The organism is Actinoplanes sp. ATCC 53533 (assembly GCF_003947245.1).
The window spans coordinates 57,672-115,342 of sequence record NZ_QHHV01000210.1 but is presented as its reverse complement, the minus strand read 5'-3'; the positions used below and the strand labels follow the sequence as shown (position 1 = coordinate 115,342).

The window sequence follows — 57,671 nt, the reverse complement described above, 5'->3', positions numbered from 1 at the left end:
CCGCGCGTACCGCCGCCCGGTACCGGCCGTCGTCAATCACCGGCACCGTCCCACCGGCCAGCCGAGGCCCCCACCAGGCGGTGTCCACGCCGGCGCGGGCCAACCACCAGTGAAAGTCGCGGCCCAGATATCGCTGCGGCTGCCACCGCACCGGCCGCCGGGCACTCACCGTCACCCGGGCGACCTCGGCCAACTCCACCGCGATCTGCACCGCCGAGTTCCCGCCACCCACGACAACCACCCGGGCACCGGCGAACCCCATCGGTTCGCGGTAGTCCGCCGCGTGCAGCACGGTGCCGGTGAACCCGTCCAGGCCCGGCAGCGGCGGCCGATACGGTGCGCCGAACCCGCCGCTGGCCGCGACCACGACCCGGGCCTCGACCACCGTCCCAAGGGTCGTCGACACCGTGAACCCGCCCGTCGACCGGGTCACCCGCGCCACCCGTTGGCCGAACCGCACCTCGGCGTCCAGCCGTGCCGTGTAGGCGGTGAGGTAGTCCACCACCTCGTCGCGCAGCGGATATCGGTCGGGGGCGACCGGAAACGGCAGGCCCGGCAGCGACGAGAACCTCGCCGGGGAGAACAGGGTCAAGCTGTCGTAGTAGTGCGGCCACGACCCTCCCGGGCCTGCCGAGGCGTCCAGCACGACCGGGACCAGACCCCGGGAGCGGGCGACGTGGGCGGTGGCGAGGCCCGCCTGCCCGCCGCCGATCACGGCGACATCAGCGATACTCATTCGCACAAGGTATCGTCATTTCGGGAAAAGACGAAGTGATGTCGTGGAGGAGACTGGAAGCCGATGAGCGCACCCACCGTCGACGGGCCGACCCAGGACTTCCTCAAAGCCCTGGCCAGCGAGACCCGCCAACAGATCATGCTGCTGTTCGCCGGCGGCACCCAACTGACCGTGGGTGAGGTCGCCGACGCCTGCGGCCTCGGCCAATCCACCACCTCCGAACAGCTGTCCCTCCTCAAACGCGGAGGGCTGGTCCGGTCGGCCCGCGACGGCAAACTGGTGCGCTACCGCGCCGACCCGACCACCATCGCCGCCCGGCTCGCCGACCTGCGGAGCTACCTGGCCTGCTGCTGCCCGCCCGAGAGCGACACCGACCCGGCACCGTGAAGCATCCGGGGCGCGATGCCCGCGGTCCCCGGCGGCGGGTTCCCCTGGTCAGGTGGCGCCGAGCGCGTTCTGGATGCCGACCACGGCGGCGCCGCGGGCCCAGTCGTTGAAGGTCAGCGGGGTGGTGATGATGTCCAGGGCGCAGCGCTGGGTCTCGTCGCGTCCCGGTCGCAGCCGGTCGGCGATGACGTCGTTCATCGCCGGAGTGCCGGCGAGGGTGGCGACGTCCTCGCCGGCGAGGACGACGCAGGAGGTCTGGAGTGCCCCGGCGAACGTGGCGACGAGGTGCCCGAGCGCCCGGGCGGCGCCGTCCAGCCAGTGTGCGGCGGTCGGGTCCCCGGCGGCGCGGGCCCGGATCAGCTCGCCGAAGGTGACGGCCCGGCCCGCGGCGACCGAGGCGTGGTGCTCGATGTCGTCGCGGTTGAGGTAGGCCGCCGCGCAGCCGGTGTGGCCGATTCTGCACTGTGGCCCGCGGGTGTCCACGGGGGTGTGTGCCAGCAGGTGGCCGTTGTCGATGAGTTCCTCGACGGCGACGCCCTCCCGGACGACGCCGAAGCCGAGGCCCGCGCCGACGGTGATCAGGCCGAAGGTCGAGTGGGTGCGGCCGGCGCCGAACCACAGCTGTTCGCGGGCCAGCGCGGTCACGTCGTTGGTGATGGTGACGGGCAGGCCCGTCCGTTCGCCGAGCGGGGTGGCGAGGTCGATGTCGCGCCAGCCGAGGAAGGTCCCCTCGCGCACCATCGATCGGTTTCTGATGATGCCGCCGAGGGCCACCCCGATGCCGTCGACGGTGGGCACCCGGCGGCCGAGCCTGGTGGTCAGCTGGGCGATCACCTTCGCCGTGCCCTCGACCGGAACGGCGCCGTCCGCCGCCGGCGCCGGCAGGGCCGCCCGGGCCGTGGACCTGACCGTGCCGAACATGTCGCAGACCACGCCGTACGCGGTGTCGGCGGTGAGCTTGCAGCCGACGACGTGGCGGGCACCGGGCACCGCGGTCAGCACCTGGCGGGGCCGGCCGACGACCGACTCCGGCACCAGGGCCTCGGAGGCCATGCCCCCCTCGATCAGGGCGCGGGCGGCGCGCGATGTCGACGCGTACGACAGATTGAGCCTGTCCCCGAGGTCTCCCCGGGTCGACGGCCCGTGGATGAGCAGATGCCGGGCCACGGCCAGCTCTCCCGGAGACAAGGCCACCGAGCGTCCAGATCTGCCGGGGTGCACCATCCCACCAGCTTACGAGTGACCCTTGTCACTTCGGCCACCAGGGAATATTTTCAATCTGGTTGTAAATACCTCCGGAGCAGGTACGGCGAAGGAGAAGCGATGGTGACCACCACGACCACCGAGCCGGGGCGAACCGGCCGAGCCGCCAGACCACAACGCAAGCGCGACGACACCCGCCTGGCCCTGCTGTTCATCCTGCCCGCGCTGATCGGCTTTCTCGTCTTCATGGTGTGGCCGACCCTGCGCGGGATCTACCTCAGCTTCACCAGGTTCAACCTGCTGACGCCGCCCGAGTTCAACGGCCTCGACAACTACATCCGGATGGCCCAGGACCCGGTGTTCTGGAACTCGATGCGGGTGACCGTCTACTACGTCGTCGTCAACATCGCGCTGCAGACGATCGTCGCGCTGGTCATCGCGGTGATGATGCAGCGGCTCACCCGGCGGACCTGGCTGCGCGGCATCGTGCTGGCGCCGTACCTGGTGTCGAATGTGGTGGCCGCGATGGTCTTCCTCTGGATCCTCGACTACCAGCTCGGCATCGGGAACACCCTCATCGCGGCGATCGGGCTGGACCGGATCCCGTTCCTGTCCTCCGACACGTGGGTCATCCCGACCATCGCGCTCATCAACGTCTGGCGGCACGTCGGCTACACCGCGCTGCTGATCTTCGCGGGGCTGCAGACCATCCCCGAGACGATGTACGAGGCCGGCCGGATGGACGGCGCCAGCGAGCCGCGGATGTTCCGCAGCATCACCGTGCCGCTGCTACGCCCGGTCCTGGCGCTGGTCCTGATCATCACGGTGGTCGGCTCGTTCCAGGTGTTCGACACCGTGGCCATCACCACCCGCGGCGGCCCGGTCGACTCGTCCCGGGTGCTGCAGTACTACATCTACGACGTGGCGTTCGGTCGCTTCCAGTTCGGTTATGCCTCCGCGATGTCGGTGGCGCTGCTGATCGTGCTCGTGGTCATCACCTTCGTCCAGTACCGGGTCACCCGGGCCGACACGTCCGACCTGAACTGAGGAGGGGCCATGGCCATCGACACCGCTCCCCCGGCCACCACGGTCGGTCCGACACCGCCCGCGCGCACGGTCGACCCGCCGGAACCGAAGAAGTTCAGCTTCGGCCGCGCGCTCGCCTGGCTCTTCATGGTCCTCGTGATCCTGGCCAGCCTGTTCCCCTTCTACTGGATGCTCCGCACCGCGTTGTCCAGCAACAACGCGCTCTATGCCGGCAGTGACAACCTGCTGCCGGTGCAGCCGTCGTGGGGCGGCTTCCAGCGCGTCTTCGGCCTGCAGACCGGCCAGGAGGCCATCGACGCCGGCGGCGCCGGCCAGCCGATCAACTTCTGGCGGTACCTGTTCAACTCCGTGGTCGTGTCCACACTGGTCACGGCCGGGCAGGTGTTCTTCTCCGCGATGGCCGCCTACGCCTTCGCCCGCCTGGAGTGGCGGAACCGCGAGAAGTGGTTCGCCTTCTTCCTGGCCGGGCTGATGATCCCGGCGATCTTCACGCTGCTGCCGAACTTCGTCCTGATCAAGCAGCTCGGCCTGGTCGACACGCTGCTCGGGATCGCGCTGCCGAGCATGCTGATGACCCCGTTCGCGGTGTTCTTTCTCCGGCAGTTCTTCCTCGGCATCTCGAAGGAGGTGGAGGAGGCGGCGCTGATCGACGGCGCCTCGAAGGTCCGGGTGTTCTTCCGGCTCATCCTGCCGATGTCCACCGCGCCGATCGCGACCCTGGCCATCCTCACCTACATCTCCACCTGGAACGAGTACTTCTGGGCGCTGATGGTCAGCTACACCGACAGGTCGCGGGTGCTCACCGTCGCGCTCGGCGTGTTCAAGTCGCAGACCCCGCAGACCGGGCCGGACTGGTCCGGCCTGATGGCGGCCACCCTGGTCGCCGCCCTGCCGATGCTGCTGCTGTTCATGGTCTTCGCGAAACGCATCGTCAACTCCATCGGCTTCAGCGGAATCAAGTGAGGAGGGCCGTGATGTTCACCCGTCTCAAGACCGGCGCGGCGGCGCTCACGCTCGGCCTGCTGACCGCCTGCGGTTCGGCCGGCGTGGGCGGCACCGCCGGCGTCATCGAATACTGGCTCTGGGACTCGGGGCAGCAACCGGGTTACCAGAAGTGCGCCGACGCGTTCCAGCGGCAGAACCCCGGCCTGCGGATCAACATCTCCCAGTACGGCTGGGACACCTACTGGTCCAAGCTGACCGCCGGCTTCATCGCGGACGCCGCGCCGGACGTCTTCACTGACCACCTGGCGCGGTTCGCCCAGTACGTCGACCTCAAGGTGCTGCGGCCGCTGGACGACCTGGCCCCGACCAGCGACATCCGGGACGGCGACTACCAGGAGGGCCTGGCCGAGCTCTGGAAGGGCCAGGACGGCAAGCGGTACGGCGCCCCGAAGGACTGGGACACGATCGCCATCTTCTACGACAAGGCGGCCCTCAAAGCCGCCGGCGTCGACCCGGCCCAGCTGCAGAACCTCGCGTGGAACCCGCAGGACGGCGGCACGTTCGAGGACCTCGTCGCCCACCTGACCATCGATGTCAACGGTGTCCGCGGCGACGAGCCCGGCTTCGACAAGACCCGCGTCAAGACCCACGGCCTGGCCGCCGAGGGGTCCGGCGGCGCCGGCTGGGGACAGACCCAGTGGTCGGCGTTCACCGGCAGCGCCGGTTGGCAGGCCACCGACCGGAATCCCTGGGGCACCCGGTTCAACCTCGACCAGCCGGCCTTCCAGGACACCCTGAAGTGGTATTTCGGGCTGGCCGAGAAGGGATACATGTCCACCTACGCCGAGATCGGTGGCAGCAACGCGATCGGCTCGGACAAGCAGATCCAGTCCGGCATGGCGGCCATGGGCCTCAGCGGATCGTGGATGATCTCGACCTTCAGCAAGCTCACCGACGCGGCCGGCAAGAAGCTCGACATCGGCATCGCACCCACCCCGATCGGCCCGACCGGCAAGCGGGCCTCGATGTTCAACGGCCTGGCCGACTCCATCACCACGATGTCGAAACAGCCGGAGGACGCGGCGAAGTGGGTGAAGTTCATGTCCGGCGCGGAGTGCCAGGACATCATCGGCGAGTCCGGCGTGGTGTTCCCCGCCCGCCCGGAGGCGACCGAGAAGGCCATCGCCTACAACAAGGCCGAGCGTGACCTCGACGTCACGCCCTTCACCGACCAGGTCACCGACAAGACGACCTTCCTCTTCCCGGTGACCACCAACGCCGCCGACATCACGGCGCTGCTGATACCCCGCTTCGACGCCGTCTACATCGGCAGTGAGCCGGTCAGCTCACTCACCGAGGTCAACAACCAGCTCAACAACCTGTTCAAGGTCGCCCAGTAGCGACGGCATCCGGCCCGGACTCCCCGGGCCGGATGCCGTCGGCGACTAGCTCGACACCTGCACCACCGACCATTGCTGTTCGACCAGGTTCTGGTCCGGCCACTGGATGACGGCGGCGCCGTCGGCGGCCGATCCGCCCGAGACCGTCAGCAGCTTGCCGCTGTGGCGGGCGCGGATCTCGTAGTAGGCGCCGACCGGCTCGAGAGTGTAGGCCTGGTCGAGCCCGGTGTTCTCCACCCACTGCACCGCCTGGGCGGCGTCGGCGGTGCTGGTCTGCCAGATGGAAACGGCCCGGCCGCTGTTGCGGTTGAGCAGCGTACGGTAGCCACCACCGATGTCGGTGAGATGCCAATGCTGGTTGAAACCGCCGTTGTCCGCCCACTGCACGAGGTTCGCGCCGTCGGCCAGGCCGGCGCCGTAGGCGTCGAGAGCCTTGCCGCTGCGCCGGTTGATCAGCTTGTAGTACGCCCCGGCGGAACGCCCGAGGTCGATGTCGGCGTGCCGGATGGTGTTGAACCCGGTGACGATCAGCACCCGGCCGCTGCGGGGCAGGTAGGTCAGGTTGCGGCTGTAACCCGCCTCGATGGTGGTGAGCTGCCGGGTCCAGGCGCCGGTGCTGCTGCCGCTCGGGTTGACCCAGACGTCGCCACTGCCGTTCGAGTTGTAGACCAGCCGGCCGTCGGGAAGCCGGATGACCACCGGGCTGCCACCCGGCGCGACCGCGGGGGATCCCGAGGTGACGGGCAGCGCGGTGATGTTCGTTCCGGCCGCACCACCGGCGGAGAAGAAGGCCAACGGGTTCGACGAGAACTTGTAGTGCACGTTGTCGCCGCCGCCGAAGTACTCGTAAGTCAGCATCCACTGGCCGTTGCTGGTCTGCACCACGTTGGGCATGCCGGGACGCCCGCCACCGATCTGGTTGACGCCGCCCACGCTCTGGGTGAGACCGGCGACGTCGAGCACGGGCGCGCTCCACGCGGCGGCGGTGGTGCCGTTCCAGGTTCGGTGCGCGACCACCTGCCCGTGGGAGTCACCTGCCGTGCCGTTGTCGGCCCGCAGGGTCAGCGCGCCGGTGGACGTGTTGAAGCCGGTGAAGTCGTTCTCATCGGAGTAGTACGCGACGAGCTGGTTGTTGTACACCATCAGGTACGGCTCCCACACGGGGTCGACCTGCCGGGTCGTGTTGGCGGCGGCGATGCGCTGGCCGATGGCGCCGGCGCTGCCGCCCTGCCAGCCGCCCGTCGCGATGATGTTCAGGAAGCTCCAGGACGCACCCTGATCGGTGCTCGCGTACAGCGCGATCGCCATGTCGCGGCGGTCGCCGTCGTTGGTCGGCACCCAGTTCGGGTTCGCGGCCTTCTGCTCGGTGTAGTAGACGTCCTCACCGGACACCACGGTGGAGAGCAGGAGAGTGCCGGCGGTGAGGTTGCCGACGTTCTGCGGCAGGACGTAGAAGTACGGGTTCGTCCAGCTGCTGGTGTACCTGGCGTACGCGGGATTGCTCGACATGGCCGCCGGCGCCCGGACGTCGGAGAGCCACTGCCAGGTCGTGCCGTCGTCCTCGCTCCGGTACACCGGGATGACCTGGCCGGCTGCCGTGCCGGTCGGGCCGACGGTCGCCTTCTCGAAGGCGGCGACGAGGCGCCCGCTCGGCAGTGCCGCCGCTTTCGGATACACCACGCAGTTGCCGAAGCCCTTGGTGCACTGGGCGTTGCCGGGCAGTTGGTAGAGCGTGCGCGGCGTCGGGCTGGCGGCCCCGGCGGGCACGGCGGGCACGGCGGAGCCGAGCAGGGTGAGGAGCATGACGAGCACTCCCACTGCGGCCTTGCGGCCTCGTGAACGATGTTCCATGTCCGGTCCCTTCCGTCAGCCGCACTTGCGGGCGGCGTACGACGCCAGGTAGGTGCTGGAGTAGCTGACCCCGTCGACGTACGTGTATCCGGTGATCGACGCCTTGCCCGCGCCGATCCGCTTCTTGCCGGAGCCGAACACCTTGGCGGCGGACTTGCCCTTGGCGACGCCGGCGAACTTCTTCGAGCCGTACGCGGTGCTGAGCGTGATGTCGGCCCTTCTACCGGCCTTGTTCAGCGCGGACACGGCGACCCGGGCGGTGCCGCTGGTGCACTGGGACTTCACCGTGACCGAGAGCTTCACCGGGGCGGCGCTGGTGACCGTCGCCTTGGCGGAGGCGGCCGACGGCGCCGACTTGCCGACCGCGTTGATCGCGACGATCTTCGCCGTGTACCGACCCGGCTTCATCTTCTTGAAGGTCGCTTTCGTGGCACCGGCGGCGACGGTCCGCGTCAGCACGACTCGCGGGTCGCGGGTCAGCAGGACCTGGTAGCCGGTGATCCGGGAACCGCCGTCGGCCGGCGCCTTCCAGGCGAGGTTGATGTCGGTGTTGGCGACCGCGATGGTCGGCCGGCCCGGCGCGGACGGCACCTTGGCAGCCGATCGCAGCACGGCCGCGTCCCACATCAGCGGGGTGCCGTCGAAGGTGACGGCGATCCTGAAGGCCGAGCCGACCGCGACCGTCTCGGGCAGCCGCACGGTGCCCCGCTGGTTCGCGTCGAAGGAGACCGGGCCCAGCTCGGTGACCGTGTTGTCGGCCGCCACCAGGTAGCCGTGGCCGGTCGCGTTCTTGTGCGGGGAGTTGCCCGCGGGGTCCGACGCCGTCGCGTCGAGCGGCACGGTCGCGCCCTTCCCGATCGGGTCCGTCGCGATCAGCGTGCCGGCCTGCCTGCCCGCGGTCAGCTCGGCCACGGCCGGTGCCTCCGGCACGAGCTGCCATTCCTGGGAGCCGTCGTCGGCCGCGTTCTGCAACGTGACAGCCGCCCCGGCGGACGCGCCGGTCAGGTACACATCCGTGTTCTTGACTGCCTGGAACTTGTAGTACCCGCCGTCGGTCTTGACGGGGTTCCAGCTGCCGCCCGCGATGTCGTCGACCCACTGGCCGATCCGCTGGCCGACGGTGGCGTTCCCGGTCCAGATGGCCGCGGCCCGGCCGCCCGACTTGTTCAGCAGAGTGCGGGCACCGTCCGCCTTGGTCACCATGTGCCAGTACTGGGTGTCCTTGTTCGCCGCCGAGCCGGTGGCCTCCAGGACGACGTCGGGCACGTCGCGGTTGCCGAGGTTCGCGTCGTTGGTCTTGCCGCCCGTGCCGATCGACTGGCCGGTCTTCTTGTTGACCAGCCGGTAGTAGGTGCCGTCGGAACGGCCGAGGTCGACCTCCCCGTACGCGATCTGGGAGGTGCCCTGGTTGCGCAGGATCACCACGCGGCCGGTGCCCGCGACGTACTGCAGGTTGCGGCTGTAGCCGGGCCCCATGGTGGTCTGGTATTCGGTCCACGCGCCGTCGCTGCGCCCGCTCTCGTTGACCCAGACGCTGCCGCTGCCGGCGGCGTTGTAGACGAGCCGCCCGTCGGGAAGCTGGATGGTGACCGGGCTGCCGCCGGTCGTCAGCGCCCGGGAGCCCGCGTCGACCGGCAGGGCGGTGATGTCCTTGCCGGCGGCGTCGCCGTCGGCGTAGAACGTCAGCGGGTCAGCGGCGATCTTGTACCGGACGTTGGCCCCGCCGGCCCAGTACTCGTAGGCGATGAACCACTTCTTGTCCGTCGTCTGGACGACGTTGGTCATGCCCGGGCGGCCACCCCCGATCTCCGTCTTGCCGCCGCCCATGTTCTGGGTGATTCCCGCGACGTCGACGACGGGATCGCTCCAGGTCGCGCTGCTGCCGTTCCAGGTCTTGTGGACGAGGATCTGGCCGTGTGAGTCCGTGGCCGTGTCGTTGTCCGGGTCCAGCCTCGGGATCCCGGTGGCCGGGTCGAAGCTGAGATAGTCGTTCTCGTCGGAGTAGTAGCAGACGAGCTTGCCGTCGTGGACCATCAGGTACGGCTCCCAGAGGGGATCCACCTGCTTGTGCGTGTTCGCGCCGGCGATGTTCTGGCCGACCGCGCCCGCGCTGCCGCCCTGCCATCCGCCGGTCGCGACGACGTTGACGACGTTCCAGGTCACCCCGGCGTCGGTGCTCGAGAACAGGGCGATCGCCAGGTCCTTGCGGTCTCCGTCGTTGGACGGCGTCCAGTTCGGGTCGGCGGCCTTGTGCTCGGCGTAGTAGTAGTCGTCACCGGACACGATGCTCGCGAGGAGCAGCGTGCCCGCCTTCAGGCTGCCGACGGTCTGCGGCAGGACGTAGAGGTACGGGTTCGTCCAGTTGCTCGTGTACTTCGCGTACTGGGGATCACCGGAGAGATACGCCGGTGCCTTGAGCTCCGACAGCGGCTGCCACGTGGTGCCGTAGTCGTCGCTGGAGTAGACCGGCAGCGTCTCTCCGGCGGCCCCACCCGTGGCCGGCACCACGGTGGCCTTCTCGAACGACGCGACCAGGCGCCCGTTCGGCAGCTGCGCCGACTTCGGGTAGACCGCGCAGTTGCCGCGTCCCTTGAGGCACGGCTCATCGCCGAGCTGGTAGATGATCCCGCCGGTCGGGCTGTACGCCTGGGCGGCGCCCGCGGGTGCGACCAGCGTCGCGGACGCTATGAGGAGGACCCCGGCGGCCCGGCCTAGCCTTCGTCTGTTCACAACTCTCCTTGAATGTTCTTGACTGGGGGTGGGCACGGCGAAGGCCGCCTCGACCAGCAGGTCGAGGCCCGTCCTGAGCCGTGCGGGGGTTGGGAGCGGGAAAGGTCAGCGCGGGGGCGCTGTCGAGGCGCGGATGATGAGTTCCACCGGCGGGTCGACCGCGGTTGACGGGTCGGCGTCCGGTTTTTCGATGGCCTGGACGAGGAGCTTGACGCCCTCCCGGGCCGCGACGTCGAACGGCTGACGCACGGTGGTCAGCGGCGGGGTCACGAACGCGGCGAGCGGGATGTCGTCGAAGCCGACGACGCTGACGTCGTCCGGCACCCGCCGGCCGGCCTCCAGCAGCGCGCGGATCAGGCCGATGGCCATGTCGTCGTTCGCGGCGAACACCGCGGTCACGTCGCTGCCGGAGGCCAGCGCGCGGCCCGCCGCATACCCGGACGCGGCCGTCCAGTCGCCCGCGATGATCGGCGGTTCGGCCCGGCCACGGGCCCGCAGCGCGGTCCGCCAGCCGTTCAGCCGGTCCCTGGCGGCATACCACCGCTGCACGCCGGCCAGGTGATGAACGGTGGAGTGGCCCAGGTCCAGCAGGTGTTCGGTGGCCGCCCGCGCCAGTTGCTCGGCGGCGACCCCGACGCTCACCACCTGGGGAGCGACGAACGCCGACGGCGCGCCGAGCACCAGGACCGGCACGCCGACCCGGACGGTGCCCGCACCCTCGTCTATCGGCTCCGAGATGACGATGCCGTCGACGCCCTGCTCGATCAGCAGCTGGATCGCCCCGGAAACGCCCGCCGGGTCGCCTTCCACCGTGTTGACCACCCGCAGCGCGTAGCCGGCGTCGCGGACCGCACGCTCGACGCCGACCAGCAGCGAGGCGGGGCCGTACCAGGCGGTGCCGAGCGAGACCACGCCGATGGATCTGCTCCGCCCGGAGGCCAGCGCCCGCGCCGCCTGGTTCAGCCGGTAGCCGAGCTGGTCCGCGGCCGCCAGGACCCGCTCGCGCACCTCGGCGGAGACGTACGGCTCGTTGTTGAGCACCCGGGACACGGTCTTCTGCGAGACCCCGGCCAGCCGGGCCACATCCGCGCTCCGGGGCGTGGCCGAACCACCGTCCCGTCCCAGCCCCCGCGTCATGGGCTCTCCCGCCGCCGCTCGTCCGAATAAAGGGTGACGCAGCCCTATGACTGCGGCGTCATGTTTGCGCAGTCATACCGAGAACGTCAAGAGCCGGAAACATTCTCGTAGCCGGGCGGGAAACCCTTGACTTTGGTGATGGCTACGTAGACATTGGCCTGGCTACGTAGCCATACCGCAGCTTGGAGGACCGATGACGAACGCGACAGCGGGGCGGGGACGTCGTCCCGGCGGCACCGACGTGGCGCTCCTGGCCGGGGTATCGCAGCGGACCGTCTCGCGGGTGTTCACCGACGGGGCGAAGGTGACCGAGGAAACCCGGCAGCGGGTGCTCGCCGCGGCGCAGCAGCTCGGCTACCGGCCGAACGGCGCGGCCCGGGCCCTGTTGACCGGCCGCACCTACCGGATCGGGGTGGTGTCGCTCGGCACCGCGCACTTCGGCCCCTCATCGCTGCTGGTCGCGCTGGAGCGGGAGGCGCGCGCCATCAACTACTCGCTGAGCATCGCCAACTCGTTCGGCGAGGACTCGAGTGGCCTGGCGGCCGCGATGGACAGCCTGCTCGCCCAGGGCGTCGACGCGATCATCCTGTCCGAGCCCATCGAGGACGGCGACGAGGCGCTGGTGGCCGACGTGCCGGTGCTGACGCTGGGCCGGGCGCCGGTCGTGCACGCACCGACCCTGCTGTCCGTGCGGGCGGCCGAGGGCGGGGAGGCCGCGGCGGAGGTGACCCGCTATCTGCTGGGTCTCGGGCACCGCACGGTGCACCACGTCGCCGGGCCGCAGCGCTGGTGGGCGGCGCGGGAGCGCCGGCAGCACTGGCACGACACCCTGGTCGCGGCGGGCGCCGACGTCCCGGAGGCGCCCGAGGGCGACTGGACGGCCGCGCGCGGCCACGAGCTCGGCCGGGCACTCGCCCGCGACCCCGGCGTCACCGCGATCTTCGCCGCGAACGACGAAACGGCCATCGGGGTGATCCACGCGCTGCACGCGGCGGGCCGGGCGGTGCCGGGCGACGTGAGCGTGGCCGGCTTCGACGACATCCCGGTCGCCGCGCACGTGTGGCCACCGCTGACCACGGTCAGCTCCGACAACGAGGAGCTGGCCGCGACCGGCCTGCGCTATCTGGCCGAGTTTCTCGACGACCCGGCCACCCCGCCGGCCCCACCGCCGAAACACCGGCACCAGCTGGTGATCCGTGACTCGACAGCAGCACCAGGGAGGGAAGCGCGACCAGCGCACGGAGAACGCTGACAGACGAATCGATCGGCCGCACCCACCGTCCCGCCGGCTGCGAACCCGGGACCGGATGAGATGCGGCCGACGAAGAAGCCACCATCACTCCCGCGCCGCGGGAGACGCACCGGCGCGCCCGAACGACCGCCGGATAACGCACTGAGGAGTGAACTCACATGCCGACTTCTATGCAGAATCTTAACCGGCGGCAGTTGATCGCCACCGCCGTGGCCGCTGTGGCGGCGCTCACCATCGCCGGCTGTTCGGATTCGTCGAGCCCCGCACCGGCCGCCGCCGCGACGGTCAGCCAGGCCGACATCGACAAGGCCATGACCACGCCCACCACGCTCAACTTCTGGACCTGGGTGCCCAACATCGACAAGGAGGTGGCGCTCTTCCAGGCGAAGTACCCGGCCATCAAGGTGAACGTGGTCAACGCCGGCCAGGGCCTGGAGGCGTACACCAAGCTGCGCACCGCGCTGAAGGCCGGCAAGGGCGCGCCGGACCTGGCCCAGATCGAGTTCCAGTACATCCCCACCTTCTCGATCACCAAGAGCCTGGTCGACCTGCGCCCGTACGGCGCGGCGGCGATCAAGGACAAGTTCGTGGACTGGACCTGGAACCAGGTCACCGGCCCGAACGGGGAGGTCCTCGCCTACCCGCAGGACACCGGCCCGATGGGCATGCTCTACCGGGCCGACCTGTTCGAGAAATACCAGATCGACGTGCCCAAGACCTGGGAGGAGTTCGCCGCCGCGGCCCGCAAGCTGCACGCCGCGGACCCGAAGGTGTACCTCACCGACATGGCGGCCAACGAGCAGGGCGCGTGGCACGGCCTGATGTGGCAGGCGGGATCCAAGGCGTACTCGGTCGACGGCACCACCGTCGGCCTGGCCGTCAACGACGCCGCCAGCAAGAAGGTCGCCGACTACTGGGGCGGCCTGGCCAAGGAGGGCGTGATCGCCACCGACCCCGACTTCACCGACACCTGGTTCCAGGGCCTGAACAACGGCAAGTACGCCACCTGGCTGACCGCGGCCTGGGGCCCGGTGTTCCTGGGCGGCAGCGCGAAGTCCACCGCGGGCAAGTGGCGGGCGGCGCCGCTGCCGCAGTGGGACGCGAGCAAGCCGGTGTCCGGCAACTGGGGCGGATCCACCACCGCGGTCATGACCGGGACCCCGAACGCGATCGCGGCGGCCAAGTTCGCCGAGTTCCTGAACACCGATCCCGAGAGCACCAAGATGTTCAACAGTGTCCAGAACTTCTTCCCGGCGACCAAGGCGCTGCTGGCCGACCCCGCGTTCGCCGGCCAGAAGTCGGCGTTCTTCGGCGACCAGCAGGTCAACCAGACCTTCGCCGAGATCGGCGAGACGGTCGACGTCAGCTGGCAGTGGCCGCCGTTCGTGGACCAGGCGGTCAAGGACTGGACCGAGACCGCCGGCAAGGCGATGGCGGACAAGGGTGACGTCGGAGCGGCCACCGATGAGTGGCAGTCCCGGCTGACGGCGTACGCCAAGAACCAGGGCTTCACCGTCAGCGCCGGTTAGCACGCCCGGGTGGGGTCTCCCGCCCCGCGGGAGCCCCCACTGCGACCTTGGAGAACGCCACCATGACCACAACCACCGCGACCACCGCCGTCGCACCACCGCGCCGCCGCCGCTCGAAGACCGGCACCAGCGGCTATATCTTCATCACCCCGTTCCTCGTCTTCTTTCTGCTCTTCTTCGTGCTGCCGCTGGGGTACGCCGGCTATCTCAGCTTCTTCAAGGATCAGCTGGTCGGCGGGACCGTGTTCGCGGGCCTGGACAACTACACCCGCGCCCTCAAGGACGCGCAGCTGCTCGACGGCGTCCTGCGGGTGGCCCTGTTCTTCCTCGTCCAGGTGCCGATCATGCTGCTGGTCGCGCTGGTCGCGGCGCTCGCCATCGACAGCGGGTTGTTGCGCTCGGCGAAGCTGTTCCGGCTGGGCATGTTCATCCCGTACGCCGTGCCCAGCGTGGTCGCCGCCCTGATGTGGGGTTACCTGTACGGGCCTGACTTCGGCCCGCTGGCCCAGCTGGGTGACCGGCTCGGTTTCACCCCGCCCAGCCTGCTCAGCGACACCTCGATGCTGGCGTCCCTGGGAAACATCGTGACCTGGGAGTTCACCGGATACAACATGATCATCCTGTACGCGGCCCTGCGCACCGTGCCGACCGAGCTCTACGAAGCGGCCGCCGTCGACGGCGCGGGCGCCTGGCGGGTCGCCTGGTCCATCAAGATTCCCGCGCTCCGGCCCGCGCTGCTGCTCTGCCTCATCTTCTCCGTCATCGGCAGCTTCCAGTTGTTCGCCGAGCCCAACCTCCTCCAGCGGCTGGCACCCAACGTGATCAACTCGTCCTACACCCCGAACCTCTACGCCTACAGCCTCGCCTTCACCTCCCAGGAGGTGAACTACGCGGCGGCCGTCTCGTTCCTGCTCGGGCTCGTCATCGTCGTGGTGTCCTACGTGGTGCTGTTCCTCACCAGCCGGGGGTCCCGCCGATGAACCGGCGCCGGAGCACCGTCCTCACCCTCGCCATGGGCGCCCTGCTCGTCTACTTCCTCTTCCCGCTGTTCTGGCTGATCATCGCCTCGACCAAGACCACCGGCGACCTGTTCTCGACCTTCGGGCTGTGGTTCGGCAACGACTTCTCGCTGCTGACCAACATCCGCGAGACGTTCACCCACAACGACGGCCAGTACGCCCGCTGGATGGCCAACACCCTGGTGTACTCGGTGGTCAGTTCGGTCGGCGCGGCGTCGCTCGCCACATTCGCCGGCTACGGCTTCGCCCGGTACGTGTTCCGCGGCCGGAGCGTGCTCCTCGGCGCGGTCCTCGGCACGATCATGGTGCCCACCACCGCCCTGGCCATCCCCACCTACCTGCTGTTCAGCAAGGCCAGCCTGGTCAACACCCCGTGGGCGATCATCCTGCCGTCGCTGGTCAGCCCGTTCGGGCTGTTCCTCATGTGGGTCTACGCCCGCGACGCCGTCGCGGACAGCATCCTGGAGGCCGCCCGCATCGACGGCGCCGGTGAGTTGGCTATCTTCTTCCGGGTCACGCTGCGCAGCCTCATGCCCGGATTCGTGACCGTGCTGCTGTTCACCCTCGTGGCGACCTGGAACAACTACTTCCTGCCGCTGATCATGCTCAACGACCCGTCCTACTACCCGATCACCGTCGGGCTCAGCTCCTGGTCGGCGCAGGCCGTCGGCGGCAGCGGGGCGAACGCGGACCTGCTCGCCTCGGTGGTGACCGGTTCGCTGCTGTCGATCATCCCGCTCATCGCCGCCTTCGTCCTGCTGCAGCGGTACTGGCAGTCCGGCCTGTCCGCCGGCGCCGTCAAGGAATAGGAGAACCATGTCTCACGTCTTGTTCGGCGCGGCGTACTACCACGAGTACCAGCCCGTTCCCCGGCTCGAGCAGGATCTCGACCTGATGGCCGAGGCCGGCTTCTCGGTCATCCGGGTCGGCGAGTCCGTCTGGTCCACCTGGGAGCCGGAGAACGGCCGGTTCGAGCTGGACTGGCTGGAACCGGTGCTCGACGGTGCGCACGCGCGCGACATCGCCGTCATCCTCGGCACCCCCACCTACGCCGTCCCGCCCTGGCTGGCCCGGCAGTACCCGGAGATCGCGGGAGAGCGGGGCAGCGGGCGGCCGATTCCCTGGGGCGCCCGCCAGGAGGTCGACTTCACGCACCCCGCCTTCCGGTTCCACGCCGACCGGGTGATCCGGCAGGTGATCGGCCGGTACGCCGGCCACCCCTCGGTGATCGGCTTCCAGGTGGACAACGAGCCCGGCAACGAACTGCTGCACAACCACGGCGTCTTCCAGCGCTTCGTCGACCACCTGCGGCACACGTACGGCAGCGTCGAGAACCTCAACCGGGAATGGGGCCTGACCTACTGGTCGCACCGGCTGTCCACGTGGGCCGACCTGTGGCTGCCCGACGGCAACGCCCAGCCGCAGTACGAGCTGGCCTGGCGGCGCTTCCAGGCCGAGCTGACCAGCGAGTTCATCGCCTGGCAGGCCGGCATCGTGCGGGAGTACGCCACCCCGGAGCAGTTCGTCACCACCTGCATCGCCTACGACCGGCCGGCCTTCGACGACAGCGAGCTCACCGCGAGCCTCGACATCACCGGCGCCAACGCCTACTACGTCATGCAGGACGGCCTCACCCTGCCCGACACCCGCATGCCGACCCAGGCCTGGACCACCGACGGCACCTGGGCCATGTACCTGAGCGCCGACCGGATGTACTCCTCCCGGCAGGAACCGTTCCTGATCACCGAGACCAACGCGTCGCACATCGGCTTCTCCTGGGACAGCCGGCCCGCCTACGACGGGCAGTGGCGGCAGGCCGCCTGGGCCCACGTGGCCCGCGGCGCCCGCATGATCGGCTACTGGCACTGGGACACCCTGCACTTCGGCACCGAGACCTACTGGGGCGGCATCCTGCCGCACAACGGCGTCCCGGGCCGCACCTACCGCGAACTCGCCCGGCTCGGCGCCGAATTCCGGCAGGCCGGCGACCTCCTCGCCGGGCTCACCCCGGACGCCGACATCGCCGTGGTGCTCTCCGTGCCGAGCCGCTGGATCATGCAGAAGTACCCGGCCCTGTCCCACCCGGACGGCACCGGTGACGAGCGTGCCTACCAGGGCCTGGTCGAGCCGTTCTATCGCGGTGCCTTCGACGCCGGCCTGCAGGTCCGGCTGCTGCACGCCGGCCAGCTCACGTTCACCGCCGAGGAGGCGGTTCGCCAGTACCCGGTGCTGGTCGCGGCCGGCCTCTACCTCACCGACGACGCCACCCTCGACTGGCTGCGCGCCTACGCCGAAGCGGGCGGCCACCTCGTCATCGGCCCGCGCACCGGCTACGCCGACACCGAGGCCCGCGCCCGTACCGACCGGATGCCGGCCCGCCTCGCCGACGCGGCCGGAGTCTGGTACGACGAGTTCAGCAACCTGCCCGCACCGATCGAGGTCACCGCCGAGCCCGGCACCCTCGACCTGCCACCCGGCGCGGCGGCGACCCGCTGGATCGACGGGCTCCAACCCGACGGCGCGACCGTGCTGGCCACGTACCGGCATCCGCATTTCGGCCGCTGGCCGGCCGTCACCACCCGCGGCCACGGCCGTGGCCGCATCACCCACGTGGGCACCGTGCCCAACATCGCGCTCGCCGAGGCCCTGCTGCGCTGGGCCGCCGCCGGCCGGGCCACCGGCTGGCCCGCCCTGCCCGCCTCCGTGACCTGCACGGGAGCCACCGCGAGCGACGGGCGGCGGCTGCGCTTCCTGCACAACTGGTCGTGGCAACCGGCCCTGGTCACCGCGCCGGCCGACTGCCGCGACGCGCTCACCGGCAAGCACCTGCCGGCCGGCCGCGACATCGAACTGGCCGCCTGGGACGTGCGGATCCTGGCCGAGGAGGGGACGGGCCAACCAGCCTAGCTCCAGGCTTTGGTGAGGGCGTTTGTCATCAGGGTCAGGGCCTCCCGCAGGGGCGCGGTGGGTTCGGCGTGGGTGTAGGCGTGGTCGACGCCCGGCATGACGTGATGGCTGACGGGGACCCCGGCGTCCGCCAGCCGTGCGGCGTACCGGTCGGCCTCGTCGCGCAGCAGGTCGTACTCGGCCGTGATCACCAGGGCCGGCGCCAGCCCGGCGAGGTCGCGGGCCAACAGCGGCGAGGCGAGCGGATCGGTTCGGGTGATCGCGTCCGGGACGTAGGCGTTGTTGAACACCTTCGCCATCGACGGTCTGATCAGCGGGCTGGCGGTCCTGGCGAGCTTGGTCGACGGGTCCGCGGCCAGGTCCAGCGGCGGGTAGTTGAGGATCTGCAGCACGGGTGCGACGCTTCCGCGGTCGCGGACGGCCAGGCAGACACCGGCGGCCAGGTTTCCGCCGGCGCTCTGTCCGCCGACCGCGAGGCGTTCGCCGTCCCATCCCTGCCGACGCCCGTCGCGCGCCACCCACTCGGTGACCGCCAGCGCCTGCCGCGGCGCGACGGGGAAGGGCCGCTGCGGGGCGACGTCGTAGTCGACGTTCACCACGACGCAGCCGGTCTCGGCGACCAGGGCCCGGCAGATGTGGTCGTCGTAGTCCGGGTGACGCATGATGAAGCCGCCGCCGTGGAAGTTCACGTAAACCGGCGCCGGCTCACCGGTCGCATCCGGCGCCCGGTAGACGTACACCCGGACTTCTCCGTCCGCGGTCGGGACCGTGACCGGCCGAGGGCCGGGCAGGTCGGCCCCGGCGAGCAGCATCGCCCGCGAGGGCTTGGCGAGCCGCCCGAGGACGAGCCGCATCATCCTTGCGGCGAGCCGATCTTTGATCGCCACGTCCGCTCCGTTTCTGTCGGATGGTTGCGTGGATTTTCTACGCAACCGGACTGTAGGGTTTTCGCGGGGTGGCGTCAACGGCCGGCGAGGGGGACGGGTGGCTTCTGGTAGGGCGTCCGGCCCACGCCGGCGCACTGTGGCGGAAACGCGCCAGTTGCTCCTGCGAGCGGCCGTCGACCTGCTGCGGGACCGGGCCGGCCAGGCCGGCGACCACGTCGTCGCCGCGGCCCTGGCGCACGTCCGGTTCAGCCAGGTCGCCGAGCGGGCGACCGCCCTCGTGCGGTCCGGCGCGGACAATCCCGACGCTCCGGCGGTGACGACGGGGGCGATCTACAACCTGTGGCCGAATCAGGTGGACTTCCAGGTCGACCTGCTGCTCCACATCGCCGAGCTGCAGGCGACCCTGGTGCCCGGCGTGGAAGACAGCATCCTGCGGTTCGAGGCAGCCAGGAAGCGGTCCGTACCGCTGGACGAGGTCCTGCGCCGTCTGACGGACGAGATCGACCGGCACTACCGGCAGGACCCCGTCTTCCGGATCGAGCTGGGCTTCCTCATCGGCGTGCACGACCCGCGCGTCCAGCGCGCCCTGGCCCACCGGCAGGAGGCGTTCTTCGCGTCCGCCGACCGGGCCTGGCAGTCCCTTCTGGACACCTACGACCTTCGGCTGCGCCGGCCATACCGCATCAGGGACCTGACGACCGCGGTCGCCTCATGCCTGATCGGCTCCGCGGTCCTGTCGTTCGCCGGCCCCGCCGACCCCGGCGACCGGGAAGAGAGCCTCACCGCCCGGACGGTGCGGGCTGTCTTCGAGACATTCACCCAGCCCGCCGGCTGACCCGACCGCCCCGCGGTGGTGGCTGCCTCAGCCGCCGGCAAACCTCCGGCGCGCGCCCAGCGCCAGATCGACAAGCAGGAAGGCCAGCAGGCTCAGCCCCAGCAACGGCAGGAAGTATCCGACCGCGAACACCAGCGGGACGCCGGCCACGATGACCCAGCCGGGCAGCTGCTGCCAGGCGCCCCGGGCGGGCGGCGGGCCGACGGTACGGCGACCCGCGCGGGTCGGACGACGCTGCCACCACATCCGGTAGCCGAGCACGACCATCGCCGCCAGGCCCAGGGCGAGCGCCGCGAGGGCGATCTGGTTCGCCAGCCCGAACATCGTTCCCATGTGGATGTCGACACCCCAGCGCGCCAGCTTGGCCATGACCGGGTGGTCGGCGAAGCGCACCACGTCGGTCACCCGGTGCGTGGCGGGGTCGACGGCGGCCACGTCGACCGACGTCGGGTAGGCACGGTGGACCTCGGTGACGGTCCAGGCCTTGCCCTCGCCCTTCGGCAGGGCGATCTCCACCTGGTCCGAGTCGACGTCCGCCGCGCGGGCGGCGCGGAGCACCGTGTCGATGTCCGCGACGTTCACCTCACCCGTCGGCGCGGCCGGGCCGCCGTGCTCGGTGTGTTCCCCGGTGGCGGGCGTGGCGGGGCCCGCGGTGACGCTGGTGTTCACCGCCGGGGTCGACCAGCCCAGCTGGGTGCGCAGCTCGGTGACGTTCTCCCCGGCCAGCTGCGACCAGGTCAGCCCGGTGGCCGCCAGCATCAGGAACCCGAGCGCGGCCCAGATGCCCACGACACCGTGCCAGGAACGGGTGCGCGCCCTCCCCCGCGTGCCGGAATCGACGCGCAACGCGGCACGCACGGAACGGCGGGCCCGGGCCCGGGCCACCCACAGCGCGACGCCGCCCAGCGCGACCACCCACAGCCAGGAGGCGGCGAGCTCGCTGTAGTAGCGGCCGGCATCGCCCAGGTGCATCGAGCGGTGCAGTTCGCCGATCCACGACCGCACCGGCAGCGCGCCGGTGGTGCCGTACACGGTCTGCTGGCCCAGCACCGCACCCGTGCCCGGATCGACGAAGACCGCATGCCGGTACGACTCGGCGAAGCCACCGTCATCGAAGATCACCCGGGTGGTGCCACCGTCGGGCGCCGGCCGCACGGCGACCAGATGCTCGACTGTGGACGCCCGCTCGGCGGCGGCGACCTGCTGGGCCAGGGGGACCTGCGTCGTGGCGGCCGCCGGCGGCTCGAGGATGTCGGCGTACATCACCCGCTCCAGCTGCGGGCTCAGCGCGTACAGCGCCCCGCTGAGCGCGGCGACCAGCAGGAACGGGCCGATGAGCACGCCCGCGTAGAAGTGCAGGCGCAGCAGCACCGGCCGCAGCAGCGCCCAGGCGCCACGCCGCGCCGGCGCGGGTGCGGGGGCCTGCTCAACGCGGATGTCGCTGTCGGTAGTCAGGGGAAGCTCCTCGGTCAGCCAGAAAAGACGTCTCACCAAGGAAGTCGCGGGCCGAGGGCGGCTAGTTCCCGAGCGCCGCGTCCAGGTCCTCGACGATGCCGCGGCGGGCCATGATCGCGGCCCGGCGGGAGCGGTTGACCGCCCGCACCCGGCGGCCGACGAAGAACACGTCGCACAGGGTCCACAGGCCGAACCCGCCCAGCGTGAACAGCATCGCGATCGAGCGCGCGGTGTCGCCGAGGTAGAAGCGGTGCCCGCCGAGGATGCCGACCACGCACCACAGCCCGTACGCCACCCGGGGATCCTTCTTGACGGAGTCGTACTCCGCCTCGGCGGCCAGCACACGGAGCTGTTCCCACCTGGGGAGCGCGACAGACCCGTGCGGCGGAAGGGAGTCACCCAGGCTCATCGGCGCAACGATAGCCCGCCGAGCGCCCGGGACCGACCGGCGATGGTCGCGAGTTACGTTTGTTGGTCTTCTTGTTCCGATTTCTCGGCTTGGTCGAGGAGGGCGGTCAGGTCCCGCACTGATTGTTCGTCGAGCACGGTTGAGGCCGCGTCGGAGAACGCACTCGCATCGAGCGACGAGCGTAGTTCCCGCAGCCGGGCAATGTTGTTCGTCGCTTGGGGAATGCCGATTTCGAGGCGGATCGCGAGGGCTCGACAATGCAGGGTGACGGCCTCGGTGGGGTTGCCGGTTTCGGCGCGGAGGCTGCCGAGTTGGCTGATCGTGGTGGCGGCGCCGGCCCGGTTACCCAACTCCTCGCTGATGGTCAGGGATTGCTGATAGCGGCGCTCGGCCTCCGCGTAATCACCTGTCAGATACGCGAGGTTGCCGAGCTCGTGGTAGCTGGCGGCGGCGCCGGCCCGGTTACCCAACTCCTCTTTGATGGTCAGGGATTGCTGATAGCGGCGCTCGGCCTCCGCGTAATCACCCCGGGCCTGCGCGATCATGCCGAGCTGGTGGTAGCCGGTGGCCATACCAACCCGATTACCCAACTCCTCGCTGGTAGTCAGGGATTGCTGATAGCGGCGTTCGGCCTCCGCGTAATCACCCCGGGCCTGCGCGAGAATGCCGAGTTGGTGGGTGAACGCGGCGGTGTCGTAGCTGTCGGCTGGTAGCCAGGTGAGAGTTTCCTGGCAGATGCTGATTTCCCAGTCCCACGCGGCCCAGGTATGCAGCTGGTCTCGGATGTCGTAGGTGAGCGACACCGCGGCCTTAAGGTCGCCTGCGACGTGATGGTGGTAGCGGGCCTCGACCCGGTCGCGCAGGTCGGCCAGCTTGTCTTGGCGCTGGTATTGGACGCGCCAGCTGTAGTAGGCGGCGGCACGTCGGTGGGAGCTGGTGGTGGCCTCGGGATGCAGCCGACCGAGCGCGGTGGCGGTCCACCGGTGCACCCCGTATCGCGCCAGGCCGTCGTCGGGGTCGGGGACCGGGGTGAGTAGGCCGAGCGCGCCCAGGGCCGGGAGCCGGGCTGCGGCGACGGTGACCTCGGCCAGCGGCGGCCGGCTCAGTTCGGCGACGTCGGCATGCAGTTGGGCGGCCTGCTCGCTGGTGTAGCCCAGGCTGATCAGATCATCGGTGGGCTGGCCGGCGGTAAGTTTCTGGCTCAGCTCGGCCAGTCGCCGGTCGCGGTCAGGATCCGCCGGGATGGGGTCGGGGGCGCTGCTCTGCCAGGCCAAGGCCAGTTCGTCGACCGGTTGCCGGTACACGGCGGCACCGACCAGCAGCGCACGCGTGTCGGTGTCGAGCAGGCCGAGGAGCCGGTCGAGGAGGGTGTCGTTGACGGTCAGGGTGACCGCCTCGGCCAGCGCCCGCCCCACCAGGCCGTCCCGGGCCTGTCCCGGGTCGTCGCCGTCGTAGCCGGTGTGCAGGTCGGTGATCCACTGCTGGGGGTCCGGGATGCCCTGCTCGGACAGCAAACGTTCCAAGCGGTCGGTGACGTCGTCGAAGCGGGCGCGGCCCTGGCGCAGCAGCGCGTCGAGGTATTCCAGGGTGCGCGGGTGGCCGCCGACGTCGGTCCAGGCCCGTTGCTGCTGGGCGCCGGTGAGCGCGTCCAGGCCGGGCAGCCGCCAGATCAGCTTGCGGGTCTCGGCCAGCGACAGCGGGCCGAGGTGATGGCGGACCAGGCGCCGGCCCGCGCCACCGGGCAGGGCGAACGGGTAGCGGCTGGTGACCAGCAGCCGATGCGCCCCCGGGCTGCCGACCCAGGCCGCGAGCAACTCGGCGAGCGCGTTGTCGCGAACCACGGCCGGGCCGTCGGCGCGTTCCTCGAGGTTGGTCTCGAAGTTGTCGATCAGCAGGGTGACCGGCACCGTGACCGGCTGCTGGGCCAGGACCCCGAACGCCGTCGCGAGGCGCTGCTGCCACGGCTCACCCGGCACCCGCAGGTAGCCGGCCAGCTGCCGCCACGCGTGGGTGTCGGGCAGCCCGTCGGCGATCGCCCGGGTGAACAGGGCCTGAGCGAACGCCGCCAGGATCTGATCGGCGCCGGCCGCCCCGACCACGGGCACGACCAGGCCCGCGTCGTCGCCGAGCAGCCGCAGCAGTTCGGCGGCCAGGCTGGACTTTCCGACACCGCCGATGCCATGGATCACCACCCCGGCCCGCTGCCGGCGCACCGCCGCGAGCAACACGCGCAGGTCGGCGCGGCGGCCGACGAAGTCCCCGACCGGCCGCAACGGCACACCGGCCGGCAGCACCGGCTCCGGCACCTGCGTCACTTCCCCGGGTGGTGCGGCCGGGTCGTACAGCGGCAGCGGCCGGCCCCGCACGAACACCACCGGCGTCGCCCACTCCACGAGCCGCCGGCCCGGATCACCGTCGGGTAGCGCCCGCCGGTCGGACTCCACCTGCCGCCGGGCGTGGGCCACCGCGTCGACCACCATCGGTTCGGCGGCCATCGCCAGCTCGCGGTACAGGCGGCCGGCGAACAGCGCCGCATACCGGTCGGTCACCGCGGCGGTCATCGCCACCACCTGCGGCACACCCGCCGCCAGCAACTCCCGCGCCAGCCCGGGCAGCGCCACCGCGCTGTCCCCGGGCGCCGCCTGGTCCGACAGCGCCGTCGAGCAACCGGCCAGCACGACCGCGGCCGGGCGCCGGTTCTCCGGGATCGCCGCGATCAATTCCCCGGCGCTGACCTCGTGCGGGCGGCCCTGGTCGTCCTCCAGCACCAGCCGGCCCGGGGCGGCGTGGCAGCTGATGTGCAGGACATGGAACCGCTCAGCCGTCAGCGCTTCCCGGATCGCGGCCAGGGTGCCCAGGTTGAGCACCCGCACCTGGGCGGCCGTGTGTTTACGGGTCGGCTCGACCGCGTCCAGCACCGTGGCCAGCTCATGCTCCACGTCCAGCAGCGGGCCGCCGTCCGTGCCTTCCGGGCTGGCCAGCACCACCAGGATCCGCAACGGCCCGGCGATGGTCACGCCGGGCACCGTCCGGTCCACATCGACCGCGCGGAACACCTGCACCGCGTCGGTCAACGCCAGCGCACGATCCGCCCCCGGCAGGACCAGCGCCTCCCACGGCCAGTCCGCCACGTCGTCCTCGGCGCACACCGCCAGCCGCAGCCCGGCGCCCTGCCCCCGCGCATCCTCGATCAACCCGGACAGCGCGGCGCCCACCGGATCCGCGGTGAACGCCTCCCCGAGCACCACACCGGACTCCCGCAACACCGGCGAGAGCCGGTCGGCCCTCGACCCGTCGAGACCGCGGACCACCAGACCATCCCGGTGCCGGCCGATCCGGTGCAGCTCGTTCAGTCGGGCGGGAACGCGCCCTACCGCCTCGCCCGCCGGAATGCCCGACACCCGCTCACCACGATCCTGGTCGAGGATCTCCACTGCGGACCGCCCGACCTTCAGCAAGGCCCGACGGGTGCCCTCGGGCCTGATCCGGTGGCCCGGCGGCAGCGCCGGCACGGCCGCCGCTTCCGGCTGCTGCTCGCCGATCGCCGCGACCAGCTCCGCCACCCGGGTCTCGTAGACGGCACCGTCGGCGTGCCGGAAGTCCACGCACCGACGGATGTCCAGGAACGGCGGCAAACCCACGTCCTCGTACAGCACCGGGATCAGCCGCCGCCCGGCCGTCAGTGCCTGCTCGTACAGCGCGGCGTACTGGTCCATCACCCGCGGCGAGGACACCGCTCGGGGACTGCACACCACCACACCCGCCGCGGCCGCCTGAATGCCGTCCTCCTGGCGGCGGGTCACCACGTCCCCCGGCAGAATCACCCACTCGTCGAAGAACACGCCGAAACCCGCATCCCGCAACCGCCCGGCGAGCACCCGCACCCATGCCCGGTCCGGCCCGGCGTACGCGACGAACACGTCGAACCGCGGCACATCGGTCATCCGCGCCTCCCCCGGTCGCCGCACACCGTCGCTCCACTATGCCGGACAGGTACGACATCGAGGTCACCCATTCGAGCGAGTCGACTACCGTTCGCTCATGGACGCTCTCGGGCTCGTCGTCACCGCGATCGGCACTGTCGCCGGCATCGCCGGAGCGTGGTTCGCCTACGTCGCCGTCCGCGGCAAGACCCGGCGCCGCCGCGCCACCCCGGCGATCGTCCAGCCGGCAGCGAACCGGCCGTACGACGCGTTCCTCTCCTACGCCACCGCCGACGAGAGCCTGGCCGAACAGATCGCCCACCACCTGCGACGCCACGGCCTGCGGGTCTTCCTCGCCAAGTGGATCGACCTCGGCCTGGTCAAGACCATCGAGAAGGAACACGCCCTGGACCACACCCGCACCGGCATCCTGCTGTTCAGCACCACCACCATGAACCAGCCCGACATCCGCGACGACTACGCCGCCATCCTGCAACGCACCCACGACGGCGGCCGGCGCTTCATCCCGGTCCTGGTCGACAAGGTCGACCTGCCGCCGTACGCGAGAATCAGGCAACCGCTGGATCTGACCGACCAGCGGAACCACGACGCGAATCTCGACACCCTGGCCAAGACAATCCGTCGCGCCTGATCAGCGTCACCGCGGCCGCGCGGTCTCCCGGAGCACGGTGTCGAGCAGGTCCGCGATGTCCTGCTCCGCGATGACGCCCGCTCGACCATGCTCGTGCTGCTGGGCCGCCTGCCGGACGACCGTCAGCGAGGGATCCCGGCCGAGGGCCCACTCCGCGGCCTGCGCCTTTCCGCAGTGCACGTGCTCCACCGCGAATCGCCAGATGCGGCAGGCGGTGAGCACCATGAAGACGGCGCTCTCGGCGTCGTCGGTGAGCGACCGCCAGGTCAGCAACCAGTGCCTGCCGCGGTCGACGATCCAGTCGGCCGGCACGGGCGCGATCACCTCACGCGGCGCGGCGCCCCGGAGCGCACGCCCGTCCGCACGCGCCATGGACAACTCGGCGGGCAGGTCCGGAGACGCTGCCACCCGACGTTCGACCTCGAGCTCGATGGACGACCGGTCGGAACGGCCGATGTGCAGCTCCAGCGCGGGCGCCCGGCTCGGTGCGCCGGCGACCTCCGCCGTCACGACATGCAGGTCGAGGCCCGCCGCGTCGCCGATATCCGCGCGACGAACCAAGCGCTCGACGGCTGCTACCCGCGCGTCGGTCAGGCCACCGTCGATGACGGCGAGCACGTCGATGTCGCTGCGCCCGGCGCGGAACCCGCCGGCCGACAGGGATCCGTGCAGAATCACCGACCTCACCGCAGCACCGACGATGTCGGCGAAGGAGCCGGCGAACAGCTCCGCGGCGGGCAGGGCGGGCAGTTCTTCGCTGACCACCCGACAGTTCTACCACTTGGTCGACGGTGCTTCCTCGTACGCTGAGTCGCACACGTAGTGGACAGGAGACCGAGGTGGCCGAGACGACAGTGGCCGAGGTGATGGCCGAGCTCGCCGCGCTCGAGGACCCCAGGGTCCGGGCGGTGAACGAGAAGCACGGTGACGATCACGGTGTGCACCTCGGCAAACTGCGCGCGCTCGCGACGCGGCTGAAGACGCAGCAGGAGCTCGCCCGCCGGCTCTGGGAGACCGATGACACCGCGGCGAAGCTGCTGGCGATGCTGATCTGCCGTCCGAGGGCGTTCGGACGTGACGAGCTGGACGTCATGCTGCGCGGGGCGCGCACGCCGAAGGTGCACGACTGGCTCGTGAACTACGTGGTGAAGAAGAATCCGCACGCCGAGGAGCTGCGCGTGGCCTGGTACGCCGATCCGGATCCGGTGGTCGCGAGCGCCGGCTGGGCGCTGACCACCGAACGCGTGGCGAAGAAACCCGCGGGCCTCGACCTCGCCGGGCTGCTCGACGTCATCGAGGCGGAGATGAGCGACGCCCCGGATCGCCTGCAGTGGGCGATGAACCACTGCCTGGCGCAGATCGGGATCGAGCACGCCGAGCACCGCGCCCGCGCCATCGCCATCGGCGAGCGCCTGGAGGTGCTCAAGGACTACCCCACTCCCCCGAACTGCACCTCTCCGTTCGCGCCGATCTGGATCACCGAGATGGTCCGCCGACAGCACGACAAGGTAGTCAAGTAGGCAACCGGGCCAGCGCCGCCAGCAGGGCGTCCAGGCCGGCGGCGAGCGTGCGCAGGCGAGCCAGCGTTGCGGTCACCTCGGCCTTTCCCAGCGGCGACCCGGGGCGGTGCGCCGCGTTGTAGTCCAGCCACCCGCCCTGCGCCGCCACCCGGGCCCCGCCCGGACCCGCCGAGCCGGTATCGGTCGCGACCCGCCACAGCTCGTTCGACAAGCCGCCGGACACCCGCACCGGCTCCGCCGCCGGCCGGCCCAGCCCGAACCGTCGCGCTACGCGCTCGATCGCCACCGCCCGATCCTCGCACTGAGCCGGACAGTCCCGGGCCGGGAGGCCGGTCCCGGGCTTCTGGTTCTTGCGCTTGGCTAGCCGTACGACTACCTTGCGACTAGCCGAGCGGCTACCTGGCTGACCGACTCCGCCGACCGGGCCGGACACCGAGCCGGGGCCTGGACCGGAGGTACGAGATGCAGATCGCGGACAAGGTTTTCGTCGTCACCGGCGCCGGCAACGGCATCGGGCGCGAGGTGGTGCTGGCGCTGCTGCGCGACGGCGGACGGGTTGCCGCGGTGGACCTCAGCGACCGCGGTCTCGCCGAGACCGCCGCCCTCGCCGCCGCGCCCGACGGGCGCCTGACGACCCACGTCCTGGACATCACCGATCGCCCGGCGGTCGAGAAGCTTCCCGACGAGGTCATCGCGGCGCACGGCCAGGTCGACGGCCTGCTCAACGTCGCGGGCATCGTGCAGCGTTTCGCGCGGGTGCACGAGCTGAGCTTCGAGGAGATCGAGCGGGTCCTGGCGGTCAACTTCTGGGGCGTGGTGACCACGTGCAAGGTGTTCCTGCCCGCGCTGCTGGCCCGCCCGGAAGCCAGCCTGGTGAACGTCTCCAGCATGGGTGCGCTGGTCCCGGTTCCTGGGCAGGGCGCGTACGGGGCGAGCAAGGCCGCGGTGAAGCTGCTGACCGAGGGGCTCTACGCGGAGCTTCGCGGCACCTCGGTCGCGGTGACCGTCGTCTTCCCCGGCGGGGTCGGCACCAACATCCTCGCCAACTCGGGGGTGAGCATGCGCGAGCGCAGCGAGAAGTCGAGCGGGACCGGGTCCAAGCTGACCAGCCCCGCGGACGCCGGCCGGCAGATCTGCGAGGCGGTCGGCAAGGGCAGCTACCGGGTCCGCATCGGCGGCGACGCCCGCATGCTCGACCGCCTCTCCCGGCTGATGCCCCAGCGGGCGACGGCGCTGGTCGCCGACCGGATGAAGGCACTTCTCACCCCCTGACCGTATCGTCGGGCATCAATGAAGGTCAATGACTTTCCTTCATTTGTTACATCGATTGACTTAACTTCATCAAGGAGCCTAGCCTCGGCACACCCGATGCCCGATCAGCGGTTGACGTGGTTTCCCACCACTCCCGTCATCCGGCATGAGCCGGCGTCTCTCGCGCGACGAAAGGAGCGGGAAAGTGCCGAAGACCATCGGTCGCAGGAGGTGGCGGCTGCTGGCCGCGCTCGTCCTGACCGTCCCGACCGTACTGGTCGGCCTGGTGGTGCAGCCGTCGCCGGCGGCTGCGATACCGGCCGCCGGGACCTATCAGCTCGCGGTGACCAAGAGCGGCAAGTGCGTCGACGTACCCGCCGCGTCGACCGCCAACGGCGCCCTGCTGCAACAGTGGGGCTGCACCGCCAACTCGGCCTGGCAGCAGTTCAGACTCACCCCGGTCGGCGCCGACTACCAACTCGTCAACGTCAACAGCGGCAAGTGCGTCGACGTCCCGGACTGGTCCACCGCCTCCGGGGTCCAACTCCAGCAATACACCTGCGTCGCCGGCCAGACCAACCAGCTCTGGAGGCTCGCCGCCAGCGGCACCAACACCTTCCAGATCATCAACGTCAACAGTGGACTGTGCGTCAGCGACAAGGACGCCTCCACCACCAACGGCACCGCCATCATCCAGGAGACGTGCACCGCCAACACCAACAAGCAGTGGGCCTTCACCCCGGTCGGCGGCGGGACCTGCCCGTGCACGGTCGCCGCCGACGGTACGGGCACATACCGGACCGTGCAGGCGGCGGTCGACGCGGTGCCGGCAAACAACGGCAGTCGGGTGACGATCACGATCAAGGCGGGCACGTACCGGGAGATCGTCACGATCCCGTCGAACAAGCCGTACGTGACCCTCCAGGGCGCCGGATCCACCGCCGCCGGCGTGGTGATCGTCAACAACCACAGCTCGGCCGGCGGGTGGGGAACCTCGGGCAGCGCCACGGTCTTCGTCAACGGCCACGACTTCGCCGCGTCGAACCTGACCATGTCCAACGACTACGGCGAGGGCAGCCAGGCGGTGGCGGCGAACGTCAACGCCGACCGGTCGGTCTTCGACAACGTGCGGTTCCTCGGCAACCAGGACACGTTGCTGGTCAACAACAACCGGCTGTACGTCAAGAACTCGTACGTCGAGGGCACAGTGGACTTCATCTTCGGCGGCGCCACCGCGGTCTTCCACTCCAGCACGATCCACGAGAAGCGCAGCAGCGGCGGGCCCATCACCGCGGCCAACACGGACGCCGCCAAGACCTACGGCATCCTCTTCTACAAGTGCACGATCACCGGCGCGGCGAACAACGTCACCGGGCTCGGCCGGCCGTGGGGCGCGGCGGCACAGGTGCTCTACCGCGAGTCCAACCTGAGCGCGACCATCGCCACCGCACAGCCGTGGACCGACATGTCGTCGAACTCGTGGAAGAACGCCCGGTTCCTCGAATACAAGAACACCGGCTCCGGCGCGACCACCAACGGCAACCGGCCGCAGCTGAGCGACAACACCGCGGCCACCTACACCCCGCAGAAGTATCTCGCCGGTTCCGACGCCTGGAACCCGGTCGGCTGAGCGCCACCCCAGACTCCCGAAGGACGCCCGTCATGAAGATCAAAGGAAATCGACGGTACGCGCTGATCGCGCTGGCCGTGACTATCTCCACCACCCTGATCGGCCCCTCGGTGCTGCCGGCGCGGGCCGCGGCGCTCCCGGCCGCCGACACCGCCAAGCAGTGGGCCTTCGCCCCGGTCGGCGGCCGGGCCTGGTCGAACACCGCGGACGGTTTCGCCTCCACCGGCGGCGGCACCACCGGCGGCGCCGCCGGACCCACCGTCACCGTCACCACCATGGCCGACCTGCAGAAATACGTCACCGCGACCACGCCCTACACCATCAAAGTCCAAGGCGCGATCACCATCACCCCCAAAGGCACCGAACTCAAAGTCCAATCGAACAAAACCATCATCGGAATCGGCACCACCGGCCACATCGTCGGCGGCGGCTTCTTCCTCGGCACCGGCATCAAAAACGTCATCATCCGCAACCTGACCATCCGCGACACCCAGATGACCGACGACGACCCCGACGACAAAACCTACGACTACGACGCCATCCAGATGGACACCGCCGACCACATCTGGATCGACCACAACACCCTCACCCGCATGAACGACGGCCTCATCGACAGCCGCAAAGACACCACCCACCTCACCGTCTCCTGGAACATCCTCGCCAGCAACAACAAAACCTTCGGCATCGGCTGGACCGACAACGTCACCGCCCGCATGACCATCCACCACAACTGGATCCACGACACCAACCAACGCAACCCCAGCACCGACAACGTCGCCCTCGCCCACCTCTACAACAACTACCTGCAGAACATCACCTCCTACGGCAACTACGCCCGCGGCGCCACCAAAATGGTCCTCGAGAACAGCTACTTCGAAAACGTCAAAGACCCCTACTACCCGGATGCCACAGCACAGCTGAAGCAAAGCGGCAGCATCGTGGTCAACTCCACCGGCAAGCAGACAACCCTCGGCTCCGCGTTCACCCCGAGCAGCTACTACTCATACACACTGGACAAGGCCGCCGACGTCCCGAGCTTGCTCAGGACGTACGCCGGACCGCAGGCCACCATCGGCGCCTGAGCGCACCGGGGAGGCACGCTCCGGGCCGGAGCGTGCCTCCCCGGTGGTGTCACCGCGGGTCGTCGAAGGTCACGATCACCTTTTCGGCCGCGCCCGGCGTCAGCGCGAGCCGGTACGCGCGCTCGGCCTCGGCGAACGGCACCCGGTGGCTGATGAGCTTCGCGAAACGCTCCCAGTGCTCGGCGAGTTGCGGGGTCACCTCGAAGATCTCCGTGGGGTAGCCCATCGAGGCGATCAGGGTCATCTCGCTGCGCAGCATCGCGGAGAGGTCGATCTCGGCCTTCTTCTGCACGGCCACCATGACCAGCTTGGTGCCCCACTTCGCCGCGGCCAGCGCGGTGTTCAGCACGGCCGGCGCGCCCGCGGCGTCGATGTAGACGTCGGTGTCCGGGCGGGGCTGGCCGAGCGCGTTGGCGCCCTGGCCGTGCAGTTCGGTCAGCCGTGCGGTGACGTCCTCGCGGGAGGAGTCGATGACGGCGTCGGCACCGACCGCCAGCGCCGTCTTGAGGCGTTCGGGGATGACGTCGGCGACGGTCACGTGCGCGACGCCGCGCAGCTTGAGCCAGATGGTGGCGCCGAGGCCGATGGGCCCGGCGCCGAAGACGACGACCTTGTCGGTCGGCCGGGCCCCGGAGCGGTTGACGCAGTGCAGCGCGACGGCCATGGGCTCGTTGAGCGCGGCGACGTCGTAGGGCACCGAGTCGGGGATGACGGCCAGGCTCTTGCCGACGACGGCGTCCTCGACGATCAGGTATTCGCGCATGCCGCCGAGCGCGCCGCCGCAGCCGATGATGCCGGTCGGGGCGGCCTGCGGGTTGACGACCACGCGATCGCCCGGCTTCAGCCCGGTGACCTCGGCGCCGACCTCCACGATCTCACCCGACGGCTCGTGACCCAGCGGCACGGGGATCAGCTGGCCGCCCGGGCCGAACGGACCGCCGCCCAGGTGCAGGAAGGTCACGTCGGTGCCGCAGATGCCGCACGCTCGTACCCGGATCAGCACGTCCCGGGGACCGGGAGCCGGGCGCTCGACGTCGACGACCTCGATGGCGCCCCGGGCGCCGGTCTGCACCGATTTCATGGTGGGCAGGGCTTTCATAGTGGGCATGGCGGGACTCGCTCTCTGCGGAGGAACACGGATGGGTCTACGGCCGCGGCCGCGGCGCGCGCAGCCCGAGGGCCCGCCGGCCGGTGTCGATGAAGTGCCCGCGCAGGGCGTCGTCGTCGAGGTCGAGCAGGATCGGCTGGGACGCGCCGGCGATGCCGGCCAGCACCACCGCGGCCCGGACCAGCCCGGCGGGCCCGGGCTCGAGGTCGGAGAGCAGCTTGATCTGCCGGTCGATCAGGTCGCCGAACGCGGGCTGGGCGCGCAGCATCTCGATCACCCCGGCGTCACCCGCCAGCACGGCCATCAGGCTCCGGTTACGCACGGCCACCTCGGCATAGCCGGTGAGCATGCGCTCCGCGCGGGCGTTGCGGCCGCGCAGCGCCTCGGCCTGCTCGATGCTCGCGCGCACCTGGGCGAACACCGGCTCGACCACCGCGTTGAGCAACTCCTGGCGGGTGCGGAAGTGGTGATAGACGGCCGCCTTGGTGAACCCGAGGTCGTCGGCGATCATCTGCAGCGAGGTGCCCGCGAAGCTGTGCCGGGTGAACAGGCGCACCGCGACGTCGATGATGCGCTGCCGGGTGTCCATGTCATCCGCCCCTCGCCGATCCCGCTGGACCCGGAGCCTAGCTTGCCGATCGGCTAGTTCTCAACTAGCCGATCAGCAAGGAATCTCCTTGCCGATCGGCTAGCAGCGCAGCTGTCGAGATCTCCCGGCACGCGGGGCCACCGCCATCCCGGACCCGCCACCGCGCGGACCTGCCGGAAACAAAGCGCCAGATCCCCACCCGGGGCGGCCCTTACCCGCTGACTCAAGGGCATGTGGGACCTCCTGTGCCCACGGCGCGTCGACAGTCGGCGAGGGGCGGCGCATACTGCCGGCATGGCCGGTGGTGTCTACGCCCTGCTGGTGGGCATCAACGATTACGGCGGCCGGTTCGATCCGCTCGCTGGCTGTCTCAACGACGTCGACGGGTTCCGGGAATTGCTGCTCGACCTGGTCCCGCGGCCGATGCTGTGGACACGGGAGCTGCGGGACGCCGAGGCGACGCGGCAGGCGGTCATCGATGGATTCACCGGGCACCTCGCCCGGGCCGGGGCCGGCGACGCGGCGGTCTTCTGCTTCTCCGGGTACGGGTCGATGGAGCCGGGTGGCGAGCACCGGACCATCGTGTGTGCCGACAGCCGGACGCCGGGTGTCCCGGACCTGGTCGTTGGGGAGATCAACGCCCTGATCGGCCAGGTCACGGCCGGCGGCGCGCACGTGCTGGTCGTCCTGGACTGCGGCCACGCCGGCTGCGGCACCGGGCAGCCGGGCGTACGGGTGCGGGGTGTCCTGCCGAACCCGGAACCGCGCCGGATCGCGTACGCCGCGGAGCAAGGCGGCGGCCCGCCACGCGTCGTCCTGTCCGCCTGCGGGCCTACCCAACCGGCCCTGGAGCTGCCCATCGACGGCCGCCAACAGGGCGCCTTCTCGGCGATGCTGCGGCAGTCGCTGGCCGTGCGAGGGCCGACCTTCGCCTACTGGGCGCAGCTCGGCTGGGCGTGCCATTCGGTCACCCAGCTGGTCCACGGTCAGGAGCCGGTCGGGTACGCCGTACCGCCCGCCGCCATGGACGAGCCGACGTTCGGCGGGGTCGTGCGGCCGCGCCCGCCCGGCGCCAGGCTGGAACGCTACCGGGACCGGTGGTGGATCGACGTGGGCTCGGTGCACGGCATCCCGCCCCCGCTGGACGGCTGGACCACGGTCGTGGCGGTACGGCCGCCGCAGCCGGACGGTGCGCCACCGCTGGGCCGTGCCCGGGTGAGCGAGGTGGAGTCCCGCCACTGCCGGGTGACCGTCGACCCCGGCTGGGACCCCGATCCGTCCCTGCGCTATCCGGCCACCGTCGTCGATCTGCCGCTGCCGCCGGCCCGGTTCCGGCTGGACGGCGATCCGGCGGCGACCGCCCTGGTCCGCGCCCACCTCGCGGACTCCCCGCACGTCCACGAAACGCACGTCCACGAAGCACACGACGACGAAGCGCATGTCCGCGAAACGCACGACCACGAAGCACACGACCACGAAACGCACGACCACGAAACACACGTCCACGAAACGCGCGACCGCGAACTGTCCGGCGAGGACGGTGATTTTGTGGTCTCTGCCCGCCACGGGTGGCTGACGATCGCCGGGGCCGACGGCACACCGCTCGCCGCGCCGGTTCCGGCCACCCCGGAGGGCGCCGCCGTCCTCCGGGACCGGCTCGACCACCTCGGCCGCTGGCAGGTCATCAAACGGCTGGACAATCCGGTGTCGACGATCGCCCGCGGGCAGGTGCGCCTGCACCTCACGAAGCCGCGCCACGGCGCGTTACCGAAATCCTTCTCGTCATGGCCGAAACCGGGACGCGACCACCCCGTCCACCTCGGCTACCACCCGACCGGGAACGGCTGGTCCGCGAATCCCGGGCGACTGTCCCTGGGGAACTCGACCGGCCGCCCCCTGTACTGCGCGCTGCTCACCCTGGCCGACGACTTCCGGATCCACGACCAGCTGCTCCCGACGCGGTTGATCCCACCACGTTCCAGTGTGGACATCACCGAGGCGGCCGGCGGCATCCTGAAACACCACGGGGAGGGGCGAACCCCGGTCGACGAGTGGTGGAAGATCATCGCCTCGGAGCAGCCGTTCGACTCGGCCGCGTTCGGCCTGCCCCACCTCGGCGAGCCGGTCATCGCACGGTCCGCGGCCGTCCGGAACAGCCGCAGCGTCCTCAACCGGCTCGCGGTCCAGGCCGTCACCCGTGACCCCGTGGTGGAGCCGGACGGCGGCCCGGAGTGGGCGACCGCACTGCTCACCGTGCACCACCGGCTGGCCGGCGGACCGGGTCGTGAGGAATGAGCGCGACCAGCCGCGCCGGCACCGCGGTGCCGATTCGGACTTCCGGCGGATCGCTGTTGCTGTAGCCGGGCGATATCCGCCGGTCAGTTCCAGGGCATCATCGGAAACCAGCCGACGCCGAATCGGGCCGGGACGCGCAGCACCCAGTAGACGACGGTGAAGACGCCGAGGGCCACGAGCAGCGAACCGGACACGACGGCGGCCCGGCGGCTGTCACCGGCCAGCCGGTGCGGGAAACCGCCGCGAGTGACGACCACGAGCAGCGCGAAGACGGCGACCGCAAGCGCGATGTTGCCGAGCGACTGGAGCACGAACACGGCCGCACCATAGAACGGGTTCCCGGTGTCGACCGCCCAGTGGAAGAGCTTGTTGAACAACGGATAGGGCCGGCCGATGAGGAATCCGCCGATGAGCGCGCCGAGCAGGAACACACGCAGTCGCGGACGGCGTGCGAGTGGGTCACGCACCACGTGGAGCGCGGTGACGCCCAGGTAGATCAGCAGCACACCGATCAGGCCGAAGACGACCGACGATTGGATCAGGCGTACGGGGATGTCGCCGACACGGTCGCTGGACAGCTGTGGGAGGCGATCACCCAGCAGCACGCCGACGAAGCCGTACGCCGCCGAGACGACGACCGTGCCGAGGGCGAGGTAGCCGACCGGGCGGAAGAGGACCCGCCAGGTTCCGGTGCCGTCGCCGGCCTGGGCGAGCGGGCCGATCGACGCGATCATCGCGATGTTGCAGGCGGTGAACGTGCCGGCCAGGCCGGACACGAAGGCGAACAGCAGGGCGGCGGTGGTGCCGGCGATGGCGTCGGCTCTCGCGTCGCCGCCGAGCAGGGTGTCAGCCACGTTCGCACCGATCACGGAGTCGACGAGTTCGAAGGACCAGACGACGGCGAGCAGGACGCCGGCGACGGCGCTACCGACAATGATTCTGACGGAACCGGGCGGTTCCAGCGGGTGGGTTCCGGTGCGCCTTCCGGTGGCCGGAGAAGGATATTTCGTGGTGCCCGTCATGGCGTACCTCCTTTGCCGGAAAGCCTCCCAGGAAAGTGCCGGCCGGCATTGTTCCAAAGTGCTCGATGGATGGCGACCGCGGCACAGTCCGGACTTTTCCGTCATGGCGGACCAGGCCGGACCGACCAAGAATGGAAAGCGCCGATCACCAGTTTCCGATTTCGAGAATCGGGACGCCTACCACCGACAGCGCTGCTGAATCGTCAAGTTGCCGCCCTCCTGAGCCTCCACTAGCATCGCATTTAATCCACACCTAACAATGCGTGCGACTGCGCGCATCGAGCCGCTGGAGAGAGTTTTGACGGATCAACGAGAGGCGGCAGCCGAACGAGTCGTCGCATTCATGCAACAGCATCTCGGCGAACCCATGACGGTCGACGACATGGCTCGGGCCGCGTTGTTCAGCAAATTCCACTTCATGCGCATGTTCCAGAGATCGACCGGAGTATCACCCGGGAGGTTCCTGTCGGCATTGCGGATCCAGCGGGCCAAGCACCTGCTCGTCTCGACCTCGCTGCGCGTCGCCGAGATCAGCTGGACCGTCGGCTACACCAGCGTCGGCACCTTCAGCACCCGGTTCACCCGCAGCGTGGGGCTTTCCCCCAGCCGCTACCGGCGGCTCGGCAGCGACGTCGCCGAGCTGCCGATCGACCGGGACCCGGCATCCGCGAGCCGCGCCACCGGCACCCTGCGCGGCCGGGTCCTGCACGACGCCGGCGCCACCGCCGAGCCGATTTTCGTCGGAGTGTTCCGGGAACGCATTCCGGAGGGCCGCCCCGTGCAATACCGGATTCTGGACCGGCCGGGCAACTTCGTCCTCGATTCCGTGCCGGTCGGCGCGTGGCACCTGCTCGGCCACGCCGCCGCGGCCCGCCCACGTTTCGACCGCGTCGCCGGGACACCGCTGCGAGGCTGCCGCGGCCCGATCGTGGTTCGGCCGGGCGCGGTCGCGAAGACCGACCTGCGGCTGGCGCCGAAACGTGCCCTCGACCCGCCGGTGCTGCTCGCGCAGCTCGACGCCACCCCGGCCCGCTGCGCATCCGCCCCGGTCCGACTCTGAACAGCGGTGTCCGGGCCACCCGTAGCCAGCCCGGACACCGCACTCATGCGACCGTTCGCACGTGCATCGGCAGTCCTCGCCGCAGTCGGAGTGACAGCATCGGCTCCGGCACCACCCGGTGCGTCGCGGCCGTCGACAAGCGCAGTTCCCGTGCCACCATGGCGAGCACGAACGTCGCCTCCAGCAGCCCCAGGTTATTGCCGATGCAGAACCGGGGACCGCCGCCGAACGGCACATACGCATACCGCGGACGGTCCGACCCGCGGCCGGGCTCGAACCGCGTCGGGTCGAAGAGCTCGGGGTGTGGCCAGAAGGCCGGATGGCGGTGCAACGTGTACGGGCAGATGAGCACATCCGCACCCGCTGGCACCGGGTAGCCGGCGATCGTATCCGGGCCCTGCGCCACCCGGGACAGCATCCACACCGGCGGGAACAGCCGCATCACCTCTTGCAGAACCATTCCGGTGTAACGCAGTTCATGCAGGTCCTCGTAGCTGGGCAGCCGGTCGCCGAGCACATCCACCGCCTCCCGGTGCACCCGCCCGGCCACCTCCGGATGCCGGTCGAGCGCGTGGAACGCCCAGCCGAGCGTGCTGGCGGTCGTCTCGTGCCCGGCCAGCAGCAGAGTCACCAGTTCGTCGCGCATCCGCTGCTGGCCGAGGCGCTCGTCGGGCTCGGCGCGGGTCGAGGCGATCATCCGCGACAGCGCGTCGTCACGACCCGGCCCGGTGCCGTCCCTGGCGATCCGGTCCGCGGCCAACCGGTCGACGATGCGCTGCAGGTCACGCCGGGCGCGGCGGAACCGCACCTGCTTGGGCAGCGGCACCCAGGACGGCACCGCGCTCATCGTGGCCAGCTCGAACATGGCCTGGTCCTGCATCGCCTCGAAGGACCGGCCCACCGAGTGGAACGCGCCCAGGTCGGTGTCCAGCAGGGTCCGGCCCAGCACACCGAGGGTGAGCGCGGTCAGCTCCCGCACCACGTCGACCGGTGGGCCGCCGGCCGCACCGCGCAGCCGCTCGACGAACCGGGCTGCCTCCTCGGCGACGATACCGGCCTGCGCGGCGATGCGCCTGGGCTGGAACACCGGCTGAATCGTCCGGCGCTGTTCCCGCCACAGCTCGCCTTCGCTGGTGAGCAGCCCGTCTCCGAGCGCCCGCCGCGCGTGCACCAGGCCGATGCCCTTGTGGTAGTTGCCGCTGTTCTCGGCCAGCACGTGTTTCGCGTGGTCAGGATGGTTGAAAAAGTAGATGGGGCGGGGCGGCGGTGCCAGCCGGACCGCGTCGCCGTAGGTGGCGGCGGCCGACGTCATGAGTTTCAGCCGGTCGAACCCGAACCGGTAAAGCGTGCGCAGCAGTTCCGGGCCGGCGGGGCCGGGCGGGTGCGCGGGGCGGGCCAGCCGCGTGGTCATCGGTGGGCCTCCGTCCGTTCCGGGCCGATCTGACGGAACCTGCCCTGCAGGAACAGCACCGGATCGTCGTCGCCGTAGCGGTGCAGGTCCACGAGCTCGCCGGTGAAGATGGTGTGGTCGCCGCCGGCGTAGCTACGCCACAGCCGACACTCGAGGTGGGCGAGCGCGCCGTCGATCAGCGGTGCGCCGGTGGCCGGCCCGGGCCGCCAGCCGACGTCGTCGAACTGAGCCAGCCCGGAGGGACGCAGCCGGTCGGCGAAGTGCCGCGCGACGGTCTCCTGGGCGCACGACAGGATCGACACGGCGAACGTGCCGGTGTTCTCCAGCCGCTCGTGCATGACGGCCTGCCGGTCCACGCAGACCAGCACCAGCGGCGGGTCGAGCGAGACCGAGGTGAAGGAGTTGGCGGTCATGCCGTGTGGTTCCCGGCCGCCGACGGTCACCACGGTGACCCCGGTCGCGAAGGCACCGAACGCCCACCGCAGCTGGCGGATGTCATATCCGGCGGCGTGCTTCCGCTGGTTGATGGTCGTCATGCCGCTGCCTCCGCCCCGGCAAGGGCCTGGAACGGTGCCAGTGCCCGGATCAGCGCCGGCGGCACCCGGGCGGGCACGGTCCGGGTGTTCGGCCCGCGCATGCAGGCGACCCGCTGGCGCCCGCGGGCGACGAGAGTCTCCTCGCCGTCCGCGGACACCTTGACGTAGTCGAAGGCGAACTCGATCTGAGTCTGCGCCAGATCCACCAGCCGCATCCGGACGCACACGTCGTCGAAGGCGGTGATCTCGGCGAAGAACTCGCAGTCGACCTTGAGCGTGAACAGCTTCAGGTCGTCCCGCAGATCCGCCAGCACCTCTGGCGCCAGTTCCTTGAGGAACATCTCCCGGCAGCGGCCCTGCCAGCGGAGATAGTTGACGTAGTAGACGTTGCCGACCAGATTCGTCTCCTCGAATCCGACGGTGTGTCCCAGCTCGTAGTAGCCCGGCATGTCAGGCGTCCTTTCCGGCCAGCACGGCCAGCACGACGGCCTGCGGCCGGTCCTGCACCGTGGTGACGAACGTGGCGATGCGCAACTCGCCCGACCCGAGCAGGACCCAGCCCTCGGCGCCACCGGCCACCAGGGTCAGCGGGCCGCCGCCCGGTCGTCCGGCCTTCTGCAGGCACTCGATCGCGGTCCAGACCCGGGTCGCCGCCGTGTCGGCGTCGTCGCCGGTCTCGCGGCGGATGAGCTGCGCGAGTCGCTCATGCTGGCCGAGCAGCTGCCGCCAGACGGTCGCGTCGCGGTCGGTGACCGGTTCCACGTCGCAGCCGATCGGGCTGTCGCCGGCCACGCACAGGGTCAGTCCGGCGCCGTGCGAGATCGAGACGGGGCGGCCCAGGTCGGTCTCCACGGCACCGTCGGGGCGGTGGCGTACCTCGACGCGCTGCCCCGACACCCGGCCGAGGGCCAGCGCGGTGGCCTCGCGTCGCTCGTCGGGTTCGACGGCGACCGCGACACCGGTGCCCCACAGGTCGTCCAGGGCACGCTCCAGATAGGAGCCCAGCAGCAGCGGCACCCACGGGCCGGCCGGGCTCTTCTTGCGCACAGCCCGCAGGCGCAGTCCGTCCCAGCGCTCGATGACCGCACCCGCGGCGTCGCGGACGGCGATGTCGTACACGTAGGTGTCCCCGTCGCGGCTGCGTTCGGTGGCGCTGTAGCGCACCGTGCCGTCCGGGCGCGGGCCCGACGGACGCACCCGCTCGATGCCCGCCGGCAGCAGGGTGGCGTCCGGCACGCACACTTGGTTGCCGTGCATCAGCGCGTCGCGGGTGCCCGGGTCGCCGAGCAGCAGGTCCGGTGGCAGGTAGCCGGCGAACCATCCGGCGTCGCGTACCGCCAGGTCGGCGTCGACGTGTTTGGCGGCGGCCCGGTGGAAACGGATCAGCCGCTGGAACAGGGCGCCCTGGAACAGAGCGGACCCGTACAGGTCACGCGCCGGGTCGAGCGGCACCTCCGGCAGGCCCGGTCCGGTCTGCTCCGGCGGGCCGGCGGGAAGGACCGCGTCGTCGAAGACGAGCCGAGCCTGGAAGTGATCGACGGCGAAGCCGGTCTCCGCGCTGCGGATCACCACGTCGACCTCGCCGTCGCCGGTGACCACCGCCGCCACCCGGATGGTCGTGCTGCCGTCCGGCGGCACGACGATCGGCCGGGCGAACTCGGCCCGATCGATGCGTGGCACGCCGGCGCGGCCGGTGACCGCCACCGCGACCTGTGCCATCGCCTCCAGGCCGAACACCGCCGGGAACAACATGTTGCCGTCGAGCAGGTGGTCGGTCAGGTAGAGGTCCGCGCCGGAGTTCAGCGTGGTCTCCACGACCAGCTCGACCCCGTGGTAGCGGACCAGCGGCTTATCGACGAACCGCAGCAGGGGAAGCTCCGGCTCCTCGTAACCGACCGTGTCCAGGCTCTGCGTGCGGCCGCTGACCACCACGACCGGCGGGGCGTCCGGGTCGGCGACCAGCCGGCGCAGCGTGGCGAGGCCCTCGTCAACCGACACCGGGGTCACTCCCTCCCGGGCGAGGTTCTCGACCACCGAGAGCCGCTCGCCCATGCCGACGCCGGACCACACCGACCATTCCAGGCACAGGCTGCGACAGCCGGGGTGCTCGCGGCCGAACTCGGCGGTCAGCTCGGCCAGCCAGTCGTTCGCGGTGGCGTAGTGAGCCTCGCCCCGCAGCCCGGCGCGGCCGATGATGCTGCCGAAGGTGACCAGCAGCTTCAGCCGGTCCGGTTCCACCGCGGCCAGCACCGCCGCCAGCCCGTCGGCCTTCGGCGCCAGGGTGCTGCGGAACGCGGCCATGTCCAGGCCGGCCAGCGCGGCCGGCTCGTTGCGGCCGGCTCCGTGCAGCACCGCGGTGACCGGGCCGAATCGGTCGACCGCCTCGGCGACGGCCAGGCGGACCTGCTCGGGGTCGGTGACGTCGGCCCGCACATAGTGCACGTCCACGCCGCGGTCCGCGGCCCGGCGCAGGTTGCCGTCCAGCTCGGTGTCCGGCGCCGGCGCGGAACGGCCCAGCACGACCAGCCGGGCGCCGCTGTCGGCGGCCAGCGTCAGGCCGCACTCGGCGGTGATGCCCTTGCCGCCGCCGGTCACCAGTAGGACGTCGTCGGGGCCCAGCACACCCTCGTGCCGGGCAGCGCGTACCGGCAGCGGCCGCAACACGGGCACCAGGCGGGTGCCCCCGTCGTCGTAGCGCACCTCGGCGAAGCCGTCGGTGGCTGCCACCTCGTCCACGACGCAGGGCACGGTGATCGCCCCGTCGGGCGCCGTGATCACGGTGACCCGCAGGTCCGGCGCCTCCAGCCGCAGAGTCTTGGCCAGCCCGGCGGCGCCGCGACCGCGTTGCAGCAGCACGAACCGGGTGGCCTGGCCCGCGATCGCGGTGCGGGCGCCGTCCAGCGCGAGCGCCAGGTCCTCGACCGTCGCGGCGGACGGCATGCTGACCAGCACCCCGGTGCCGACACCGGCCTGGGTGAGCGCGGTCCGCGCCGCGGCGGCGAAGGTGTCCGCCGGCCGGGCGAAGAGCTCCCAGGGCCCGCTCTCGGCGCGCGGCCGCGACTCCGGCGGCGCCGCCTCGTCCGCGTCGACGGCGAACGCCCGGACCCAACCGGCCGCGCCGGTCACCACCGGCGCGGGACCCTGCTGACCCGGCCGGGTCGTGGACCGCAGCTCGTCCAGGGCCTGGGCCAGCTCACCGATGGTGGCGGTGGCGAAGTTGGTCGGGGCCTGGGCGGCGTTCAGGCCCTGCCGCTGGGCGGCCTGGTTGACGATCTGCCCGACCGTGATCGAGCTCAGGTGCAGGTCGTCGAGCAGCCGGCTGTCGCCGCCCACCATCTCGGCCGGCAGCTCGGCGCGTTCCGCCGCCAGGGTGCACAGCAACTCCAGGCTGGGCACCGACTCGTCGCCTGCGGGCGCCCGGACGTCGCCGGGCGCTGCCGGCCCCGATGGGGTGCCGGGCGCCACGTCGACCGTGGGCGCCTGCTCGCACGGACTGGCGAAGAAGGTGAACGTCTTGCCGATCTCCAGCGGCCGCACCAGCCGGCCGTGAAAGAAGTCGGCGCCGATCTCGGCGGCGCCGGTCACGTACGCGGCGGCGAGCACCCGCAGCAGCCCGCCGATCGACTCGTCGTCGGTGTCCAGCGCGACGGCCGGGACACCGGTCGTGTCGTGGGCCAGCCCGCTGAGCACCCGGCCCGGCCCCACCTCGACGAACAGGTCGATGTCCTTGGCGGCCAGCTCGACCGCCTGGGCGAACAGCACCGGATCGGTGATCTGCCGGTGCAGCAGGAGCGGCACGTCGATATCCGCGGCCATGGTCTCACCGGTCACGGTGGACACCACCTGGCGGTCGAGCGGCCGGAACCGTTGCTCCGCCAGCCGTCCGGCGAACGCGCCGGCCGCCGGGGCCACCAGCGGTGAGTGGAACGCGTGCGACACCGGCAGCGGGGTCGCGGACAGACCGGCCGCGCGAGCGACTTCGCACAGCCGCTCGACGTCGTCGACCGGTCCGGACACGACGGTCTGCTGCGGCCCGTTGTAGCCGGCGATGACCAGGGGCGTTCCGGCGATCAGGCCGGCCACCGTCTCCGGGGCCGCGGCGACGCCGGCCATCGTGCCGGAGGCGCTGTGCTCGGCCATGGTGGCGCCCCGTTCGGCGGCCACGTGCAGCAGGGTGCCCGCGTCCATCGCGCCCGCCCAGTGCAGGGCGGACAGCTCGCCCAGGCTGTGCCCGACCGCGACGGTGGCCTCCAGTCCGAGCTGGGTCAGCACGGCCAGGCCGGCCATCGAGCCGGTGACGATGCGCGGCTGTGCGACGGCGGTGGCCACGGTGTCGCCACCGGTGGGCAGCGCCGCCTTCCGGTACACCCGGTCGGCGGTGGAGAACCGGCGGCGCAGCGCGCCCCCGCTGGTGCCGCGGCCGGAGCCCTGCCCGGGGAACAGGTAGCCGATCCGGCCGGGCGTCTCGCTGTGGTGCAGGAAAGCGCGGCCGTCGCCGTCGATGAGGTGGGTCTCGCCGGCGTCGAGCAGCTCGGCGAGCTGCCGCAGGCGGGCCTCGGCATCCTCCGGCGACGACACCACAACGGCGGCCCGGTACGGCAGCCCGCGCAGTTCGCCGTAGAGTGTCGCGGCCAGGTCGGTGAGCTGGGCGTACGACACGGTGAGCACGAAGTCGAGCAGTTGTTGCACCCGGGCGCGCAGATCGGCGGCCGACGCCGCGTCGAGCAGCAGCAGCTCGCGGTCCTGCCGGGCGGACGCCAGGGTCCGGGTGCGCCCGTCCAGCACGCTCGGCCGCCGCGGTGCACGCTTCTCCAGCACGACGTGCGTGTTGATGCCGCCGAATCCCATCGCGGTGATGCCCGCGCGGACCGGTGTGCCGGACGGCCACTGCTCGGCGCGGGCGAGGACCCGCAGCGCCGCGTCGTCGGAGGTGAGCAGATCGTGCGGCTCCACGCAGCCGATCGCCGGCGGCAGCACCTCGTGGTGTACGGCCATGGCCGCCTTGATCAGGCCGGCGACACCGGCGGCGGCCTTGGTGTGACCGATCATCCCCTTGATCGAGCTGATCGCCGCCGGCTCGGTGGCGCCGGCGGCACGGCGGGTGCAGCCCAGCGCTTCGAGCTCCGTGGCGTCACCGACGGGGGTGCCGGTGCCATGGCCCTCGAACAGGCCGACCGTATCGATGCCGAACCCGGCCCGCTCGTACGCGCGCCGCAACGCCAGCTGATAGCCGCCGACCTCGGGCCGGGTGATGCCGCCCTTGCCGTCGGAGGAGATGCCCCAGCCGGCCACCGTGGCGTAGACGCGGTGCCCGGCGGCGATCGCGTCGGCCTCGCGCATCAGCACGATCATCCCGCAGCCCTCGCCCGGCCAGAACCCGTTGGACCGCTGGTCGTACACCCGCATCTCGGAGCGGGCGAGAGCGCCGGTCTTGGCGAACCCGACGATCTCGAACGGGTCGATGGACAGGTCCACCCCGCCGGCGATCGCGACGTCGATCTCGCCGTCGATCAGGGTCTTGCAGGCGGTGGCGACCGACAGCAGCGATGACGAGCACGCGCCGTCAACGGTGTAACCGCCGCCCTTGAGGTCGAAGTGGTTGCAGATGCGCCCGGCGATCGTGTTGGACAGCCCGCCGGCCAGCGTGTCCTCGTCGGGCACCGGGAACGGCGACTTGTAGCGCGCCTCGAAGTCGGTGAGGAACGCGGAGAGCTGGTCATCGTCCCAGTTCTGCTCCTTGAGCGCGGCGGCGACCACCCGCCGCACGTACGGCCAGCGCAGCCGCAACTGGCCGGCACGGGAGAACTCCCCGGTGAGGCTGTTGCCGACCACCACCGACGTACGCTCGCGGGGCAGGCCCTCGGCCATCGGGAATCCGGCGTCGGCCAGCGCGCTGGCCGCCACGTCCAGGGCCAGCCAGTGGGTCAGGTCGGTGGACCGGAACGTGCTCCCGGCGATCTTGTAGGCGATGCGGTCGAACTCGTATCCCTCGATCACCGCGGCGGTGCGGGAATAGAAGCGGTCGGGCGTCGTGGGGTCGGCGTCCCAGTAGTCGTCGAGCCGCATGCGCACGTTCGGCAGCCGCCGGAATGCCCGCCGGCCGGCTACGGCGTTGTCCCAGAGCTCTCGGGGGGACAGGGCGTCCGGGTAGCGGCACGCCATTCCCACCACAGCGATGTCGGTCATGCCGGCACGACCTCCTTCTCCGGATGCGCGGAACTGCCGTTGACGGACGGCGCGGGCGCCGCCGGGACGGCCGGGGCCGCCGGGCGGGCGGCGTCGGCCTCGCGGGCCGCCCGGGCCTTGTCTGCCAGGTGCAGCGACCACAGGTAGCCACCCCGGATCAGGCAGACGATCGCGGTCGCGAAGAAGATCCCGTACGCGATCCCCGCGCCGGTCAGCAGCGCGTAGACGATCGCGACGCCGGCGCCGAAAGCGAACTGGGCGCCCGGGTGCGACGGCGTGGTGCCCGGGTCGGTGATCATGTAGTTGGTGAACAGGACGAACGCGACGCCGGTCATCATCGCCAGCGCGGCCGGGATCGACGTGTCGAGCACGACGCCGCGGACGACCGCCTGCAGCGCGAAGGTGCCGACCCAGCCGGCGATGAGCCACATGCGGCCGGTCAGCTTGCCGTTGATCATCGTGCCGCCGAGGATGATCAGCAGGGGCAGCAGCCAGTCCAGCGGACCGGAGATGTGCTCGGTGAAGTGGTACGGCGGAGCGATACTCCCCCACGGGAACAGCAGCAGGATGACGGCGATGCCGAGGTTCGACGGGTTCATGAAGTGCCGCATACGGCCCCGGACGGGCGCCTGCAGCACCCATTTGGCGCCGATCGCCACGACCACCCCGAAGATCATCACGACGACGCGGTCGTTGACGTAGGTGAGCATGTTCAGCGCCAGGCTGGTGATGTGTGCCGGGTAGAGGAACTCGGCGAGACCGCGGACGCCGCCGCCGCGGAACCGGGGTGTCCGCCCCTGGGCGCGCGCGCCGATCATCTCAAGGACGATCTCGGTCGTGTAGCCGGTCGCCAGCGCGATGAACGGCCACAGCCAGGCCTGCTCGAAGCCGAGGAAGAAGTACCCGACGATGTTGAAGACCGAGATGGAGATCGCGAAGTTCCGCAAGGCCATGATGACCTTGGGGTCATGCCGTGGAGGGCTCGTCCGCGGAGTACTGGTGTTGGTCGCCACGATGGGGTTCACCCTTTCTGCGCCTGGTCGGTGAGCTGGATGCGGTGCCAGCCGGGTTCGAGCCGCAGCGTCTGTTTACGCATCTCCCCGGTGCGGTCGCGCCAGCACAGGTCGACGGAGACCGGGCCGGTCACGTCCGGGCCCAGCCCCACGTGGGCTTCGTGGCTGCGCTTGCCGGAGTGGCCGCTGCCGCCGTCGACGCGGGTGACGAACTTGCGTCCGTCCGCGGTGGTCGCCACGGCCTGCGCGCCCACCGCGGGTGATCCGGCGTCGCCGGCCTCAGCGGGCGCGTGCGTCAGCCGCAGCCCGAGGAAGGTGCCCGGCTCGGGGCTCTCGTTGCGGTAGAACACCGGCGCGTCCCACTGCCGGGCGACCGCCATGTCGAGCCGGCCGTCGCCGTCGGAGTCGCCGGTGGCGATGCCCCGCGTCGGCACCGGCACGGCCAGGCCGAGTTCCTCGCCGAGGTCCACATAGCGGCCGTCGTCGTCCTTGACGAAGAAATGCATGCGCTGGCTACCGCCGATGTCGTCGCCTGCCCGCACATTCGGCCACCACAGCGGGTTGTCCAGCAGCTCGTCGTTGGCGGTGGCCAGTTCCTGCAGCTGCGGCCAGCGGTTGACCTCGCCCTTGACGAAACCGGTGGCCTGGGCGACGGCCAGTTCGCCGCTGTTGTTGAAGTCCGCCATCTTCACGTCCCAGCCCCAGCCGGACCAGGCCAGGCCCAGCGGCGCGCTGCGCTCGTCGAACGGTGCCCGCCCGGCCGTGAAGTGCCGGCGGAGGTCCTGCTGGTCGCGGGCCGCGTTGATGAACGCGAAGTGGCTCTCCTCGATGCCGAACGAGGTGGTGATGTTGCTGACGTACATGTCGTAGAGGCCGTCGCGGTCGAGGTCGCCGAAGTCGACGCCCATGCCCTTGAACGAGTCCCGGCCGACCCGCTTCGACTTGGGCACCAGCGCGGCGCTGCGGGCGCTCTCCACCAGCTCGAACTCGATCCGTCCCGGGACGGAACGGTTGTGCAGCATCCGGTCCGGGCCGAAGTCGTGCGCCAGGTACAGCTCCGGGCGCAGGTCGCCGTCGAGGTCGTTGGCGCCGGCGGCCAGCGCCCAGCCCTTGGAGGCCTTCCTGGGCAGCACGTCGTCGACCCGCTCGAAGGTGACGGCCGGGTCGGCGCCGGCGGTCGCGGAGGTCCAGCGGAAGAAGTAGTCCTCGCCGCCGTTGAGGCCGTTGGACATCGAGTGGTTCATCTCGACGCCGCCGTCGACCTGATCGTCCAGGACCGGACCGTGCGGGAAGTAGTTGCCGATGAAGATGTCCAGGTGGCCGTCGCCGTCGAAGTCGTCGACCGCCGCGGCGTTGGTGTTCCACTGAGGGCCGGCGTACTCGCCGCGCGGGCCGGGAACCAGCTCGGTCGGCTGGTAGGAGGCCTGCGACAGGGCGGTGCCGCCCGCCTTGGCCAGGTAGACGATCGGGGTCCGGCCCCACAGGTAGACCAGCAGGTCCATCCGGCCGTCCTCGTTGAAGTCGCCGGGGACACAGCCCATCGGCGCCATCGCCACCCGCATCGGCAGCGGGTCCGGGCGCAGCACGAACGGCGCGTACCGGTCGGTGGAGTCCGGGGTGGGCGTGACCGTCACCTGGTCGGTACGCGGATCGGTGACACACAGGTCGTTGGCCAGGCCGTCGCCGTCGATGTCGTTCATGGCGATACCCGAGCCGACCGACGAGATCCAGGCGTCGATGTCGGTGTACCGCTGGTTGACCTTGCGGATGGTCTGCTGTGGATGGCCGCCCGGAAGGGCGATGCTCATCGCCCGGAACCGGTAGCCGTCGGCCAGGTCCCGGCTCTCCGCCGCCGAGGAAGTGGGCAGCCGGGCTCCCAGGAACAAGGTGGTCACCAGCACGAGGGCCACCACGCCGGCCAGGTGGTATCGCAGCAGTCCCACTGTTCTGCGCATGCCTATTTCCTCTCGATCGCGGCGAACTGGTCGGCGATCCGCTGCCGCCACACCTCGTACGCCGGTAGCTGCCCGGAGTCCGGCCTGGCCGGACGCCACTGCCCTGTCATCTCGGCCGCCTCAGCGGCTGTCATCGCGCACAGCACCCGGACAGCCGCCTCGCAGTGCGGCACGACCAGATCGGCACGCACCCGCGCGGTCGCGCCGAAGGCACTGCCCTGGGCCAGCCGGTCGCGGTAACCGCCGGACCGTCGCTGCAGCAGGCGCAACTCGTCGTCGTCCGCGCCTCCGGCGTAGGTGGCGGCGAGGCCCGCGCCGCTCCACAGGTCGGCGCGCCGGTCCTCCGGAAAGCCGGCGATGGTGTTCGCGACCCGCTCGACGTCGGTGCCGCACACGAACCACAGCGCCCGGCCGATGCCCTGGTCGATGGCGCGCTGCATGTACCACCGCGGTCCGCCGCCGGGCCAGGTCAGGTCGCGGTCCTCACGCCGTCCGCCCACGTACTCGGCGGTGCGGAAGTACGCCTGGTGGAAGCCGTAGCCGTCCAGCACCAGCCAGCGCAGCAGGGGGTCCGGCATGGCCAGCCGGTTCCACCGCCACCGCGGCAGCCGGGCCATCGCCCAGCCGATCCCCACGTACGCCATGTAGACGTGCGGGTCACCGGGCCCGTCCAGGAAGCGCCGTACGTGGTCGGAACGCCCGAACGGCAACCCGTCCCGGACGCCCAGGGCCATCGCGGCGCCTTCGAAGGCGAAGCCCCGATATCGTTGCGGGAGCCGATCCAGAACGGGTCCGGCGGATTCCGGACGACGGGCTTCCGCGGCCACCCCGAATCCCTCCAGAAATGATCGGCCAACGGTTTCCAGGACCTCGCGCGCGGACTCGTTCTTGACATGGAATCCGCGCACGTCAGCTCTGGTTTCGGACACATTCGGGGTCAACAGACGACGGCGAAGTGCACGCAAGGATTTAGACAAGGCATCTCCCCGGGCAGAATAGGACTGTGACGGTTCAATGGCGCCTGATTGTCATGGTGCCATTTCGGCGGGGCGCTTTCTTCTTCAGAAGTGCGCGAGCGAGATTCGGCAGTGCTCCCGCACCCGCTCGCGCCAGAGCTCGTACGCCGGAAGGTCGCCGGCGGCGTGCGGTTCGACCGCCACATCGTCGGCCAGCCGGGACGCCGTGCTGACCGGCATGCCGGTCAGCGCCGCGCACGCGCCCTCGGAATGCTCCGGTACCGTGCCGCTGAACTCCCGGGCCTTGGCCGCGAACACGGCACCCTGGGCCAGGTCGTCGCGGCAGTCGCCGGCCGCGTGGCGCAGCGCGGCCAGGTCCTGGGTCCCGCAACCGCCGGCGAAGGTGGCGGCCAGGCCGACACCGCTCCACAGGTCCGGTTGCCGGGCGGCGGCGAAGCTGCGCACCGCGGCGTCCACATCGGTCACCCGGGCGCCGTGAATGAACCACAACGCCCGGCCGATGCCCTGGTCCACCGCACGCGGGAAATAGCCGGCATGCCCCTGCCACGGATACACCGCCGGGCGACGTTGCTCATCCACCCAGCGGCGAGTGTGGAAGTACGCCTTGTCGAAGCCGTAGCCGTCCACGGCCAGCCACCCCATCGTGGGGTGATAGGGCATCCCCGGCAGGTCCGGCAGCACCGACCGCCAGGCCGCGCGCGGCAACCGGGCCATCGCGAAGCCGATCCCGATGTACGCCAGGAACAGGTGCGGACGGCCGGGGCCGAGCAGCAGATCACGGGTGCGGGTGCCGCGCCCGCCGGCGATCGCGTCCAGCACCGTGCAGGCCATCGTCGCGCCCTCGTACGCGAAGCCGCGCATCGTCGGCTCGATCAGCGCGAGCCGCCGTTCCAGCTCCCACGGCTGGGCCCCGTCGATGCCCCACTCGAACCCGCACACCACGGACTGCGGGATGGCTTCCAGCCATCGCGCCGCCGCCGCGTCGGGCTGCGGGAAACCCCGGCGGGCGAACCCCACCTCGGCCAGCGAGGGCGCCAGGACCAGACGGCGCAGCGTTCCGGTGATGGTGGACACGGGTTCCTCCTGAGTTGTCGAAGATTGTCAGTGCGACACGTGCCGGGCCCCGATCCGCCGGGCCGCCGCGAACGATGCCCACGCCGTCGCCTCCACCAGCCGCCGGTCGTCGGGGTCCGGCCGGCGGAACTCGTCGACCACCTCGCCGTCCACCTGGTACGAGGCGAGCGCGGTGAGCAGCGCCAGCCGCCCTGCCGCCCGCTCGGCGAGCGGCAGGGCGGCCACCAGGTCCTCGCACCACTGCCGGCTCAACCCGGTGTCCTCGCCCGTCCAGCCGGCCAGCCGCTCGGTCACCAGCGCACGCACCCCTGGCGGCAGCGACCGCTCGCCGCCGGCGTCCAGGGCCGCGTACGCGCGGGCGACCCCGGCGGCCACGGTGTCGTTGCCCAGGGCCCACGCCGCGTCGGCGCGCAGGGCCGCCTCCGGCAGCAACGGCACCGCGCGGCCCGGCGGGGAACTGCGCCGCAGCAACGGACCGAGCAACGCGCCGACACCCTGTTTGAGACGCCGCCGACCGGTCGGGGACAGGCCCGGCGGCAGCAGGAAGTTGGACAGGAAGACGTTCACCATCCGGGTCAGGTAGTGCATGGCGACCAGCACGCCGACCAGCTCGGGGCGCGCGGCCGCGTACCCCGCCGGTAGCTCCGCCGTGCCGACCAGGTGCGCGCCGCGCGCCCAGCCGGCCAGCTCCCGGATGTCCGGGTCGGTGACGTCGGCGAGCCGGTCGGCGAGGATCGCGTCGGCGTCGCCGGCATCCGCGAGCTCGCCCAGCCCGATGCTGTGCATGTCGGCGCAGTACGGGCAGATGGTCACCACCGACACCGCGGTGGCGACCGCCTCCTTCGCCAGCCGGCTGCTCCGCCCGGCGGCGATCAGCGGTTCGCGCATCAGCGTCCAGTAGGCGGCCAGTGCCGGCGGGGACGGCGAGTGCAACAGCACCGGCGGCACCACCAACCGGAACTCGTCGGCTGCCTGCTCGTACACCGCGGCGACGGTGTCCCGGGCGTTTCCGGGATCGACCGGCTCCACGTACTTGACCTGACGCTGCACGACGGACGACACCACTCGCCTGGCTATCACGCCGCCTCCCTCGCTCCGGTGGTGCTGACCTTGTCAGCTTCGCCCGGCGGCGATCGGCGCCGGAACTTCGAGATTGCGCAGCGCCCCGATCGCCACCGGACACGGCAATCCGGAAGAAGGACCCGCCCGTGCCGGCCCATGGCGATGGCAGCGGCACGGCCCCGCTGCCGCACGCGACGGGCCGGATCAGTCGCCGGCTCGCGGGCCGGGCAGCGCGCTGACCGTCATCCTGGTGCCGAGGTGCCGGGCCGCGGTGAACGAGGCCCATGAGGTGAGCCCGAGCAGGTCCGCGTCGCGGAGCCCGGCCTCAGCGACGACGGCGTCGTCCACCTGATACGAGGCCAGCGCGGTGAGCAGCGCCAGCCGCGCCGCGGGCCGGTCGGCCCGCGGCAGCCCGGCGACCGCATCCGTCGCCCAGGCACGGCTCGGTCCGGGCGGTGCACCGTCCCAACCGTCCACTATCGACCGTACGGTGGCGCGCGCGTCGGCCCCCAGCACGGCGGCGGCACGCGCCCGCACGAGCACAGCGGACCCGGCGAACGCGTGCTGTATCGCGGTGTGGCCGCCGGCCCAGCCGAGGTCGGCCGGGAGCGGGGCCGCGGGCAGGTCCCCGGCCGGCGGACCGGCATGCGCGCCGGCGCGGCCGCGGGCCACCGTCTGCCGCATCGTGGCGCGCAGCATCCAGCGCAGCAGATCACGCACCCGCCGCGGCGCGAACGCCGGCAACGGCGACTCGTCCAGGAACACGTTGACCATGCGGTTGACGTACTGGAACGTCACGGCGACCCCGACCAGCTCGGCCACGGCCCGCGGGTCCAGCCCGGACGGCCGCGGGCCGGAACCCGCGGCCCAGGCCGCCGCCGTGCGGACCAGCGGGTCGGCCGACCGGTCGGGACGGCCGGCCAGCACCGCCGCCGCGTCCGGGCCGCCGTCGAGGGCGCGCAGAGTCTCACCGTGCACGTCCACGCAGTACGGGCACCGGTTCGACAGCGACACCGCCGAGGCCACCGCCTCTCGTACCCGACGTTCGGTCACCCCTTCGTCGACCAGCGTGGCGCGCAGCATCGCCCAGCAGGCGACCAGCAGATCCGGCGCCGGCGAGTGCAGCACGACCGGCGGGGCGAGCACCCCGAATTCCCGCTCCACCTGCCGGTAGATCACCGACACCGGCGGCCGGGCCGCACCCGGCCGCACCGGCACCACGTGCCGGATGTCGGCCAGCGACCGGCGCACGGCGGCACGCAACAACCATTCCCGCATCTCGGTCTCCCTCGGGCCGGCCGGTGCTACCGGGACAACTCGGCGGACGCGAGCGGCAGCACACCTCGGCGTCCGCTGACGGACCCGTCCGGTGCCGGAGCGCCGTAACGCACCCGGACACCGCGCCGCTGTGCGGCCCGCACGATGGCGGGCACCGCCCGCTCGGCCAGCGCCGCGATGGTCATCGCCGGGTTGACGGTCAGCGCACCCGGCACCGCGGACCCGTCGGTGACGAAGATGCCGGGATGGCCGCGCAGCTCGTGCCGATCGTCGAGGGCCGAGGTGTGCGGGTCGTCGCCGATCCGGCAGGAGGCCAGCGGATGCACGGTGTAGGCGCCCACCACCTCGTTGGTCCACGGCATCACCCGCGACAGGCCGTCGCGTTCGAGGATGTCGCGCACCGCGGCGTCGGACTCGGCCCAGCCTCGGCGGGTGTTGGCGGTCGGCCGGTATCGCAGCGGGCCCCGGGCGAGCATCTGCTGTGCCATGCGGATCGCGTTGCCGGTCTCCGGCACCGCGCCGAACTCGCCCTCGTTGTCGTCCTCGCTCATGGTGAACACAGTCAGCCACGACTGCCAGCGCCGCAGCAGATCCTTCTTCTCCGCGCCGAACCAGGTGGGCCCGGTCGCGTCCGGCACCTGGGCCAGGATCGTGCCGAAGCCGGGCGGAAAGTACAGCTGCTCGAGCGAGAACCGGGTGTATTCGGGCAGGGCGCCGTCGAGCCGATCCCAGGTGGCCACGCAGGGGCCCTTGCCGATCTGGTAGGCCTCGTAGGGCACCCCGTCCGGCCGGGTCAGGCCGAGCACGTCGCGGACGCGGTCCTCGTTCATGATCGCGGTGTTGAGCCGCTCGCCGTTGCCGGAGAAGTACCGGCCGACCGCGTGCGGCATGGCGCCCAGATACGGCTCGGAACGCTGCAGGATGACCGGGGTGGCACCCGCGCCGGCCGCCAGCACAACGACCTTCGCGTCGATCGCGCCGCGGGCCACCTCGATCCGGTAGTCGACCTCGTCGACGACTCGGTAGTGGACGCGGTAACCGCCGTCGGTGTTCTCGATGTGCTGCACCTCGTGCAGCGGCCGGATCCGCGCGCCGTGCGCCAGCGCCGCCGGCAGGTAGTTCAGCAGCAACGACCGCTTGGCGTCGAAACGGCAGCCGGACATCATCCAGTTGCAGTTGGTGCATCGGCTGGAGTCGATCGCCACCGGCACCGGGTTCGCGGTGCGACCGGCGTGGTCGCAGGCGGCGCCGAACAGCCCGCCGGAGAACGGCACCTCGTCCCAGCGCTGCCGCACCACCGGCAGGGCCTCGGCGACCCGGTCGTACCACGGGTCGAGGGCGTCCCGGTCGATGGCGGCGGGCCACATCCGGCGGCCGATCGAGCCGTGCCGCTCGAACACGAACCGGGGCGCCCGGGGCATGGCGGCGAAGTAGACGACGCTGCCGCCGCCGACGCAGTTGCCGCCCAGCACGCTCATCCCGTCGCCGATGACGAAGTCGAAGACCCGCGTCGACGACGAGCCGAACTTGAGATCGTGGTCGAAGTCCGGGCCTCGCAACCACGGACCGCGCTCCAGCACGGTCACCCGGGCGCCGCCGGCGGCCAGGTGGTACGCGGTGATCGCGCCGCCGAAGCCGCTGCCGATCACCAGGACGTCGGTCTCTTCCGTGCTCGTCATGCGGGGCTCCCGGAGGGGGTGGTGTCGGGGTGTGGACGAGCCAGCGCCCGGCCGTAGGAGAAGGACGGGAAACGCCACAGGCCGTCGCCGTCGGGACCGGAGTAGCCGAGGATGGCCAGGCCGGGATGGCCGGACCTGATCGCGTCCGTGGTGTGCAGGTGGGCCGCGGCGTCGAAGGCGATGGTGCTGAACATGGCCAGGCCGATCCACGCCTCCCGCTCCTCGTGGTCAGGCGCGATCAGCTCGCGCACCAGCGCGACCCGATGGTCGTAGCCGAGAGCGGCGAAGGCCGGTAGATCGGCACGCGAGGTCAGCTCGTGCCGCCGCGCGTACGCCTCGGCATGCTCGTTGAGCATCTCGGCGAGATCGTCGAGGGTGGGCGCGAGCCCGCCCTCGGGGCCGGCTAGCACCTCCAGGACACCGGAGGCTACCGAACCACCGCCGGCCGAGACCCCAGCGACCGCGTGGTCGTCGGGGAATCTCTTCTCGCCCGGCAGAATGGTGTCCGCGAATGCTTCCAGTGTCATCGCCTGAACAGTGCCCAATTCAGCGGAGAACGGTTGCATCAAGCCTCCCATCGTCGGCCGGAACGGCACGGCGGAAAAAGCCGCCCGTTCCCGCGGTCCTATCTTCTGGCGGCCGCGGAACGGCCTGCATCTTCTCCTTTGCTGTCGACCGGCAGCGGTGCCGGTCACGGCAATGTGGAAGATGCCCGCACGACGGCGGCACGCATAACGTGGCGGTGTCCGCGTCCCGCACTCCCTAATTGGAGGTCGACCAATGGCCGAGACGCCCACCCGCTCGTCACCGGGTCTGCTCGCGACGCTCAACGGCCGCCACCACCGCGCCGCACTGCGGGCGTATCTGCTGATCGTGGTCGCGCACTGGGCCGAGCATCTGGTCCAGGCGTACCAGATCTGGGGCCTGGGCATGAGTCGGCCCGCCGCCCGCGGTGTGCTCGGGCAGTACTTCCCCTGGCTGATCACTTCGGAGTGGCTGCACTACGGGTTCGCGCTGCTCATGCTGGCCGGCCTGGTCCTGCTCCGTCCCGGGTTCGCCGGCCGGGCCCGGGCCTGGTGGACCGTCTCGCTCATCCTGCAGTTCTGGCACCACGTCGAGCATCTGCTGCTCTTCGTGCAGGCGCAGGCCGGCGTCACGTTCTTCGGCGCCGCGACCCCGGTCAGCATCGCCCAGTTGGTGATGCCCCGCGTCGAGCTGCACCTGTTCTACAACTCCGTGGTGTTCCTGCCGATGCTCGTCGCGATGTACTACCACCTGCGCCCGAACGCCGCGGAAGACGCCGCGGTCACCTGCCACTGCGCCCGGCGTACGCCGGCGCCGGAGCCGCTGGTCGCGAGGGTCTGACATGCGCTGGCTGCTCGCTGCCGCCACCCTGCTCCTCACCCTGCTCGCCGCCCAGGGCCCCGCGTCCGCCGACGCCGCGGCCAGCGACCCCGCCGACGCCGCGGCCCTGTCCGATCCGCCACGCCGCGTCGAACTGGCGTTCGGCGCCGCACCCGATCCGGCCGCCTCGCACGTGAACGTGCTCGACGCGACGGGCGTGCCGGTTCCGGCCGGCGCGCCGCGTCGCTCCGGCGACACCCTGACCCTCGACGTCGAGATCGACCGCGCCGGCGACTACACGATCGCCTACCACGTCGTGCTGACCGACGGCGGGCAACGCTCCGGCACCAGCCGGTTCAGCGTCGGCACCGGGGTTCCCCCGGCCGGCTCACCGGTGGCGGCCGGCGGGCACCAAGGCCACTCCCCCGACCCGGTCAGCGCCGTCGTCCTCGTCGTCGACGCGATCGCGTTACTGATCTTCGCTGTCCTGCTGCTGCGAACCCGACCCCGACACCGGAAGGAAGCCGCACCATGACCGAGCTGCCCGACATCTACCTCGACCTCACCCACGAGGGCGAGAACCTCGACAACCTGCTGGCCGACCTCGACGCCGACGACTGGGCGCGGCCCACTCCGGCGCCCGGCTGGACGGTCGCCCACCAGGTCGCCCACCTGGCCGCGACGTTCCGCATGGCCGCGCTCGCCGCGAGCGACGCGGCTGCGTTCACGACGATGACCAGCCGGCTCAGTGACGACTTCGACGCCAACGTCCGGATGGCGCTCGCCGGATATCTGACCGAGGAGCCGGCCGGGTTGCTCGAACGCTGGCACCGGGAGCGCGCCGCCGCCGACCGGGCGCTGCGTGCGCACGAGCCGTCCGAGATCGTGCCGTGGCTGGTGCAGCCGCTGCCCGTCGCGGTGCTCGCCGCCGCCGGCATCATGGAGCTGTTCGCCCACGGCCAGGACATCGCCGACGCGGCGGGAGCCCGCCTGCGGCGCACCGACCGGATCCGGCACCTGGTCGCGTTCGCCGTGCGCACCTGGAACTTCGGCTACCTGGCCCGCGGCCTGCCGGTGCCGGACGTGCGGATCCGCTTCGACATCACCCTGCCCTCCGGCGCCCCGCTGCACTTCGGGCCGCCGGAGTCGGCCGAGCGGGTGTCCGGCCCGGCCGAGGACTTCTGCCTGCTGGTGACCCGCCGGCGGCACCGCGACGACCTGCGGCTGACGGCCACCGGGACGGAGGCCGGTCGCTGGATGGACATCGCGCAGGCCTATCGCGGGCCGGCTGGTGC

46 protein-coding genes (2 of these 46 cut by a window edge) are annotated in these 57,671 nt (G+C 71.1%); 20 read left to right on the top strand and 26 right to left on the bottom strand.

Features of this window, described 5'->3' with window-relative positions; translation table 11 throughout:
- On the bottom strand, positions 1–736 hold the 5' portion of the coding sequence (locus DMB66_RS48130) for an NAD(P)/FAD-dependent oxidoreductase (RefSeq protein ID WP_125810808.1). It extends 332 nt beyond the left edge of the window; only the first 736 of its 1,068 coding nucleotides appear in the window; the start codon lies at positions 734–736; its stop codon lies off the left edge, out of view.
- Positions 737–799: 63 nt separating this feature from the next.
- On the opposite strand from DMB66_RS48130, the gene DMB66_RS48125 reads away from it, so the two are divergent.
- Positions 800–1,123: a helix-turn-helix transcriptional regulator gene (locus tag DMB66_RS48125; RefSeq protein ID WP_125810807.1), complete on the top strand. Its 324-nt coding sequence runs from the start codon at positions 800–802 to the stop codon at positions 1,121–1,123.
- A gap of 48 nt (positions 1,124–1,171) precedes the next feature.
- On the opposite strand, the gene DMB66_RS48120 is transcribed toward DMB66_RS48125, so the two are convergent.
- A complete protein-coding gene (locus DMB66_RS48120) occupies positions 1,172–2,317 on the bottom strand; it encodes an ROK family transcriptional regulator (protein WP_158647599.1) in 1,146 nt (381 codons plus the stop codon).
- 129 nt (positions 2,318–2,446) lie between these two features.
- Here DMB66_RS48120 and DMB66_RS48115 point away from each other — a divergent pair, with 129 nt between their 5' ends.
- Genes DMB66_RS48115 through DMB66_RS48105 form a run of 3 tightly spaced genes read left to right on the top strand, consistent with a single transcriptional unit; the run spans position 2,447 to position 5,718 of the window.
- A complete protein-coding gene (locus DMB66_RS48115; protein WP_125810805.1) occupies positions 2,447–3,373 on the top strand; it encodes a carbohydrate ABC transporter permease in 927 nt (308 codons plus the stop codon).
- 9 nt (positions 3,374–3,382) lie between these two features.
- A complete protein-coding gene (locus tag DMB66_RS48110; RefSeq protein ID WP_125810804.1) occupies positions 3,383–4,336 on the top strand; it encodes a carbohydrate ABC transporter permease in 954 nt (317 codons plus the stop codon).
- Between the two features lie 11 nt (positions 4,337–4,347).
- Positions 4,348–5,718 carry a sugar ABC transporter substrate-binding protein gene (locus tag DMB66_RS48105; RefSeq protein WP_125810803.1) on the top strand — a complete coding sequence of 457 codons (1,371 nt, stop codon included), beginning with the start codon at positions 4,348–4,350 and terminating at the stop codon, positions 5,716–5,718.
- Positions 5,719–5,763: 45 nt separating this feature from the next.
- Here the strand turns inward: DMB66_RS48105 and DMB66_RS48100 are convergent, their stop codons facing one another.
- From DMB66_RS48100 to DMB66_RS48090, 3 genes are all read right to left on the bottom strand, one after another.
- Complete coding sequence (locus tag DMB66_RS48100) at positions 5,764–7,569, bottom strand: RICIN domain-containing protein (protein WP_125810802.1); 1,806 nt, start codon at positions 7,567–7,569, stop codon at positions 5,764–5,766.
- Between the two features lie 15 nt (positions 7,570–7,584).
- Positions 7,585–10,299 carry a fibronectin type III domain-containing protein gene (locus DMB66_RS48095; RefSeq protein ID WP_125810801.1) on the bottom strand — a complete coding sequence of 905 codons (2,715 nt, stop codon included), beginning with the start codon at positions 10,297–10,299 and terminating at the stop codon, positions 7,585–7,587.
- A 105-nt stretch (positions 10,300–10,404) separates the two neighbouring features.
- On the bottom strand, positions 10,405–11,436 hold the full coding sequence (locus DMB66_RS48090; RefSeq protein ID WP_125810800.1) for a LacI family DNA-binding transcriptional regulator: 1,032 nt from the start codon (positions 11,434–11,436) through the stop codon (positions 10,405–10,407).
- A 193-nt stretch (positions 11,437–11,629) separates the two neighbouring features.
- Here DMB66_RS48090 and DMB66_RS48085 point away from each other — a divergent pair, with 193 nt between their 5' ends.
- From DMB66_RS48085 to DMB66_RS48065, 5 genes are all read left to right on the top strand, one after another.
- The gene (locus DMB66_RS48085) at positions 11,630–12,688 is read left to right on the top strand and encodes a LacI family DNA-binding transcriptional regulator (RefSeq protein WP_125810799.1); all 1,059 of its coding nucleotides are present in this window, start codon (positions 11,630–11,632) and stop codon (positions 12,686–12,688) included.
- A 158-nt stretch (positions 12,689–12,846) separates the two neighbouring features.
- A complete protein-coding gene (locus DMB66_RS48080) occupies positions 12,847–14,217 on the top strand; it encodes an extracellular solute-binding protein (protein WP_125810798.1) in 1,371 nt (456 codons plus the stop codon).
- Between the two features lie 62 nt (positions 14,218–14,279).
- Positions 14,280–15,197, top strand: coding sequence for a carbohydrate ABC transporter permease (locus DMB66_RS48075; protein ID WP_125810797.1), 918 nt, complete (start codon positions 14,280–14,282; stop codon positions 15,195–15,197).
- Positions 15,194–16,045, top strand: a complete 852-nt coding sequence (locus DMB66_RS48070) for a carbohydrate ABC transporter permease (protein ID WP_199753059.1) — start codon at positions 15,194–15,196, stop codon at positions 16,043–16,045. Before DMB66_RS48075 ends, DMB66_RS48070 begins: the two co-directional genes overlap by 4 nt.
- 7 nt (positions 16,046–16,052) lie before the next feature.
- Positions 16,053–18,143: a beta-galactosidase gene (locus DMB66_RS48065; protein ID WP_125810796.1), complete on the top strand. Its 2,091-nt coding sequence runs from the start codon at positions 16,053–16,055 to the stop codon at positions 18,141–18,143.
- On the opposite strand, the gene DMB66_RS48060 is transcribed toward DMB66_RS48065, so the two are convergent.
- Positions 18,140–19,030, bottom strand: a complete 891-nt coding sequence (locus DMB66_RS48060) for an alpha/beta hydrolase (RefSeq protein WP_199753058.1) — start codon at positions 19,028–19,030, stop codon at positions 18,140–18,142. The genes DMB66_RS48065 and DMB66_RS48060 overlap by 4 nt on opposite strands.
- 136 nt (positions 19,031–19,166) lie before the next feature.
- Here DMB66_RS48060 and DMB66_RS48055 point away from each other — a divergent pair, with 136 nt between their 5' ends.
- Entirely contained in the window at positions 19,167–19,865 is a 699-nt protein-coding gene (locus DMB66_RS48055; protein ID WP_125810795.1) for a hypothetical protein, read from the top strand.
- 27 nt (positions 19,866–19,892) lie between these two features.
- Here DMB66_RS48055 and DMB66_RS48050 read toward each other — a convergent pair whose 3' ends face one another.
- The 3 genes from DMB66_RS48050 to DMB66_RS48040 are packed head-to-tail and all read right to left on the bottom strand — an operon-like array spanning position 19,893 to position 25,673.
- The gene (locus DMB66_RS48050; protein WP_233625355.1) at positions 19,893–21,356 is read right to left on the bottom strand and encodes a PepSY domain-containing protein; all 1,464 of its coding nucleotides are present in this window, start codon (positions 21,354–21,356) and stop codon (positions 19,893–19,895) included.
- A gap of 25 nt (positions 21,357–21,381) precedes the next feature.
- Positions 21,382–21,729, bottom strand: a complete 348-nt coding sequence (locus tag DMB66_RS48045; RefSeq protein ID WP_125810794.1) for a TM2 domain-containing protein — start codon at positions 21,727–21,729, stop codon at positions 21,382–21,384.
- Between the two features lie 53 nt (positions 21,730–21,782).
- Complete coding sequence (locus DMB66_RS48040) at positions 21,783–25,673, bottom strand: tetratricopeptide repeat protein (protein ID WP_125810793.1); 3,891 nt, start codon at positions 25,671–25,673, stop codon at positions 21,783–21,785.
- 97 nt (positions 25,674–25,770) lie between these two features.
- Here DMB66_RS48040 and DMB66_RS48035 point away from each other — a divergent pair, with 97 nt between their 5' ends.
- Positions 25,771–26,304 carry a toll/interleukin-1 receptor domain-containing protein gene (locus DMB66_RS48035; protein WP_125810792.1) on the top strand — a complete coding sequence of 178 codons (534 nt, stop codon included), beginning with the start codon at positions 25,771–25,773 and terminating at the stop codon, positions 26,302–26,304.
- A 6-nt stretch (positions 26,305–26,310) separates the two neighbouring features.
- Here the strand turns inward: DMB66_RS48035 and DMB66_RS48030 are convergent, their stop codons facing one another.
- Positions 26,311–27,069 carry an aminoglycoside adenylyltransferase domain-containing protein gene (locus tag DMB66_RS48030; protein WP_125810791.1) on the bottom strand — a complete coding sequence of 253 codons (759 nt, stop codon included), beginning with the start codon at positions 27,067–27,069 and terminating at the stop codon, positions 26,311–26,313.
- Positions 27,070–27,143: 74 nt separating this feature from the next.
- On the opposite strand from DMB66_RS48030, the gene DMB66_RS48025 reads away from it, so the two are divergent.
- Positions 27,144–27,824, top strand: coding sequence for a DNA alkylation repair protein (locus tag DMB66_RS48025; RefSeq protein ID WP_199753057.1), 681 nt, complete (start codon positions 27,144–27,146; stop codon positions 27,822–27,824).
- On the opposite strand, the gene DMB66_RS48020 is transcribed toward DMB66_RS48025, so the two are convergent.
- A complete protein-coding gene (locus DMB66_RS48020) occupies positions 27,817–28,110 on the bottom strand; it encodes a hypothetical protein (protein WP_125810790.1) in 294 nt (97 codons plus the stop codon). The two genes, DMB66_RS48025 and DMB66_RS48020, sit on opposite strands and share 8 nt — an antisense overlap.
- Before the next feature lie 176 nt (positions 28,111–28,286).
- Here DMB66_RS48020 and DMB66_RS48015 point away from each other — a divergent pair, with 176 nt between their 5' ends.
- The 3 genes from DMB66_RS48015 to DMB66_RS48005 all read left to right on the top strand — a co-directional run bounded on the left by DMB66_RS48015 (position 28,287) and on the right by DMB66_RS48005 (position 31,787).
- Positions 28,287–29,096 (top strand): SDR family oxidoreductase, encoded by an 810-nt coding sequence (locus tag DMB66_RS48015; protein WP_125810789.1) that lies wholly within the window; start codon positions 28,287–28,289, stop codon positions 29,094–29,096.
- 184 nt (positions 29,097–29,280) lie between these two features.
- Complete coding sequence (locus DMB66_RS48010) at positions 29,281–30,705, top strand: pectinesterase family protein (RefSeq protein WP_233625354.1); 1,425 nt, start codon at positions 29,281–29,283, stop codon at positions 30,703–30,705.
- A 32-nt stretch (positions 30,706–30,737) separates the two neighbouring features.
- A complete protein-coding gene (locus tag DMB66_RS48005) occupies positions 30,738–31,787 on the top strand; it encodes a polysaccharide lyase family 1 protein (RefSeq protein WP_125810787.1) in 1,050 nt (349 codons plus the stop codon).
- A 49-nt stretch (positions 31,788–31,836) separates the two neighbouring features.
- On the opposite strand, the gene DMB66_RS48000 is transcribed toward DMB66_RS48005, so the two are convergent.
- Entirely contained in the window at positions 31,837–32,895 is a 1,059-nt protein-coding gene (locus tag DMB66_RS48000) for a zinc-binding dehydrogenase (RefSeq protein ID WP_233625353.1), read from the bottom strand.
- 37 nt (positions 32,896–32,932) lie between these two features.
- The gene (locus tag DMB66_RS47995) at positions 32,933–33,484 is read right to left on the bottom strand and encodes a TetR/AcrR family transcriptional regulator (protein ID WP_125810786.1); all 552 of its coding nucleotides are present in this window, start codon (positions 33,482–33,484) and stop codon (positions 32,933–32,935) included.
- 294 nt (positions 33,485–33,778) lie between these two features.
- On the opposite strand from DMB66_RS47995, the gene DMB66_RS47990 reads away from it, so the two are divergent.
- A complete protein-coding gene (locus DMB66_RS47990) occupies positions 33,779–35,779 on the top strand; it encodes a caspase family protein (RefSeq protein WP_158647598.1) in 2,001 nt (666 codons plus the stop codon).
- An 83-nt stretch (positions 35,780–35,862) separates the two neighbouring features.
- Here the strand turns inward: DMB66_RS47990 and DMB66_RS47985 are convergent, their stop codons facing one another.
- Positions 35,863–36,801 (bottom strand): hypothetical protein, encoded by a 939-nt coding sequence (locus tag DMB66_RS47985; protein ID WP_233625352.1) that lies wholly within the window; start codon positions 36,799–36,801, stop codon positions 35,863–35,865.
- A gap of 343 nt (positions 36,802–37,144) precedes the next feature.
- Between DMB66_RS47985 and DMB66_RS47980 the strand changes: the two genes are divergently transcribed.
- Complete coding sequence (locus DMB66_RS47980; RefSeq protein WP_125810784.1) at positions 37,145–37,861, top strand: helix-turn-helix transcriptional regulator; 717 nt, start codon at positions 37,145–37,147, stop codon at positions 37,859–37,861.
- A gap of 43 nt (positions 37,862–37,904) precedes the next feature.
- On the opposite strand, the gene DMB66_RS47975 is transcribed toward DMB66_RS47980, so the two are convergent.
- The 12 genes from DMB66_RS47975 to DMB66_RS47920 all read right to left on the bottom strand — a co-directional run bounded on the left by DMB66_RS47975 (position 37,905) and on the right by DMB66_RS47920 (position 55,559).
- Positions 37,905–39,272, bottom strand: a complete 1,368-nt coding sequence (locus DMB66_RS47975; protein WP_125810783.1) for a cytochrome P450 — start codon at positions 39,270–39,272, stop codon at positions 37,905–37,907.
- On the bottom strand, positions 39,269–39,808 hold the full coding sequence (locus DMB66_RS47970; protein WP_125810782.1) for a flavin reductase family protein: 540 nt from the start codon (positions 39,806–39,808) through the stop codon (positions 39,269–39,271). The genes DMB66_RS47975 and DMB66_RS47970 overlap by 4 nt, the downstream gene beginning before the upstream one ends.
- Positions 39,805–40,257, bottom strand: a complete 453-nt coding sequence (locus DMB66_RS47965) for a thioesterase family protein (protein ID WP_125810781.1) — start codon at positions 40,255–40,257, stop codon at positions 39,805–39,807. The genes DMB66_RS47970 and DMB66_RS47965 overlap by 4 nt, the downstream gene beginning before the upstream one ends.
- 1 nt (position 40,258) lies before the next feature.
- Positions 40,259–45,994: an SDR family NAD(P)-dependent oxidoreductase gene (locus DMB66_RS47960; protein ID WP_125810780.1), complete on the bottom strand. Its 5,736-nt coding sequence runs from the start codon at positions 45,992–45,994 to the stop codon at positions 40,259–40,261.
- Positions 45,991–46,947, bottom strand: a complete 957-nt coding sequence (locus tag DMB66_RS47955; protein WP_125810779.1) for an enediyne biosynthesis protein — start codon at positions 46,945–46,947, stop codon at positions 45,991–45,993. Before DMB66_RS47955 ends, DMB66_RS47960 begins: the two co-directional genes overlap by 4 nt.
- A gap of 68 nt (positions 46,948–47,015) precedes the next feature.
- A complete protein-coding gene (locus tag DMB66_RS47950) occupies positions 47,016–48,962 on the bottom strand; it encodes a CRTAC1 family protein (RefSeq protein ID WP_125810778.1) in 1,947 nt (648 codons plus the stop codon).
- 2 nt (positions 48,963–48,964) lie between these two features.
- On the bottom strand, positions 48,965–49,939 hold the full coding sequence (locus tag DMB66_RS47945) for a DUF1702 family protein (RefSeq protein ID WP_125810777.1): 975 nt from the start codon (positions 49,937–49,939) through the stop codon (positions 48,965–48,967).
- A gap of 84 nt (positions 49,940–50,023) precedes the next feature.
- Positions 50,024–51,013, bottom strand: coding sequence for a DUF1702 family protein (locus tag DMB66_RS47940; RefSeq protein ID WP_125810776.1), 990 nt, complete (start codon positions 51,011–51,013; stop codon positions 50,024–50,026).
- Positions 51,014–51,040: 27 nt separating this feature from the next.
- Positions 51,041–52,093, bottom strand: a complete 1,053-nt coding sequence (locus DMB66_RS47935) for a carboxymuconolactone decarboxylase family protein (protein ID WP_125810775.1) — start codon at positions 52,091–52,093, stop codon at positions 51,041–51,043.
- Between the two features lie 186 nt (positions 52,094–52,279).
- Positions 52,280–53,353 (bottom strand): carboxymuconolactone decarboxylase family protein, encoded by a 1,074-nt coding sequence (locus DMB66_RS47930; RefSeq protein ID WP_125810774.1) that lies wholly within the window; start codon positions 53,351–53,353, stop codon positions 52,280–52,282.
- Between the two features lie 26 nt (positions 53,354–53,379).
- Positions 53,380–55,032 (bottom strand): FAD-dependent oxidoreductase, encoded by a 1,653-nt coding sequence (locus DMB66_RS47925; protein WP_125810773.1) that lies wholly within the window; start codon positions 55,030–55,032, stop codon positions 53,380–53,382.
- The gene (locus DMB66_RS47920) at positions 55,029–55,559 is read right to left on the bottom strand and encodes a DUF5987 family protein (RefSeq protein ID WP_125810772.1); all 531 of its coding nucleotides are present in this window, start codon (positions 55,557–55,559) and stop codon (positions 55,029–55,031) included. The genes DMB66_RS47925 and DMB66_RS47920 overlap by 4 nt, the downstream gene beginning before the upstream one ends.
- Positions 55,560–55,812: 253 nt before the next feature.
- On the opposite strand from DMB66_RS47920, the gene DMB66_RS47915 reads away from it, so the two are divergent.
- The 3 genes in view from DMB66_RS47915 to DMB66_RS47905 are tightly spaced (at most 1 nt apart) and all read left to right on the top strand, a layout consistent with a single transcriptional unit that may run on beyond the window.
- On the top strand, positions 55,813–56,397 hold the full coding sequence (locus DMB66_RS47915) for a hypothetical protein (RefSeq protein WP_125810771.1): 585 nt from the start codon (positions 55,813–55,815) through the stop codon (positions 56,395–56,397).
- A gap of 1 nt (position 56,398) precedes the next feature.
- Entirely contained in the window at positions 56,399–56,911 is a 513-nt protein-coding gene (locus tag DMB66_RS47910) for a copper resistance protein CopC (RefSeq protein ID WP_125810770.1), read from the top strand.
- Positions 56,908–57,671, top strand: the 5' portion of a protein-coding gene (locus DMB66_RS47905) for a TIGR03084 family metal-binding protein (protein ID WP_125810769.1). 43 nt of this gene lie beyond the right edge of the window; the window shows 764 of its 807 coding nt (coding positions 1–764); its start codon is at positions 56,908–56,910; its stop codon lies beyond the right edge, outside the window. Before DMB66_RS47910 ends, DMB66_RS47905 begins: the two co-directional genes overlap by 4 nt.

Coding starts and splice junctions, on each gene's coding strand:
- DMB66_RS48125 (WP_125810807.1), top strand. CDS start 800: ATGAGCGCACCCACCGTCGACGGGCCGACCCAGGACTTCCTCAAAGCC.
- DMB66_RS48115 (WP_125810805.1), top strand. CDS start 2,447: ATGGTGACCACCACGACCACCGAGCCGGGGCGAACCGGCCGAGCCGCC.
- DMB66_RS48110 (WP_125810804.1), top strand. CDS start 3,383: ATGGCCATCGACACCGCTCCCCCGGCCACCACGGTCGGTCCGACACCG.
- DMB66_RS48105 (WP_125810803.1), top strand. CDS start 4,348: ATGTTCACCCGTCTCAAGACCGGCGCGGCGGCGCTCACGCTCGGCCTG.
- DMB66_RS48100 (WP_125810802.1), bottom strand. CDS start 7,569: ATGGAACATCGTTCACGAGGCCGCAAGGCCGCAGTGGGAGTGCTCGTC.
- DMB66_RS48090 (WP_125810800.1), bottom strand. CDS start 11,436: ATGACGCGGGGGCTGGGACGGGACGGTGGTTCGGCCACGCCCCGGAGC.
- DMB66_RS48085 (WP_125810799.1), top strand. CDS start 11,630: ATGACGAACGCGACAGCGGGGCGGGGACGTCGTCCCGGCGGCACCGAC.
- DMB66_RS48080 (WP_125810798.1), top strand. CDS start 12,847: ATGCCGACTTCTATGCAGAATCTTAACCGGCGGCAGTTGATCGCCACC.
- DMB66_RS48075 (WP_125810797.1), top strand. CDS start 14,280: ATGACCACAACCACCGCGACCACCGCCGTCGCACCACCGCGCCGCCGC.
- DMB66_RS48070 (WP_199753059.1), top strand. CDS start 15,194: ATGAACCGGCGCCGGAGCACCGTCCTCACCCTCGCCATGGGCGCCCTG.
- DMB66_RS48065 (WP_125810796.1), top strand. CDS start 16,053: ATGTCTCACGTCTTGTTCGGCGCGGCGTACTACCACGAGTACCAGCCC.
- DMB66_RS48045 (WP_125810794.1), bottom strand. CDS start 21,729: ATGAGCCTGGGTGACTCCCTTCCGCCGCACGGGTCTGTCGCGCTCCCC.
- DMB66_RS48040 (WP_125810793.1), bottom strand. CDS start 25,673: ATGACCGATGTGCCGCGGTTCGACGTGTTCGTCGCGTACGCCGGGCCG.
- DMB66_RS48035 (WP_125810792.1), top strand. CDS start 25,771: ATGGACGCTCTCGGGCTCGTCGTCACCGCGATCGGCACTGTCGCCGGC.
- DMB66_RS48015 (WP_125810789.1), top strand. CDS start 28,287: ATGCAGATCGCGGACAAGGTTTTCGTCGTCACCGGCGCCGGCAACGGC.
- DMB66_RS48005 (WP_125810787.1), top strand. CDS start 30,738: ATGAAGATCAAAGGAAATCGACGGTACGCGCTGATCGCGCTGGCCGTG.
- DMB66_RS48000 (WP_233625353.1), bottom strand. CDS start 32,895: ATGCCCACTATGAAAGCCCTGCCCACCATGAAATCGGTGCAGACCGGC.
- DMB66_RS47995 (WP_125810786.1), bottom strand. CDS start 33,484: ATGGACACCCGGCAGCGCATCATCGACGTCGCGGTGCGCCTGTTCACC.
- DMB66_RS47990 (WP_158647598.1), top strand. CDS start 33,779: ATGGCCGGTGGTGTCTACGCCCTGCTGGTGGGCATCAACGATTACGGC.
- DMB66_RS47985 (WP_233625352.1), bottom strand. CDS start 36,801: ATGACGGGCACCACGAAATATCCTTCTCCGGCCACCGGAAGGCGCACC.
- DMB66_RS47980 (WP_125810784.1), top strand. CDS start 37,145: ATGCAACAGCATCTCGGCGAACCCATGACGGTCGACGACATGGCTCGG.
- DMB66_RS47975 (WP_125810783.1), bottom strand. CDS start 39,272: ATGACCACGCGGCTGGCCCGCCCCGCGCACCCGCCCGGCCCCGCCGGC.
- DMB66_RS47970 (WP_125810782.1), bottom strand. CDS start 39,808: ATGACGACCATCAACCAGCGGAAGCACGCCGCCGGATATGACATCCGC.
- DMB66_RS47965 (WP_125810781.1), bottom strand. CDS start 40,257: ATGCCGGGCTACTACGAGCTGGGACACACCGTCGGATTCGAGGAGACG.
- DMB66_RS47960 (WP_125810780.1), bottom strand. CDS start 45,994: ATGACCGACATCGCTGTGGTGGGAATGGCGTGCCGCTACCCGGACGCC.
- DMB66_RS47955 (WP_125810779.1), bottom strand. CDS start 46,947: ATGGCCTTGCGGAACTTCGCGATCTCCATCTCGGTCTTCAACATCGTC.
- DMB66_RS47950 (WP_125810778.1), bottom strand. CDS start 48,962: ATGCGCAGAACAGTGGGACTGCTGCGATACCACCTGGCCGGCGTGGTG.
- DMB66_RS47930 (WP_125810774.1), bottom strand. CDS start 53,353: ATGCGGGAATGGTTGTTGCGTGCCGCCGTGCGCCGGTCGCTGGCCGAC.
- DMB66_RS47925 (WP_125810773.1), bottom strand. CDS start 55,032: ATGACGAGCACGGAAGAGACCGACGTCCTGGTGATCGGCAGCGGCTTC.
- DMB66_RS47920 (WP_125810772.1), bottom strand. CDS start 55,559: ATGACACTGGAAGCATTCGCGGACACCATTCTGCCGGGCGAGAAGAGA.
- DMB66_RS47915 (WP_125810771.1), top strand. CDS start 55,813: ATGGCCGAGACGCCCACCCGCTCGTCACCGGGTCTGCTCGCGACGCTC.
- DMB66_RS47910 (WP_125810770.1), top strand. CDS start 56,399: ATGCGCTGGCTGCTCGCTGCCGCCACCCTGCTCCTCACCCTGCTCGCC.